Source organism: Candidatus Limimorpha sp. (genome assembly GCF_056203535.1).
This window is the reverse complement of the sequence record NZ_JBADWU010000100.1, coordinates 1-57,671: the sequence shown is the minus strand read 5'-3', so window position 1 is coordinate 57,671 and position 57,671 is coordinate 1. Positions and strand designations below refer to the sequence as shown.

50 protein-coding genes and 2 tRNA genes (1 of these 52 running past the window's edge) are annotated in these 57,671 nt (G+C 45.1%); 30 read left to right on the top strand and 22 right to left on the bottom strand.

What is annotated here, in order from left to right; all coding sequences use genetic code 11:
- The 3 genes from purL to AC06MN_RS11575 all read left to right on the top strand — a co-directional run.
- Positions 1-2,229: the 3' portion of a phosphoribosylformylglycinamidine synthase gene (gene purL, locus AC06MN_RS11585; RefSeq protein WP_475672541.1), read on the top strand. The gene continues 1,464 nt to the left of window position 1, outside the view; only the last 2,229 of its 3,693 coding nucleotides appear in the window; the start codon falls outside the window, past its left edge; it ends in the stop codon at positions 2,227-2,229.
- Positions 2,230-2,413: 184 nt separating this feature from the next.
- A complete protein-coding gene (locus tag AC06MN_RS11580) occupies positions 2,414-2,662 on the top strand; it encodes a DUF2442 domain-containing protein (RefSeq protein ID WP_475672540.1) in 249 nt (82 codons plus the stop codon).
- A gap of 172 nt (positions 2,663-2,834) precedes the next feature.
- Positions 2,835-3,473, top strand: a complete 639-nt coding sequence (locus tag AC06MN_RS11575; protein WP_475672539.1) for an NYN domain-containing protein — start codon at positions 2,835-2,837, stop codon at positions 3,471-3,473.
- Between the two features lie 55 nt (positions 3,474-3,528).
- On the opposite strand, the gene ybaK is transcribed toward AC06MN_RS11575, so the two are convergent.
- Both ybaK and AC06MN_RS11565 read right to left on the bottom strand, forming a co-directional pair.
- Positions 3,529-4,014 (bottom strand): Cys-tRNA(Pro) deacylase, encoded by a 486-nt coding sequence (ybaK, locus tag AC06MN_RS11570; protein WP_475672538.1) that lies wholly within the window; start codon positions 4,012-4,014, stop codon positions 3,529-3,531.
- A 10-nt stretch (positions 4,015-4,024) separates the two neighbouring features.
- Complete coding sequence (locus AC06MN_RS11565; RefSeq protein ID WP_475672537.1) at positions 4,025-5,275, bottom strand: TlpA family protein disulfide reductase; 1,251 nt, start codon at positions 5,273-5,275, stop codon at positions 4,025-4,027.
- 92 nt (positions 5,276-5,367) lie between these two features.
- Between AC06MN_RS11565 and AC06MN_RS11560 the strand changes: the two genes are divergently transcribed.
- The 8 genes from AC06MN_RS11560 to AC06MN_RS11525 all read left to right on the top strand — a co-directional run bounded on the left by AC06MN_RS11560 (position 5,368) and on the right by AC06MN_RS11525 (position 13,563).
- Entirely contained in the window at positions 5,368-6,387 is a 1,020-nt protein-coding gene (locus AC06MN_RS11560) for an Mrp/NBP35 family ATP-binding protein (protein WP_475672536.1), read from the top strand.
- Positions 6,388-6,442: 55 nt separating this feature from the next.
- A complete protein-coding gene (locus AC06MN_RS11555; protein ID WP_475672535.1) occupies positions 6,443-6,694 on the top strand; it encodes a NifU family protein in 252 nt (83 codons plus the stop codon).
- 28 nt (positions 6,695-6,722) lie between these two features.
- Positions 6,723-8,375: a T9SS type A sorting domain-containing protein gene (locus AC06MN_RS11550; RefSeq protein WP_475672534.1), complete on the top strand. Its 1,653-nt coding sequence runs from the start codon at positions 6,723-6,725 to the stop codon at positions 8,373-8,375.
- A 268-nt stretch (positions 8,376-8,643) separates the two neighbouring features.
- Positions 8,644-10,224 (top strand): AAA family ATPase, encoded by a 1,581-nt coding sequence (locus AC06MN_RS11545; RefSeq protein WP_475672533.1) that lies wholly within the window; start codon positions 8,644-8,646, stop codon positions 10,222-10,224.
- A gap of 27 nt (positions 10,225-10,251) precedes the next feature.
- Complete coding sequence (locus AC06MN_RS11540; protein ID WP_475672532.1) at positions 10,252-11,811, top strand: hypothetical protein; 1,560 nt, start codon at positions 10,252-10,254, stop codon at positions 11,809-11,811.
- 1 nt (position 11,812) lies between these two features.
- Positions 11,813-12,481, top strand: a complete 669-nt coding sequence (locus tag AC06MN_RS11535; RefSeq protein ID WP_475672531.1) for a hypothetical protein — start codon at positions 11,813-11,815, stop codon at positions 12,479-12,481.
- Between the two features lie 214 nt (positions 12,482-12,695).
- A complete protein-coding gene (locus tag AC06MN_RS11530) occupies positions 12,696-13,256 on the top strand; it encodes a cob(I)yrinic acid a,c-diamide adenosyltransferase (protein ID WP_475672530.1) in 561 nt (186 codons plus the stop codon).
- A gap of 85 nt (positions 13,257-13,341) precedes the next feature.
- A complete protein-coding gene (locus tag AC06MN_RS11525) occupies positions 13,342-13,563 on the top strand; it encodes a DUF2795 domain-containing protein (RefSeq protein ID WP_475672529.1) in 222 nt (73 codons plus the stop codon).
- Between the two features lie 151 nt (positions 13,564-13,714).
- Here AC06MN_RS11525 and AC06MN_RS11520 read toward each other — a convergent pair whose 3' ends face one another.
- The 3 genes from AC06MN_RS11520 to AC06MN_RS11510 are packed head-to-tail and all read right to left on the bottom strand — an operon-like array spanning position 13,715 to position 17,155.
- On the bottom strand, positions 13,715-15,391 hold the full coding sequence (locus tag AC06MN_RS11520; protein ID WP_475672528.1) for a class I SAM-dependent methyltransferase: 1,677 nt from the start codon (positions 15,389-15,391) through the stop codon (positions 13,715-13,717).
- Complete coding sequence (locus AC06MN_RS11515) at positions 15,378-16,043, bottom strand: type II restriction-modification system restriction endonuclease (RefSeq protein ID WP_475672527.1); 666 nt, start codon at positions 16,041-16,043, stop codon at positions 15,378-15,380. The genes AC06MN_RS11520 and AC06MN_RS11515 overlap by 14 nt, the downstream gene beginning before the upstream one ends.
- Before the next feature lie 14 nt (positions 16,044-16,057).
- Positions 16,058-17,155: an N-acetylmuramoyl-L-alanine amidase gene (locus tag AC06MN_RS11510; protein ID WP_475672526.1), complete on the bottom strand. Its 1,098-nt coding sequence runs from the start codon at positions 17,153-17,155 to the stop codon at positions 16,058-16,060.
- 167 nt (positions 17,156-17,322) lie between these two features.
- Here AC06MN_RS11510 and AC06MN_RS11505 point away from each other — a divergent pair, with 167 nt between their 5' ends.
- Positions 17,323-20,058, top strand: coding sequence for a putative LPS assembly protein LptD (locus AC06MN_RS11505; protein WP_475672525.1), 2,736 nt, complete (start codon positions 17,323-17,325; stop codon positions 20,056-20,058).
- A 40-nt stretch (positions 20,059-20,098) separates the two neighbouring features.
- Here AC06MN_RS11505 and AC06MN_RS11500 read toward each other — a convergent pair whose 3' ends face one another.
- The 4 genes from AC06MN_RS11500 to AC06MN_RS11485 form a co-directional block, all read right to left on the bottom strand.
- Positions 20,099-20,860 carry a succinate dehydrogenase/fumarate reductase iron-sulfur subunit gene (locus AC06MN_RS11500; RefSeq protein ID WP_475672524.1) on the bottom strand — a complete coding sequence of 254 codons (762 nt, stop codon included), beginning with the start codon at positions 20,858-20,860 and terminating at the stop codon, positions 20,099-20,101.
- A gap of 9 nt (positions 20,861-20,869) precedes the next feature.
- The gene (locus AC06MN_RS11495; RefSeq protein WP_475672523.1) at positions 20,870-22,813 is read right to left on the bottom strand and encodes a fumarate reductase/succinate dehydrogenase flavoprotein subunit; all 1,944 of its coding nucleotides are present in this window, start codon (positions 22,811-22,813) and stop codon (positions 20,870-20,872) included.
- 4 nt (positions 22,814-22,817) lie between these two features.
- On the bottom strand, positions 22,818-23,495 hold the full coding sequence (locus AC06MN_RS11490; RefSeq protein WP_475672522.1) for a succinate dehydrogenase cytochrome b subunit: 678 nt from the start codon (positions 23,493-23,495) through the stop codon (positions 22,818-22,820).
- A gap of 273 nt (positions 23,496-23,768) precedes the next feature.
- Positions 23,769-25,544 (bottom strand): Ig-like domain-containing domain, encoded by a 1,776-nt coding sequence (locus AC06MN_RS11485; RefSeq protein WP_475672521.1) that lies wholly within the window; start codon positions 25,542-25,544, stop codon positions 23,769-23,771.
- Positions 25,545-25,595: 51 nt separating this feature from the next.
- Between AC06MN_RS11485 and AC06MN_RS11480 the strand changes: the two genes are divergently transcribed.
- From AC06MN_RS11480 to truB, 4 genes are all read left to right on the top strand, one after another.
- Positions 25,596-26,474, top strand: coding sequence for a cell division protein FtsX (locus AC06MN_RS11480; RefSeq protein ID WP_475672520.1), 879 nt, complete (start codon positions 25,596-25,598; stop codon positions 26,472-26,474).
- Between the two features lie 183 nt (positions 26,475-26,657).
- Complete coding sequence (locus AC06MN_RS11475) at positions 26,658-26,981, top strand: DUF3098 domain-containing protein (RefSeq protein ID WP_475672519.1); 324 nt, start codon at positions 26,658-26,660, stop codon at positions 26,979-26,981.
- Positions 26,982-27,115: 134 nt separating this feature from the next.
- Positions 27,116-27,955, top strand: a complete 840-nt coding sequence (locus AC06MN_RS11470) for an undecaprenyl-diphosphate phosphatase (protein WP_475672518.1) — start codon at positions 27,116-27,118, stop codon at positions 27,953-27,955.
- Positions 27,956-28,687 (top strand): tRNA pseudouridine(55) synthase TruB, encoded by a 732-nt coding sequence (truB, locus tag AC06MN_RS11465; protein WP_475672517.1) that lies wholly within the window; start codon positions 27,956-27,958, stop codon positions 28,685-28,687.
- A gap of 172 nt (positions 28,688-28,859) precedes the next feature.
- On the opposite strand, the gene AC06MN_RS11460 is transcribed toward truB, so the two are convergent.
- Together AC06MN_RS11460 and AC06MN_RS11455 are read right to left on the bottom strand one after the other, a co-directional pair.
- On the bottom strand, positions 28,860-30,836 hold the full coding sequence (locus AC06MN_RS11460) for a tetratricopeptide repeat protein (protein ID WP_475672516.1): 1,977 nt from the start codon (positions 30,834-30,836) through the stop codon (positions 28,860-28,862).
- Positions 30,837-31,166, bottom strand: a complete 330-nt coding sequence (locus tag AC06MN_RS11455; protein WP_475672515.1) for a nucleotide pyrophosphohydrolase — start codon at positions 31,164-31,166, stop codon at positions 30,837-30,839.
- A 260-nt stretch (positions 31,167-31,426) separates the two neighbouring features.
- Here AC06MN_RS11455 and AC06MN_RS11450 point away from each other — a divergent pair, with 260 nt between their 5' ends.
- Positions 31,427-33,058: an OstA-like protein gene (locus tag AC06MN_RS11450; protein ID WP_475672514.1), complete on the top strand. Its 1,632-nt coding sequence runs from the start codon at positions 31,427-31,429 to the stop codon at positions 33,056-33,058.
- A gap of 29 nt (positions 33,059-33,087) precedes the next feature.
- Positions 33,088-34,716: a 2,3-bisphosphoglycerate-independent phosphoglycerate mutase gene (gene gpmI, locus AC06MN_RS11445; protein ID WP_475672513.1), complete on the top strand. Its 1,629-nt coding sequence runs from the start codon at positions 33,088-33,090 to the stop codon at positions 34,714-34,716.
- A gap of 110 nt (positions 34,717-34,826) precedes the next feature.
- Here gpmI and omp85 read toward each other — a convergent pair whose 3' ends face one another.
- Positions 34,827-36,134 (bottom strand): Omp85 family outer membrane protein, encoded by a 1,308-nt coding sequence (omp85, locus tag AC06MN_RS11440; RefSeq protein ID WP_475672512.1) that lies wholly within the window; start codon positions 36,132-36,134, stop codon positions 34,827-34,829.
- 120 nt (positions 36,135-36,254) lie between these two features.
- Here omp85 and AC06MN_RS11435 point away from each other — a divergent pair, with 120 nt between their 5' ends.
- A complete protein-coding gene (locus tag AC06MN_RS11435) occupies positions 36,255-36,821 on the top strand; it encodes a manganese efflux pump MntP (RefSeq protein WP_475672511.1) in 567 nt (188 codons plus the stop codon).
- A 65-nt stretch (positions 36,822-36,886) separates the two neighbouring features.
- Positions 36,887-36,960, top strand: a tRNA-Pro gene (locus AC06MN_RS11430).
- 57 nt (positions 36,961-37,017) lie between these two features.
- Here the strand turns inward: AC06MN_RS11430 and AC06MN_RS11425 are convergent.
- The 6 genes from AC06MN_RS11425 to AC06MN_RS11400 form a co-directional block, all read right to left on the bottom strand.
- Positions 37,018-38,667: a dipeptidyl-peptidase 3 family protein gene (locus tag AC06MN_RS11425; RefSeq protein WP_475672510.1), complete on the bottom strand. Its 1,650-nt coding sequence runs from the start codon at positions 38,665-38,667 to the stop codon at positions 37,018-37,020.
- A gap of 137 nt (positions 38,668-38,804) precedes the next feature.
- Positions 38,805-38,996, bottom strand: a complete 192-nt coding sequence (locus AC06MN_RS11420) for a hypothetical protein (RefSeq protein ID WP_475672509.1) — start codon at positions 38,994-38,996, stop codon at positions 38,805-38,807.
- Positions 38,996-39,184 (bottom strand): hypothetical protein, encoded by a 189-nt coding sequence (locus AC06MN_RS11415; protein WP_475672508.1) that lies wholly within the window; start codon positions 39,182-39,184, stop codon positions 38,996-38,998. Before AC06MN_RS11415 ends, AC06MN_RS11420 begins: the two co-directional genes overlap by 1 nt.
- A gap of 87 nt (positions 39,185-39,271) precedes the next feature.
- A complete protein-coding gene (gene pth, locus AC06MN_RS11410; protein WP_475672507.1) occupies positions 39,272-39,835 on the bottom strand; it encodes an aminoacyl-tRNA hydrolase in 564 nt (187 codons plus the stop codon).
- A 167-nt stretch (positions 39,836-40,002) separates the two neighbouring features.
- Positions 40,003-40,578 (bottom strand): 50S ribosomal protein L25, encoded by a 576-nt coding sequence (locus AC06MN_RS11405; protein ID WP_475672506.1) that lies wholly within the window; start codon positions 40,576-40,578, stop codon positions 40,003-40,005.
- Positions 40,579-40,604: 26 nt separating this feature from the next.
- Positions 40,605-41,540 (bottom strand): ribose-phosphate pyrophosphokinase, encoded by a 936-nt coding sequence (locus AC06MN_RS11400; protein WP_475672505.1) that lies wholly within the window; start codon positions 41,538-41,540, stop codon positions 40,605-40,607.
- Between the two features lie 161 nt (positions 41,541-41,701).
- Here AC06MN_RS11400 and AC06MN_RS11395 point away from each other — a divergent pair.
- Positions 41,702-41,788, top strand: a tRNA-Leu gene (locus tag AC06MN_RS11395).
- Between the two features lie 199 nt (positions 41,789-41,987).
- Positions 41,988-43,265: an ATP-binding protein gene (locus tag AC06MN_RS11390; protein WP_475672504.1), complete on the top strand. Its 1,278-nt coding sequence runs from the start codon at positions 41,988-41,990 to the stop codon at positions 43,263-43,265.
- A 182-nt stretch (positions 43,266-43,447) separates the two neighbouring features.
- Here AC06MN_RS11390 and AC06MN_RS11385 read toward each other — a convergent pair whose 3' ends face one another.
- Positions 43,448-45,697: a TonB-dependent receptor gene (locus AC06MN_RS11385; RefSeq protein ID WP_475672503.1), complete on the bottom strand. Its 2,250-nt coding sequence runs from the start codon at positions 45,695-45,697 to the stop codon at positions 43,448-43,450.
- A gap of 159 nt (positions 45,698-45,856) precedes the next feature.
- Between AC06MN_RS11385 and AC06MN_RS11380 the strand changes: the two genes are divergently transcribed.
- From AC06MN_RS11380 to AC06MN_RS11370, 3 genes are all read left to right on the top strand, one after another.
- A complete protein-coding gene (locus AC06MN_RS11380; protein WP_475672502.1) occupies positions 45,857-46,081 on the top strand; it encodes a hypothetical protein in 225 nt (74 codons plus the stop codon).
- A gap of 314 nt (positions 46,082-46,395) precedes the next feature.
- Positions 46,396-47,088 carry an iron-sulfur cluster assembly scaffold protein gene (locus AC06MN_RS11375; RefSeq protein ID WP_475672501.1) on the top strand — a complete coding sequence of 231 codons (693 nt, stop codon included), beginning with the start codon at positions 46,396-46,398 and terminating at the stop codon, positions 47,086-47,088.
- A 12-nt stretch (positions 47,089-47,100) separates the two neighbouring features.
- Entirely contained in the window at positions 47,101-48,111 is a 1,011-nt protein-coding gene (locus AC06MN_RS11370) for a GGGtGRT protein (RefSeq protein WP_475672500.1), read from the top strand.
- 559 nt (positions 48,112-48,670) lie between these two features.
- Here AC06MN_RS11370 and AC06MN_RS11365 read toward each other — a convergent pair.
- The 3 genes from AC06MN_RS11365 to AC06MN_RS11355 all read right to left on the bottom strand — a co-directional run bounded on the left by AC06MN_RS11365 (position 48,671) and on the right by AC06MN_RS11355 (position 50,872).
- A complete protein-coding gene (locus AC06MN_RS11365) occupies positions 48,671-48,925 on the bottom strand; it encodes a TIGR03905 family TSCPD domain-containing protein (RefSeq protein ID WP_475672499.1) in 255 nt (84 codons plus the stop codon).
- Positions 48,922-50,034, bottom strand: coding sequence for an ROK family protein (locus AC06MN_RS11360; RefSeq protein ID WP_475672498.1), 1,113 nt, complete (start codon positions 50,032-50,034; stop codon positions 48,922-48,924). The genes AC06MN_RS11365 and AC06MN_RS11360 overlap by 4 nt, the downstream gene beginning before the upstream one ends.
- A gap of 226 nt (positions 50,035-50,260) precedes the next feature.
- Positions 50,261-50,872 carry an exosortase/archaeosortase family protein gene (locus AC06MN_RS11355; RefSeq protein WP_475672497.1) on the bottom strand — a complete coding sequence of 204 codons (612 nt, stop codon included), beginning with the start codon at positions 50,870-50,872 and terminating at the stop codon, positions 50,261-50,263.
- Positions 50,873-50,941: 69 nt separating this feature from the next.
- Between AC06MN_RS11355 and AC06MN_RS11350 the strand changes: the two genes are divergently transcribed.
- The 5 genes from AC06MN_RS11350 (at position 50,942) to AC06MN_RS11330 (ending at position 57,514) form a co-directional block, all read left to right on the top strand.
- Positions 50,942-51,850: a mechanosensitive ion channel family protein gene (locus tag AC06MN_RS11350; protein WP_475672496.1), complete on the top strand. Its 909-nt coding sequence runs from the start codon at positions 50,942-50,944 to the stop codon at positions 51,848-51,850.
- A 602-nt stretch (positions 51,851-52,452) separates the two neighbouring features.
- On the top strand, positions 52,453-52,713 hold the full coding sequence (locus AC06MN_RS11345) for a TM1266 family iron-only hydrogenase system putative regulator (protein ID WP_475672495.1): 261 nt from the start codon (positions 52,453-52,455) through the stop codon (positions 52,711-52,713).
- Positions 52,703-54,904 (top strand): TonB-dependent receptor, encoded by a 2,202-nt coding sequence (locus AC06MN_RS11340; RefSeq protein WP_475672494.1) that lies wholly within the window; start codon positions 52,703-52,705, stop codon positions 54,902-54,904. Before AC06MN_RS11345 ends, AC06MN_RS11340 begins: the two co-directional genes overlap by 11 nt.
- Before the next feature lie 391 nt (positions 54,905-55,295).
- Positions 55,296-56,702 carry a sensor histidine kinase gene (locus tag AC06MN_RS11335; RefSeq protein WP_475672493.1) on the top strand — a complete coding sequence of 469 codons (1,407 nt, stop codon included), beginning with the start codon at positions 55,296-55,298 and terminating at the stop codon, positions 56,700-56,702.
- A gap of 125 nt (positions 56,703-56,827) precedes the next feature.
- A complete protein-coding gene (locus AC06MN_RS11330; protein WP_475672492.1) occupies positions 56,828-57,514 on the top strand; it encodes a response regulator transcription factor in 687 nt (228 codons plus the stop codon).
- The last annotated feature ends 157 nt before the right edge of the window (positions 57,515-57,671 follow it).

Genomic DNA, 57,671 nt, shown 5'->3' with positions numbered 1-57,671 from the left:
GGTAACGAATCGCAGGAACGCATGGGTCTGCTGGTCAACAAGAAAGCCCTGAAGGTCATCAAGGAAACCGCTGAACGTGAACGCGCGCCTTATTACGAAGTCGGAAAAGTGACTGGCGACGAGCGTCTGCGTTTTGCCCGCAAGAAAGGCACGGCTCCTATCGACCTCGCCATTTCCGATTTCTTCGGCAGTGCGCCTAAGACGGTCTTGCACGACACCGAGAAACCATATCATTTCAAGAAAATCACTTACAACAAGCGTAATTTACATAAATATGTCGAGCAAGTGCTTCAGCTTGAAGCCGTTGCTTGCAAGGATTGGTTGACCAACAAAGTTGACCGTTCCGTCACGGGCCGCGTGGCACAGCAGCAATGTGTGGGCGAGCTTCAGCTTCCGTTGAGCAACTTGGGCATCAGCGCTTTGGACTATCAGGGCATCCGTGGCATCGCCACCGCCTTGGGTCATGCACCTATCGCGGGCCTTATCGATCCGGCTGCTGCTTCGCGTTTGTCGGTCTCCGAGGCTCTGACGAACATCGTTTGGGCTCCGATTCAGGACAATCTCACGGGCATTTCGTTGAGCGCCAACTGGATGTGGCCAGCCAAGCAGGAAGGCGAAACCGCACGTCTCTATCAGGCTGTGAAGGCTTTGAGCGACTATTGCGTGGCTTTGGGCATCAATGTCCCGACGGGTAAGGATTCCCTCTCCATGACGCAGAAATATCCTGATGGCGAAAAGGTTGTGGCTCCTGGCACGGTCATCGTTTCGGCTGCTGGCGAAGTGAGCAATGTCCGCAAGACCATTCGTCCAGTCATGAAACAAGACGAAAACTCCGAATTGCTTTACATCGACTTCTCGAAAGATGGCTTCAATTTGGGTGGCAGCAGTTTTGCTCAGGCTCTCGGTGCCGTGGGTCAGGTTACGCCTGATGTGAAGAGCCCGGCCTATTTCAAGAAGGCATTCAATGCCATTCAGCATCTGATCGAAGAAGGTCTGGTGCTTGCAGGTCACGATGTTTCGGCTGGCGGCTTGATTACCACTTTGTTGGAAATGAATTTCGCCAATACCGAAGGCGGCATGAACATCAACCTCAGGGATTTCGACAAGGAAGATTTGTTCGCAGTTCTCTTCTGCGAAAAACCTTCTGTCGTTATTCAAGTGAAAAACGATGGCGTTGCCCGCCAAATGTTGCATGAGGCTGGCGTGAAGTTCAATGCAATCGGTACACTTTCCAAAGCCCGCAAATTGGTCATTGACCATCAAGGTCATCTCCGCACCTTCGATATTGATGCTTTGCGCGATTTGTGGTTTAAGTCGTCATATCTGCTCGACAGAAAGCAGAGCGGCGAACGCAAGGCTTTGGAACGTTTCCAGAACTACAAGAACCAATACCTGCATTACAGTTTTGGCCGTGATTTCACTGGCAAAGCTGCCGATTTGGGCATTGATATGCACCGCCGGAAGAAGTCGGGCATCAAGGCTGCCATCATCCGCGAAAAGGGCGATAACGGTGACCGTGAAATGGCTTACGCACTCTATCTGGCCGGTTTCGATGTCAAGGACATTCACATGACCGATTTGACTTCGGGCCGCGAAGACTTGACCGATGTCAACATGATAGTCTTTGTCGGTGGTTTCTCCAATTCCGATGTCTTGGGTTCCGCCAAGGGTTGGGCTGGCGCATTCCTTTATAATGAAAAGGCCAAGAAAGCCCTCGATAACTTCTATGCCCGCGAAGACACTTTGAGTTTGGGCGTCTGCAACGGCTGTCAGCTGATGATGGAACTCGGCCTGCTTTATCCTGACCATGAGGAACATCCAGTGATGAAGCACAATGATTCCCACAAGTTCGAATCGGCATTCTTGAATGTCGAGATTGCGCAAAACGACAGCGTGATGCTCTCATCACTTTCGGGACGTCGCCTCGGTGTGTGGATTGCTCACGGCGAAGGCCGTTTCTATTTCCCATGCTACCGCGACCAATATGACATCGTGATGACCTACGGACAGGACGAATATCCGGGCAACCCGAATGGCAGCGACTGGTCGGTGGCAGGCATTTGCTCCAACGATGGCCGCCATTTGGCCATGATGCCTCACCTCGAGCGTGCCTTCCTACCTTGGCAGTGGGCCTTCTATCCCGACGACCGCAAAGATGACGAAGTGGCACCTTGGATTGAGGCTTTCGTCAATGCAAGGAATTGGATTGCTGAGAAAACGAAGAAATAATTGAATTCACATTTATAAACGCAAATGACCGTGAATGGAGCAAAAATGCTGCGTCACGGTCATTTATGTTTTTCTTTGCCTGTTTTTGAAATAAATGCTATTTTTGCAGCGTTCAGTCCCGACAGTCCCTGAGCAATCAAACTGCCGGGTTTTGTTTTTAGCATCTGATTCTGAAATCTTCATTATGATTCCAAGAATTATTGACATAGAAATAGCGGATAAATTCAAGCTAATTGTGACTTTTGATGATGGTTTCCGGGTCTGTTACGATGTCAAGGAAGATATTGACACCATTGAGGAGTTCAAAGGACTTGAACAGATTTACGGACTTTGGCAGCAGGTGAAATTGGATTCGAGCCGCACATGCGTCTATTGGAACGACCGAATAGACCTTGCAAGTGATACGATTTATGAATATGGTCGGCCACTGTGAAATCCATCATTATGTTTATGAATTAGGCTTGGCATGACGAATGTTCAACATTTTTTTGTTGAAATGTTGGCAGAATAGAAAATGTTTGTATTTTTGCAACGAATCTCCCTTAGGTGGAAAATACTAAGGTTTGCCCACTTCTTATCAAGTGGGCTTATTTTTTTACTTATATATGATTGATAAACAGAAAGTTATAGTATATATTGATGGTTTCAATTTCTATTACGGATTGAAGAAGAATAGAAAATGGAGACGTTATTATTGGCTTGACATCGTGAAGTTTTTTGAGATGTTCGTGAAGCCAAATCAGGAGTTGGTATGTGTGAAATACTTTTCTGCCAAACCAGCCAATATTGATAAGGCGTTAAGACAAAACGCTTTTTTCCAAGCCAACAAAGAAAATCCCAAATTTCGGTTGATTTTGGGTAAGTATTTGCACAAGACCATTCAGTGTTATAATTGCGGCTATCAGATTAGTACTTTTGAAGAAAAGGAATCGGATGTCAGAATTGCGACTCAAATCGTCAATGATGCCAACAATCACAATTGCGATGTTGCGATTGTGGTCTCTACAGATAGTGACATGATTCCTGCAATCGAATTGGCATTGGAATCAGGAACCAAAGTCTTTGTTTACTTCCCTCCATTTCATTATTCCAACAGTTTGAGCAACATCAGTACCTCTCAAGTGATTAATCTTGAGCGTTACGAATCAAGGTTCCGGCAGTGTGTTTTGCCCGACACGGTTCATCTTGCCGTGCCTGACTTTGACCTTACTATTCCACCTAAGTGGAAAGCATATCAGCTCTGAAAAAACAGAAGTCCATTGATATGAATATTGTCGGCCACTATGAAATTTTTCCCGTTCACATCGTCAAATCGGCAATCGTCATGCCGACAGCCTGAACCAAATCGTAGGGCTTCAGTTTGAATTGCAGACCGCGCATGCCTGCACTCACATAGATGTAGTCGAACAGCTGGCAAGTCTCGTGAATGAAAGTTGGAAAAGGCTTTTTCATGCCCATGGGCGAGCAACCGCCACGGATGTAGCCCGTCAGTGGGAGCAGTTCTTTCATCGGAATCAGGTCGCAGCTTTTGTTGCAGGTTGCTTTGGCGGTTTTTTTCAGGTCGACTTCATCGCAGCCCGGAATGACGCACACGAAATAGCCAATCTTGTCGCCTTTCAGCACCAAGGTCTTGAACACTTGGTTGATGTCTTCGCCGAGCTGGTCGGCGATGTGCTGTGCGCCTAAGTCAGTTTCATCTACTTCGTAGGGAATCAGTTCGTAGTCAATCTTTTTCTGGTCGAGTATGCGGCAGGCGTTGGTCTTGTTGATTTTGTCTTTTGCCATAGTGTTAGTGTTATTTGTTCAGTGCTTCTTCAATCCAAGCCCCGATTTCTTCTTCAAGCGTTTCTGAATATCCGACATGGTTGTGAAGAATGGTGCCGTCTTTCCCAATCAGATACAATGTCGGATAAGCTGAAACATTGTATTCTTCTGGTAAATCTCTGTCGGAAAACAGGACTGGATATGTCACGTTGCGTTTGGCGATGAAGTCTGCCATTTGGTCTTTTTCAGGGTCGTCCATTGGGTCGATGCCGAACATGGCAAAGTCTTTGTCCTTGTACTTCTCGTAAAGGCTTTCGAGTTGCGGAAGAGCTTTGCAACAAGCTCCACATCCTTTGTAAAAGAAATCGATGAGCACGACTTTGCCTTTCAGGTTGGCAAGGCTGATGGTGTCGCCGTTGATGTCGGGCAAGGCCCATAAAGGTGCGGACGTGCTTTCGGTCAAAAGTTCGGGCGCAACGTATGGCTCGTAATCCTTTAAGGTAACATTTTCAGGCACGGCTTTCATGCTGAGCAGGTTTTCGTCAAAATCGTCAAAGGAATAATCGTTCAGCGTAAACAATTCGTATTGATATAAGGTGTCGTTTTGTTCGACAACATCAAATGCGACGGAATACTGAATAGGCAAAAATCCATCTTTCAGAATCCAGAATTTCATTTCGTGGCGGATGCCTTTAAAATATTCGTCATCGTCTTCCTTATCATCATCAATTTTCTCGTTGATTGTCACCAAATAGCACGAATCGCCGTGGAGTGTGGTTTCCGACGATTCAAAGTCGTATATATTTTTTGTGAGGGCGTTTTCCTTTATGAGTGGGAAACAGCTTTTATCTGTGAAAAGGGTGAAGAAATCAAAATTGTGTTTGAACCTGTTGATGTCGTCCGACCATTTCCCGCAATCGTAAACAATCCAAGTGCTATCATAATCATAATAAGCGACAAGGCTATCGCCAAAATAGAGTTGCTGATTGCAGTATGTTAATCCATTGTAACTGTTGGATTCTTGATTGTTGAAATAGAATCCAAAAATGTCATCTTTTTTCACTTTCATGAAATGACAGACATGATGCGATACGGTTGTGTCGTTATCATCCATATATTTTTCGAAATAGGTCATGTCATAATAGCCTTTTTCGATGGATTGGCAACGAGCAACGGCTTTCTTTAATATCAGCTTTGTATCGTCAGATTGTGAGCATGAAGTGCAAATGAACATTGCGCTCAGGCTAAAAAGCCAAAACAGGGTGCAGGTGAGTTTTTTCATATCGTTGAGATTTTGAATTTGTGCAAAGGTAGTGTTTTTTAAGGAATCTGAACCAAAAATTTCTTACCTTTGCCCCAAATTTGTTTTTTATCATGTTAGTAAAGGAAAATGTTTTAGAAGTTTTAAAGGATGTCATCTATTTTCCGAAAGGCGACAATATCATTGCCCTGAAAATGGTTGAAAACCTGATGGTTGGCGATGACGGCATCCGTTTCGATTTGGTCGTTGAGCATGTCGATGACCCGAAAAACGACATTTTGGTCAACGCTGCAAACCGTACTTTGAAAGAGGTTTTCGGCGACATCAATATTGATATTAAGGTGGTCGAGGAACAGACGGCTCTTTCCAAGGTGAAGCACATCATTGCGGTGGCTTCGGGCAAGGGCGGCGTTGGCAAATCGACCGTGGCAGCCAATCTGGCCGTGGCTTTGGCGCGTGCCAACCAGCGCGTAGGCTTGGTCGATGCCGATATCTACGGTCCATCGGTGCCTACCATGTTCGGCACGGGCGACGAGCGTCCTGCATGTTTCGAACGTGACGGCAAAACCGTGATGATTCCGCTTGAACGTTACGGCATCAAGCTGATGAGCATTGGTTTCTTTGTCGATGCAAACCGTCCTTTGATATGGCGCGGACCTATGGCAACCAGCGCCCTCAACCAGTTGATGAACGATGCCCTTTGGGGTGAACTCGACTTTTTGGTCATCGATATGCCTCCAGGGACAGGTGACATTCAACTGACTTTGGCTCAGTCGTTTAAGGTCAGTGGAGCAGTCGTCGTTACCACGCCTCAGCAAGTTGCTTTCGCCGATGTGCGCCGTGCCGCCCAGATGTTCAACGAAAAGGCTTTGCAGATTCCGTTGTTTGGCTTGGTCGAGAACATGGCTTATTTTGTGCCAAGCGATATACCTGAAAAGAAATACTACATTTTCGGCAAGGAAACTGGACGCAAGTTCGCTGAAGAACTGAACATTCCGCTTTTGGGTCAGATTCCGATTGTGGAGCAGATTGCCGAGTGCGGCGACAAGGGAACGCCTCTGGCTTTGGATGCCGATTCGCCTGTCACAAAGGCATTTGACGAAATCGCGCAGGCCATAATTAATAAAGGATAAACGCTGTAGAGACGTTGCGTGCAACGTCTCACAAAACAACCCGAAAAGAATGGAAATGGAAAAGGAAATAATATTACGCAAAGTGAAAAACGTGTTGGAACAGGTGCGCCCTTATCTGCAACAGGATGGCGGCGATGTCAATTTTGTGGAACTCACTGACGATATGGTCGTTATTGTGGAATTGACAGGTGCCTGCGGCAATTGCCCTCACAGCACTATGACCCTCAAGAACGGCATCGAAACGGTGATGAAAAAGGCTATTCCTGAAATCAAAGCCGTGGAGCGTGTGCAATCATTGGAACTATAATCAATTGTTTAACATAATATTAGAAAAAATGAAACGTAATTTACTTTCAATTGGTATGCTGGCATTGATGCTGGTTTTCTCGGCTCGCAGTTTTGCCCAAACAACTTACACAATGATTACTTCTGCCTCTGGCCTCGAAGCCGGTGCAAAGTATATCCTCGTCGGTTTCGATGACGATGGCAACGCATACGCCATGAGTTATCAGAAATCCAACAACCGTCATGCAGTGACTGTTTCCGAAGCTGGCGGTTCAATCACTACTACGATTGCAACGAATCCTGATTCTCAGACCGATGTCTTTGAATTTGAATTGGGTGGCAGCACAGGCGAATGGACGATTTACGACCCGCTCAGAGAAGGCTATCTGAATGCTCCTGGCGGTGGCAACTACCTGAAAACGCAGTCAACCCTCACCGATAATGGCAAATGGGATATCACCATTGATGCCAATGGTGCTGGCGTCCCTGTTTCACTCGGTGCAGTGGATCAACGTTATATGCGTTTCAACCTGAATGCTGCTAATGGCACGCCTTTGTTCGGCTGCTACAAGGAATCTTCAAACATCATCGCTGAAGTTTATTTCTTCAAGGCTGGCCAGGCTCAAATCAACCCTGAACCGAGCAACTATCCAACCAATTTCTCAGCCAATGGTGGTTTTCTTGATGTCACTCTGACTTGGAATGATGCTACGGGCGCACAACTGCCTGACAGATATTTGGTTGTGGCTTCAACGGGCAACATCACCGTTCCTACCGATGGCACCCCTGTCCCGAACAGCGAAATGGCCATCAATGTGAATCCTGGTGTTCAGACAGCTACTTTTAGCAATTTGGATGGCAACACCACTTATTATTTCGCCATTTTCCCATACACCAATGCCGGTGCCAACATCGACTATAAGACCGATGGCACATATCCAACTGCAACCGTAACTACAGAAGAGGTGTATGTCCTTTTGAACGAAACCTTCGATGCTGATCTTGGCGTGTTCACCGCTTATGATGTCTACGGCGATCAGACATGGACTCAAAAGACCTACAATGGCAATGGTTACGCCAACATGAACGGCTATGCTAATGGCGTCAATAACCAAAACGAAGACTGGCTGATTAGTCCTGCTATTCAGTGTGGCTTTCAGGACATAATGCTGAGTTTCAGCACGGCTATGAAGTTTGATGGTAACTCACTGAGCGTGCTGGTTTCCACCGACTATGACGGCGAAAGCGAACCTTCGGAGTACACTTGGACAGAAATCACCTATGCTTTCGACTTTTCGACGGGTGACTATGAATGGGTTGAATCTGGTGAATACAACCTTTATCCTATTGTTGGCGGAGATGTTTTCTATGTAGCTTTTGTTTACACCAGTTCCTCTGAAGCTGCCAATTCTTGGGAAGTTGACAATGTGGCCATTAGCTCATTCGGTGCGATTTCTGTCAGCGAGAATATGAATGCCTTTGTAACTGTCTATCCAAATCCTGCCAAGGATATGATTTCCTTCACTTTGAATCAGGATGCACAGGTTGCAGTTTACGATATGAGCGGTCGCATGGTTTCTGAAAAGAATTGCATGGAAGGCCGTGTGAATTACGAAGTTTCAAGCCTTGAAAATGGCGTTTATTTCGTCAATTTCAACTATGCCGATGGCCAAAAGGCTGTTGCAAAGTTCGTGAAACTCTAAACGAATTGCAATGTTTTATTAAAGGTGACTGTCTTTTTTCGGGCAGTCACTTTTATTTTATGTTCTGTAAATTGACATTGCTTTTTTGTTTCGATGCCAACATGTAGAACTGATCGGAAAGTAGGTGCGTAGACGGCTATGAGAAATTTTGTGAGTCCGATGAAGAAACTGTAGGCTAATGAAAGGAAAGATTTATGTCCGAAAACATCCTCTTTTTCCTTTTTCCAAATTCTTTTGTTACTTTTGCAGTCGAAATAGCGTAAAAGTTATGGGTATTTACCTCAATCCGAACAATGTTTTGCTACGTCAAGACCGTAAAACAAAGATTTTCATCGACAAATCGATGATTATCGCTGAATTGAATGAACTTATTGATTCAAGTGAAAAATTCGTGTGTGTCTCTCGTCCGCGCCGTTTCGGGAAAAGCATGGCCGGTAACATGATTTCGGCGTATTATTCCAAAGGTTGTGATTCGCGCGAACTTTTTGAGGACTTGAAAATCTCAGCGACAAAGGATTTTGAGACTTACCTTAACAAGTTGAATGTCATAAAGTTCGACTTGAATGCAGTTTATAGGAATGTTAAGGACAAGAGTAACCTGGTCGATTTCATCACCGAAATGATTAAGGATGAACTCAAGGAAACATTTCCCTCGGTTAAACTTCATGATGAAGATACGCTTCCTACAGCTATCATGCGTGTCTATGCCAAGACCGGCGAAACTTTTGTCATTATCATCGACGAATACGATGTGCTTGTGCGGGAGCAAGTGGAAAGCGACCTTTTCAATGAGTATCTAGAGTTTTTGAACGGCCTTTTCAAGAACGCAGACCTTTCGCCCGCCATTTCGCTTGCCTATCTTACTGGAATTCTGCCAATTGTACGCGATAAGATACAATCGAAACTCAATCTTTTCACGGAATATTCCATGACCGATGCAGGCCGTTTCGCCGAATTTGTAGGCTTCACGGCTAAGGAAACCCAAGACCTTTGCGAGCAGTACGCCATGGATTATGAGGAGTGTAAGCGTTGGTATGATGGATACGATTTGGATTACGTCAAGGAGATTTTCAGTCCGCGTTCAGTTGTGAGTGCAATGGACAGGCAAAGGTTCGGCAGCTATTGGACGCAGACAGGTTCCTACGAAGCCTTGAAAAACTACATCCTGTTGGATTTCGCAGGCATCCGCGACGATGTCGTTACGATGATGGGCGGCGGAAAAGTGGATGTGAACGTCTACAAGTACCTGAACACCATGACGGACTTCCACTCTAAGGACGATGTGTTCACCTATCTCATCCATCTGGGCTATTTGGCCTACGACCGCGTGAACTGCCAGTGCTATATTCCGAACAGCGAAATCCGTGAGCAGTGGGCCATTTCCGTCGAATACGAAGATGACTACAAACCCGTCATTAAGCTTGTGAATGATTCTAAAGCCTTGCTTGATGCCACGATAAGAAAGGATGAGAAAGCCGTGGCCGCCGCCTTGACTGAGGCTCATATTCGCGCCACCAATCCGCTGACTTACAATAATGAAGCCTCGTTCCAAAGCGCGATAGGCTTGGCTTATTTCTATGCTAATACAAAATACACCGTCATCAAGGAACTGCCCACTGGCAATGGTTATGCCGACTTGGCTTTGATTCCATACGTTCCAAACATTCCAGCCATGATTATCGAATTGAAAAACAAAAAATCAGCGGAATCGGCCATCAGTCAAATTAAGGAAAAGAAATATGACGACATTTTGGAGCATTACCGTGGCAACCTATTGTTCGTCGGCATCAATTATGATCCTAAGACGAAAAAGCACCAATGTAAGATTGAGGAATGTTTGATTGAATGATAATTGTTTTTTGCGAAAAATTCAAGCATGAAGAAATGGTTTTCCATAGTGGCGTTTTTGTTGGCGTTCTGTTGTGTTTCGGCGCAGCAGACTGAGCCGGCTCGTTACGAAGTCGGGCGTTGGTCGAAGGATCAAGGCTGTCATTTTGAGTCGTTTGGCGCAAAAGGCGGCATCATGGTTTCGCAGACCGACAGGACTGATGAGCACAAAAGCCAGCTGTGGAATTTCGCTTTGCTCGATTCAAGTCTTTACGAGATGCGCAGCGACTTGATTCCGCTTTCATCAAGAATGTCGTTTGTTGGTTCGGCCAGCGATGATGATTTTGCCGTCTTTTTGTTCACAAACGATAAATTGAAGAAGACCGACACCATTAGTTTTTGCGCCATTTGTTTCAATCGCAAGGATTTGACCTACAAATCATTCGGCGAAATGTTGCCCGAAAAGACTGTCATTCATTCCCTTGAGGTGGTTGACGGCAACATGATGATGGCGGTCAACGACAAGATGGGGAACGGCACTTTGCTTTTCTTTGATTTAAATTCAAATTCCTATCGTTCCGTAAATCCAGCTTTGGCAAACAGTTTCATTCTTTTCCAAACGGAATCTTTCCCAAAACAGCATTGTTTTGTGGTGGCGGCACGCGAATATGAAAACAAACGTTATGCGGCGACATCTTTTTTGGTTTTTTCGCCTTCGGGTGTCTTGCTGCAAAAGCATCGTTATGAGAATGGCGAAAACGCGGGATTGGGCAGAATGTGTTTCGATTTCGATGAAAATCAGTGCCTTGTGGTGATGGGAACTTTGGAACGCGAAAGCAATAGGAAAGTGGATTTGGAAGGCGTAACCGAAAATTTCGATAAGATTTCCGTGGGTGTGGTTTGGGTTCGTTTTGAGGGAACAGCGCAGACTAAGGCTTATCTTTTTAAGAATATGCCTGAAATCGAGTTGGCACTGACTGCATCTGACCGTGTCAGGGTGCGCGAAGAACGCCTTAAATTGGGCAAAAACGGAAAACAGGACAAAAAGGAAATCGCTTTTCAGTTCCTAACGCCGCGGTTGACGCATTATGGCGACTTGTCGGTCTTTGTTGCCGAAGCCTTTGTGCCTGAATATCACACTGAAACGCGCATGAGTTACGGCTACGGTTATGGTTTTTACGGTTCACATCCTTACACCTATACCGTTTTCGATGGCTACGATTTCATTTCGGAAATTTTGCTGGCCTTCGATAAGGACGGCGAGCTGAAATGGCAGACTTCAGTCAGATTCGATAACGATTTGACCTACGATTTGACCAAACATTCCGGTGAGGCTGTTTGTCACGGTGAGCTTGTCGTGGCTTCGTCATACGAAAATTCCTTGCGTTATGCGGTGTTTGATGCCGATGGCCAGCCTTTGCTGAACCAGCAATCGGTTGACATTGAGCCAATGCACGGCGCTGATTATGTTGAAGATGAGTATTTCGCACAGATTGAGCCATGGTTCGGGTCGCGTTTCCTGATTTTTGGCTGTCAGATTATCCAAAATGGCGTGTTGCCAAAGCCGCACCGCACCGTCTTTTTCCTCCAGAAAGTCCAATACGAATGATATGATTTCGAGTTTTCTCAAATACAAGATCCAGTGCAAAAGTGAGTATCATATCCACTCGCCTTTCGTCTATGAATTTACCACGAAAGTGTTGAACGACAAAGGCTCAAACTCTGATTATGAGACCATTCTGCGCCTGAGCAGGTTGCTTGATGGCAAGAAACATTTGACTTACCGCCGCCGCAAGCAGAGCCGTCTTTTGTATCGCATTGTGCGGTATTTCGAGCCTGATTCGGTGGTGTCTTTTGGGAAGCTTTCGGCACTTAATACGACGGCGTTGGCTTTGGGAAATTTGCAGACAAGGGTTTATTTGGAAGAGTCGGATGGCTTTCTCGAAACGCTCAATTCGATGGGCATTGAAAATGTAACACTCATTCAGCCAGCGGATTTCGATTCTGAGAAGTTCAAGAAACTCAACACGGGTTTTGTCTTTTTCAGTGAAAACGATTTTGAGGACGAGGAATGGGATTACTTGCAGGACTGCATGAGCCACAAAACGACCGACTCTGTGTTTATTTTTGAAGGTATTCACCGCTCGCGCGATGCGGAAGACGCTTGGGAGCGTATTATGGACAATGAGGATGTTTCGCTTACCATTGACCTTTATCATATTGGATTGGTTTTCTTTAGATTAGGCATTGAAAAACAGGATTTTGTGCTGAAGTATTAGGGACAGGTGGACAATTAGACTTTTGAACAATTAGACGGCTTTGCCGTCATTCCCGCGAAGGCGTGAATCTTGTTGTATACTGTTGGTTATTAGATTTTTATAAAATTGAACAATTTTGAACTTTTGAAAAACTGAAAATCGACAACTGAAAACTGATTACTGAAAACTGATAACCGACAAGACTTTTTTAAAAATTTGAATAATTGATTTGAATATGAAAAACATAACCTATACAAAAACCGGTGACGAAGGCATGACTTCGTTGATTGGCGGAAAGCGTGTCGCGAAGTTCGATGAGCGTGTTGAAACCTACGGCACTGTCGATGAACTGAGTGCTTTTATGGGCGTGCTTAACGATTTGGAAGGCGTTCCTGAGGCTGTAAAATCGGTTTTGCAAGTCGTTCAGAATAAACTCTTTACCTTGGAATCGCATTTTGCATTAGACCGTGATTCGGAAGTGAGCAAGATGATTCCTTCGCTTTCTGCCGATGATGTCGCTTTTCTTGAAAAGGAGATTGACAAAATGAATGAGCAGTTGCCCGAACTGAAGGCTTTCGTGATTCCAGGCGGCAATTTGAAGGCCTCCTATTGTCATGTCTGCCGCACGGTCTGCCGTCGTGCTGAGCGTCAGGCTTGGCGCATGGCACAGGATTTTCCGGTTGATGAAACCGACATAAAGTACCTTAATAGATTGTCGGATTTTTTCTTTGTCCTTGCCCGTTTCTTTGATTTTGTTGAAAAGAATTGTGAAACATATTGGAAATCAGATAAATAGGAATTGAATAATTTTTTTATAAAAAACACTTGACTTTTTGCCAATATGAAGTATTTTTGCAGCCCAAAATAAAAACCAAACGACTATGTACTGGACATTAGAATTAGCCTCAAAATTGGAAGATGCGCCTTGGCCGGCAACAAGAGAGGAGTTGCTGGATTGGGCTATGCGCACGGGCGCACCTGACGAAGTGATTGAAAACCTTCAGGAAATGGAAGATGAGGGCGAAGTCTACGAGCGTATTGAAGACCTCTGGCCTGATTATCCTACAAAAGATGATTTCTTTTTCCACGAAGACGAATATTGATTGCTTTTTGTTGGTCAGTTGACCATATAAATGCTTGAAAATCAAAAAACGGGAGATAAACATGTGATTTTGTTTGTCTCCCGTTTTTGATTATGGAAAGAGGATAGGTATGCAATACAATCTTATGATTCTTTAATGTTTGAAAAAACAATTAAAACAATTCAAGTTGTTGCGGATGTGTGACTTTCAGTTTTTTGCTAAACGTGTCAAGCGGATAGGGGACGGACTGCGAATAATGCCCATCAGCCAAAGTTTCCGAGACTTCGGCAATGTCGATGCGCATCAATAGGTCTTTGTTGATTACTCGCTTTGCATCTGAGAACATGATGGTTTCAATAAAGGCTTTTGTTATTGTGTGATTTAAAAGGTAGAGTGTCATTTGGGCTTCTTCCTTGTTGTCGAATCCAATCAGATAACATGTGTCGTCAAGCAGGACGGGACGACCGTCGATAGGTTCAACCAAAGCAAAACGGGGAATCTTGTAGAGAGCGGAAACAGCAATCTTGTATTTTTTGAATGAATATTCACCGATGCCGAACATTGCAAAACGAGGACGCTTTTTGTAAATGATGCTTTCCCTGCCATCGAGCATGTCGGCATGGCTAATAAGGTATGCGTATGTTTTTGGATATTGCTTGGCGATGTAATCGGTGGATTCGGAAGGTGAATGTTGGGTGACAATGACGTATTTCCGTGTCTTTGTAATGTGGCCGTTGCTAATGTCGGAGCTTTTAACAAGCGGATATACTAATTCTGGCTCAATGTCAACGATTTCATTTAGAGCATTCACAAATTGTCCTTCGGCATTTTTCGTCAGTTCCATAACTTTCGAGCAGTCGTGTTTGATTCCCGACCACCATTCCAATTGCGATTCATTGTCGAAACGTTGCCATTTCCGATAGATTTCTGTGTTTGAAACGAATTTCTCTCCAACCCATCCGTATGAATACTGTTTCGCTCGTGAATAAAAATCGAATACGGAACATTCCTGGGCTTTCCCTGAACCGAATTCCAAATATAATAATGATGCTGCTACCGACACACTGAATTCTTTTGCTGCATCAATATTATATTGCTCGATTTTGCTGATGTTTTCATGATTGCTCTTTTGCCTGTAAACCAAGTTTTTAATTACAGAATTCTTTATCAGAAATGTCAATTGGGTGCTTGTGCCGCCGAATTCCCGAATCATCATGTTGCAAATATATTCTGCAATGTCAAAGTTACCTTTGCCAGTAATGGCATCTATGCCTCGCTGATTCTTGAAATTGGACTTGAATGGCAGATTGTTGCTGTTGATGCTGCCGAGTTTGCTGTTGGTTACCCAAGGTGGATTGCCGATGACAAGAATATTCTTCTGCCCGCATTGCTCTTCGATTGGTTTGAAGTCAAAGTCAAAAATGCTGCTGTGGAAAAGCCTGATTTTTGCATTGTGACGATGGCTGTCAAACGATTTTTCCAATAAGTTGAGTTTTAATGCATTCAGATAAGGCTTGTATATGTCGATGCCATATACCAACTCGAGGCTTTCAAACGTTTGTAAGGCGGCAAGAACGAAAGCCCCTTTGCCGCAAGTCGGTTCGATTATCACTTGTGGACGAATGCCTTTTTCTTTCATTAGCTGACACACGTCGCAGGCAAGTTGATAATTGGTCTGCCAATCGCCGAATTCATCTCTTGCTTCTTGTTCGGAAACAGGTTCTAAAAGTTCGTCAATTTCCTCTTTGTATGAAAGGAAATCGACGATGCCACAAGCGTCTTCCAGCTTCTTGTTGGCATCAGCGAGCGAAAGCCTTTTTGTTTCGTTCAGAAAATCACCTGCTTTCATATTTGACAATTGGAGTTATGCCATCAATGCTTCCTTTCAGTGTCACGATTCTATCGTATTGAAGTCTCCACTGAAGTGCATTTGAAATTGTTAGATAGCCTATTTTGGGCGGATTGTTAAGTATGTCTTTTGCCATATTCATTAACGTAATCTCATCGGCTGGAATGTTCCGTTCTGTGAGAAACGCGAAAACGTCGTCAGCGTTGCCATTATTCTTGATGATGTTTTGAAGGCCTGTGGTCGTTTGGTAGTCTGCCGTTCTATCTTTCTCAATAAATGTACAAGATACGAAATTGAGAATACCAACTTTGTTTGTATTGTCATCGTGTTTGTCGTAAACAAAGACAATCAGATTGTACCCAAATCCGTAGATTTTCTGTTTGCTGTCTTTGAAAGGGCAACTTGATTGTGGTTGGATAATAGAAGTGACTTTAATGTCGGTGTCAATGGAAGGAAGGTCTAAACCTTTTGCCGAATTGCCAGTGTTCATTTCGTAGCGTGAAGCAAGAAATGATTGAAAAAGATGCTCAACAAAAGTGCCGACGGCTTTCCCATCAGTCACACCAAACAATTCTTTTTGTGGCATTCCGCTATATTCGTTGCAGAAATCCAAAGCTGCTTTCGGCAGATTTTTTATGGTAAGATTGTTCATATTGAATTCATTTTTCATTTCTTCATCGCCGCCTCAGCCGCCTTCAGAGTGGCTCTTTCGCCGTTGACGAATGCTATGACGAAAGCATCGCTGAAACCTAAGTTGCGCAGTTCGGTCTGGCGTGCCGTGGCTTGCGCTTTGGTGGCGAAATGGCCTGATATGTAACGGTATGCGCCGTTGTATTCGTAGACATCCACTTCGGGCACTTTCTTGAAAGCCTTGTCGGTGACAGGCACTTTCTTGTCGCGGCTGGCGAACTGCACGGAGAAAAACACATCGCTGTCGCTGCTGCTCGCAGGTGTTGTCACTACGGGCATTGTCTCGGTCTTATTGTCGTTTTCATAGGCTTGCTTATATTGTTCGAAAGCCCTATAAAGTGCCAAAGCCATCTGGGTCTGGCCGCGTTCCGAATTGAGGAACTTTGCCTCATTTGCATTACTGATGAAGCCCAATTCAACCAAAATGCTTGGCATTGGAGTTTTCCAAAGCACAAGAAAACCAGCTTGTTGCACACCTCTGTCGTGGCGGTTTACCTTAGTGACCAGTTGCTGTTGCACCTTGTCGGCCAATTGTAGGCTTTGGTTCTGATAAAGGCTTTGCGAGAGCGAAAACAAGATATAGGCCTCAGTGCTGTTCGGATCAAAATTGTCGTAAGTTTCGCTGGCGTTGTCTTCCAAAAGGATGGCGGCGTTTTCGGCTTTTGCCACGTTGAGGTTGGCTTCGTTTTTCGATTCACCCATCACAAAGGTTTCGGCACCGTTCACCGATGCGTTGGCCGCCGAATTGCAGTGAATGGAAATGAACACATCTGCATCGTTGCGGTTGGCAATAGCGGCACGCTCGTTCAATTCTACGAAAACATCTCTTTTTCGAGTGTAGACGACTTTCACACTCGGCATGTTCTCCTCAATGTATGCTCCAAGTTTCAGGGCAACAGATAAGTTAATGTCTTTTTCCTTGCAATTCTTGCCCAATGCACCAGGGTCTTTCCCTCCATGGCCAGCGTCAATCACGACAGTTTGTATCGTTTCGCCTTTTTGGGCATGGACAATCAGCGGCAAGAAAACCGCCAAAAACACGATATTAATTATTATTTTTCCACGTTGAGCCATAATAGATTTCATTTATGCGCCAATAAAAACTATCTTTGCACCGAATTTCAAGGCACAAAAGTAAGATTTTCGTTTTGATAAAACGCAAAACATATAAGATTTATTATTCTGTATTAGCATTTTGTATGCTGATAGTCACTATTTTGGTATGTTTCGGATGCAAACCGATGGTGAAAATTGAAACGAATGAACAACAGCTTGACACCATAGCGAAAGACAACGTTTCTCAACGTTTCATCGACACAATCGTCTTGAAAACGGATACCGTTGCCAATGAATTTTTCGGACCAAATTTGAATGATAGCGTTACATATCTTCCTGATAATCCGATGCTTGATTCGCTCTTAATGCCACAAGACAGCATTTTGTCCGATTCACTGGCGCAACCAAAAGATACAATTGTGACGAAACGTAGTAGCGCAGCATTGGAAACAAAAATCGTTTGCACCGCCACCGATTCGGTTGTGCGCAATCTGGCTGACAAGAAAATGTATTATTATGGCGATGCCGAGGCAAAATACGACGACATCGTGCTGAAGGCAGCTTGCCTTGAATTCGATTTGGAGACGAATGTGTGCAAGGCTTACGGCACACTCGATTCAGTGGGCAGACTGCAAGGCACGCCTGTTTTCTCGCAGGGCAATTCGACTTTCGATGCCGAAGAGATGATGTATAATTTCAAAAGCAAGAAAGGTGTCATCACGAAAGTCTGGACGGAAGAAGGCCAAGGCTACCTGAACGGAACCAAAATCAAGCGCATGGATGATAACACGGTGAACATCAGCGTTGGCGGATACACTACTTGTGATTTGAAAGATCATCCGCATTACCAGTTCCGTTTTTCCAAAGCGAAGGTGATTCCTGATGACAAAATCGTCACCGGCCCAATATTCCTGACCATTGAAGATGTACCTTTACCTTTGGCTTTGCCATTTGCGTTGGTCCCGCTTATGAAAGGGCAAAAATCAGGTCTTATCATTCCAACGTATGGCGAATCGGCAAACCGTGGTTTCTATTTGGAAAACGGCGGTTATTATTGGGTCATTAACGAACACATGGATTTGCAGGTCTTGGGCGACATCTACACCCGGGGCAGCTGGGCTTTGAAACCCACTTTCCGTTATGTGAAACGCTACAAGTATAACGGCAATCTTTCGTTGGGTTATGCCGTAAACAAAATCGGCACGAAAAACTCCGCCGATTTTCAGAAAAGCACTGATTTCAAAATTTTATGGTCGCATAAACAGGATCCGAAAGCACATCCGCGCCACAGTTTTTCGGCTGACGTCAACATCATGAGTTCGAATTACAACCAGTACAATGCCAGCACCTCAAATGAATATCTGAGCAACACCTTCAAGTCGAGCATTGCCTATCAGACCAATTTCGACGGCAAAGTCTATCTGACACTTAATGCCGGCCATAGCCAAAACACATTGACCAAACAGATTACGATTTCACTGCCTGAAATCACACTTTCGGCCAACCGAATCTATCCTTTGCAAAAAGTCGGGAAACAGGGCAAGAGACATTGGTACAAGGATTTGAACGTCAACTACACCTTGAATGCGAAGAACTACATCAGCGGAGCAGACAGCTCGCTTTTCTCACACGGATGGTATAAGGACATGGGAATGTGGTCGAAGAAAAACATGCAGATGGGAGCCAAGCATAGCATTCCTATTAATTTGCCTATCAAGTTGTTGAAACACATTAATTGGACAAGTTCGGTTTCCTTGAACGACTACATGTATTTCTCGCATACCGAAAAGCAGATGTTGAATGATTCCTTGATTACCGATACCATCTACGGCTTCCGCAATTTAGTGGATTTCAGTGTTTCGAGCAATTTCACGACAAAGATTTACGGCATGGTCAATTTTGCCAAAGGCCCGATTCGCGCCATCCGTCATGTGTTTACGCCAACAATCGGTTTCTCCTACACACCTGATTTCAGTTCGCCGAGATGGGGTGCATACGGTCGATACATGGATGCCGCCGGCGTTGAACAGGTTTATAATATGTTTACCGGATCACTTTACGGTTCGCCTTCGCAAAACGCATCCGGCAGTATCACTTATAATTTTGCCAATAACCTGGAAATGAAGGTGCCATCAAAATCAGATACCATTACAGGCTTGAAAAAAGTGGCTTTGCTGGAATCGTTCAATCTTGGTGGTAATTATGACCTCATGCGTGATTCGTTGAACCTTTCCAACTTATCAATCAGCGCACGAACAACCTTGTTCAAGAAACTGAACATCCAGTACAGCAGCGTTTGGGATCCGTACACGACAAACGAAAACGGCGAACGAATCAACCGCTTGGAAATCGTTGAAAACCATCGGCTTTTCCACAAGAACAACTCGGCTTGGAATTTCAGCGTCAGTTTCTCCCTTAACCAAAGTACGATTGACAAACTGAAAAACAAGAATGCCAAGGAAAAAGATTTCGGCGCAGACGTTGCAAAACGCGCTGCCAATTCACCGAATGTCACTGAAGACCAATTGCTTGACATCATGGGGAATCCTAATGCCTACGTTGATTGGACTACGCCTTGGTCGTTGAGCTTGAGCTACAACTTGCGTTATTCCTCTTCGTTGAGATATGCCGCTTTATTAGGTATTGCAACCAACCAGACGGTTCAAACTTTAAGTGTCAATGGTGACATCAGCCTTTCGCCGAAATGGAAAATCACTTTCAACACTGGCTGGGATTTCACCAATCACGGATTGTCATACACTTCAGTCAATATTTACCGCGACCTCCATTGCTGGGAAATGCGTTTCGGCTGGATTCCAACTGGCAGAATGAAAAGCTGGAATTTCACTATTAACGTGAAAGCCCAAGCCTTGAAGGATTTGAAACTGACCAAAAAGAAAGACCACAGGGACACTTGGTAATCGCTTAAAATTCTGCGAATTGAAATAAAATCCTTTTGATTTATTCTTCTTTCCGCAAAGGCGAAACGATTTTTCCGCCAAGAAATTCGCGGTTCAAGCGCGCAATGTTCGATACGGAAATGTGTTTCGGGCAAACCGCCTGACAAGCGTAGGTGTTCGAGCAATTGCCGAAACCCAATTCATCCATTTTAGCCACCATTGCCTGAGCACGGCGAGCCGTTTCAACCTTGCCTTGCGGCAACAAGGCAAACTGCGAAACCTTGGCTGCGACAAAAAGCATGGCACTTGAATTCTTGCATGCCGCCACGCAAGCGCCACAGCCAATGCAGGCAGCGGCATCCATGGCACGGTCGGCGTCGGCCTTGGGGACCGGAATGGCATTGCCATCGGGCACGCCGCCCGTGTGACACGACACATAACCACCCGCCTGGATAATCTTATCGAAAGCCGAGCGGTCGACGGTCAAATCCTTGATGACAGGAAATGCACGCGAACGGAAAGGCTCAACCGTGATGGTTTCGCCATCCTTAAACTTACGCATATACAGTTGGCAAGTCGTCGTCCCCTCCCCTTTTCCGTGCGGACGGCCATTGATGAAAAGACTGCATGCGCCACAAATGCCTTCGCGGCAATCGTGGTCGAAATAAACTGGGTCTTCGCCTTTCAGAACCAATTGTTCGTTCAGAATGTCAAGCATTTCCAGAAACGAAGCATCGGGCGAAATGTCGCTTATCTTGTAGTCAACGAAATGTCCTTTTGCTGTGCGGTTGGCTTGACGCCATATTTTCAGTGTGAAATTCATTTTCTAGATTTATTTATAGTTTCTCTGCTTCACTTCAACAAACTCAAATTCAAGTTGTTCCTTGTGAAGTTCAGGTATTGATTCACTGCCTTTGTATTCGTAAGCTGCCACGAATTTGAAGTTCTGGTCGTCGCGTTGTGCTTCGCCTTCGGTGGTCTGATGCTCAACGCGGAAATGGCCGCCACACGACTCCTCGCGCTGCAAAGCATCGCGGGCAATCAGTTCGCCCATTTCAAGGAAATCGGCCACACGAAGAGCTTTTTCAAGTTCGGAATTCATGCCTATAGCGCTGCCTGATACTTTCACGTTTTTCCAGAATTCCTTCCTCAAATCCGAAATCAACTTGATGGCTTTTTCCAAACCAGCCTTTTCGCGTGCCATGCCGACATATTCCCACATGATTTTGCCCAAACGACGATGGAACGAATCGACGGTTTCAGTGCCTTTCACATTCAAGAGTTTTTCGATTTGTGCGCGGACATTTTGTTCAGCTTGCTCAAATTCAGCACTTTCAATGCTAATGCGAGGCGTTTGGATTTGGTCGGCCAGATAATTCTGCAAGGTATAAGGCAACACGAAATAACCGTCAGAAAGTCCCTGCATCAAAGCCGAAGCGCCCAAACGGTTGGCACCATGATCGCTGAAATTGGCTTCGCCCGCAACGAACAGGCCCTTCACCGTCGATTGTAACTCGTAATCGACCCAAAGGCCGCCCATCGTATAGTGAACAGCCGGGAAAATCATCATCGGGGTCTCGTATGGATTTTCATTCACGATTTCCTCATACATGTCGAACAGGTTGCCATAACGAGCCTTTACCACGTTCTTTCCCAAACGGTTAATGGCTTCGGAGAAATCGAGATAAACCGCCAAACCGGTTTTGTTGACACCGAAACCAGCATCGCAACGCTCTTTTGCAGCACGCGAAGCCACGTCGCGCGGAACGAGATTGCCGAAACTCGGATAACGGCGCTCCAGATAATAATCGCGGTCCTCTTCGGGAATATCTATTGGGCGCAATTCGCCTTTTCGGATTTTCTCGACATCCTCTTTCTTTTTCGGCACCCAAATGCGGCCATCGTTGCGCAGGCTTTCGCTCATCAGCGTCAGTTTCGACTGATAGTCGCCGTGAACCGGAATACAAGTCGGATGGATTTGCGTGTAGCAAGGATTTGCAAAATAAGCACCTCTTTTATAACAACGCCAAGCGGCAGAACCATTCGATGCCATCGCATTGGTACTCAGGAAGAAGACATTGCCATAACCGCCCGTTGCCAAAACCACGGCATGAGCCGAATAACGCTCAATGTCGCCCGTTTCCAAATTGCGGACGATAACGCCACGGGCGCGGCCATCGACGATGACCAAATCGAGCATTTCGCGACGAGTATATAATTTCACTGTTCCTTTGTTTACCTCTTTGCTCAAGGCACCGTAAGCACCCAGCAACAACTGCTGGCCCGTCTGGCCTTTGGCATAAAACGTTCTCGAAACTTGCGCTCCGCCAAAAGAACGGTTGGCCAACATGCCGGCATAATCGCGGGCAAATGGCACGCCTTGCGCCACACATTGGTCGATGATATTGTTGCTGACTTCCGCCAGACGATAGACATTCGCTTCGCGGGCGCGGTAGTCGCCACCTTTGATGGTATCAACGAAAAGACGCTGGATGCTGTCTCCGTCATTCGGATAGTTTTTCGCCGCATTGATACCGCCTTGAGCCGCAATGCTATGCGCACGGCGCGGGCTGTCCTGTATGCAGAAAATCTTGACGTTGAAACCCAGCTCGCCCAGACTTGCTGCTGCCGAAGCACCAGCTAAGCCTGTACCGACTACAATGATGTCGAGTTTGCGCTTGTTGGCAGGATTCACCAGTTTTTGGGAAGCCTTGTAATTCGTCCATTTTTCGGCCAATGGGCCTTCAGGGATTCTTGATTGAAGTTTTTCGTCCATAGCCTTAACACTTAAAAGGATTGATTAACCAGTAATAAATTACTACCGAAACAAACAGCAGGACAATGAGCGTAGCCACCACATAACCAATGACTTGCCATGCTTTTTTCCAATGCTCGCTGTTCCAGCCCACCGACTGCAACATGCTCCAAACGCCATGCGAAAGGTGAAGCCAAAGCACAACAAACCAAGCCAGATAACAAATGCTGAAATAGTTGTGCGAAAAGAGAAATTGTATCTGTTCGATGCCATTAATCGGTTCACGGCCAACAAGTTCGGCGAACTGCATCTTATACCAGAAATCGAATAGGTGCAAGGCCAAACCTAACAAAATCAAAACGCCTAAGACGAGCATGTTTCTTGACGACCATTCCACACCTTTCGGCCTCTCTGTCTTGCGGTAGCGGACAAAGCCACGCGCAATGAAATTTTCAAGACTCAAAATGACGCCAAAAAGGATGTGCAATCCAGCTAATCCTGCAAGACCCAATGTTGCAACGACAGCATACCAATTGGCGCCCAGGAAGTTACAGATACCATCGTAAGCTTCTGGTGACAGGATGGAAACAAAATTCATTGTTCCGTGGAAAGCCAGGAAAAGCACGAAACACGCACCCGTGATGGCCATAATCAGTTTCTTCGTGATGGAAGAAAGCAAAGGTTTGAATTTCAATGTAATCATAATTCAAAGACGTAAAACCGGATAAATCCTATTGCGTGCAAAGGTACGGAAAAAATGATATTGTCTGAGGTTTTTGCGATGATGAATTGAAAATTTGGAAGTCAATCTTAGAAGCTGTTTTATTTTGCCGAACTTCCATACCTGCGGCATGTAAAGTCCAATTACATAGAGATTTACGCTCTGTAAAAAACCACAACTTCACGGTTTGGCCTCCAATCGGAATGCACCAAGAATACCTATTACAAAATGCTCAATTGGATTTTATACAGTATCTTATAGTTTCCATTCGTCTTTCAGGTCAATGTCCCATCCGGCTTTCAAGTCGAGTTCGTCCTTGTAGTCGATGATGGTTTCGGGCAGGAAATGGCGATGGAAATTGCCCGTGCTCCATTTGCCGTTGGCATCGGCATCGAGAATGGCTTTCAACTTGTATTTGCCCGGGGCAAGATACCAGAATTCTACTTCTTGTTTCTCAGTAATTATTTGTGTGTCAACTATTTTATTTTTGTCGTTGAGTAGCTGAACGATAACTTGCGGCACATTGTCGGGAGGCACAACGGTAATGAAAATGTTCCCATATTCATCTTCCTTGGCGAGATGAAACTTGAGGTTGAGAGCTGCATTGGTGCGTTGCCTGATACTGAAAAGCACCGAATCGGGAATGGCAATGCTGTATTCCTTATCAGCTTCCAAAGTGTTTTTCAGTTTGTAGCGGAAGCCGAATTCATCGGCTTTTTCAAATACAGGTTTTTCATTCAAAGTGTCTTTGTCGGCAATGAAAAGCACCGAATCGGGAAGCTGGAAATCAAGCAAAGGCTCGCCGAAAGCCAAAGTCAGGACAGTATCGGGCATGATGCTGTTGTTGACAAGGTTGTCGCTGATTTTCAGGTTTTCAGCTTTTTGACCTTTTTTCTCTTTGAAAACCAGGTTATAATGCGTTGAATCGTTGATGAGCGTGTCGTATTTTATTTGCACCCAAAGGCTGTCTTTGACCTTGGGCGTGAAGTACCAGCTGATGGTGTCGAAATCGGCAGAATGCACCTTGACGATATTGAAAGAATCAGGTAAAATTTCGGTCGTTTCAATCATCACGTTTTCAGCTGGTTGACGGAACGCAAAACGCAGAAGACCGTTTTCAACAAGCTTTTTCTCTAAAAGCGTTTGTGTGGTATCTTTTTCGGTAAACATGTAAAGGGTAAGGTCTCTTGCCTTCAGGTCGAATGTTTTTCCACTAATGGTGTCAAAGATAACACTTTCAGTAGAATCGGGAAGTACGGAAAGTTGCTGAAGTGTGTCAGCGTTTTGTTTCATGGTGGAGTCGGCATTATGTTTCGGCAATGGTTTGAACGGAACTGGAGAAACCAGCGTGTCGAGAAAAGCGACTTGTTCGTTGGGCAAATCGAAATAATAGTTGGAGTTGACATCCTTGATGGCGAAAACGAAATATTTCTTGTCCGCCAATCCAGAAATGTTGAAATAACCCTCTTTGTCGACTTTGCCGACGAAATCAGGTTTTCGCGTCAATGGAAGCGTGTCAAGTCCATCTGAATCACCATAATACAATGTAACGAATGCATCTTCGATAGGCTTTTTTTCATCGGCTGAAAGCAATCTTCCTGCAATGGAAAGCGTGTCAAGCACCTCGCCGGTCGAAAAGCTGAAAACGTAATCCTGGAACACATTGCCTTCGTGCAGGTCTTTAATGGCATCGCCGAAATTGATGGTGTAAGTTGTGTTAGTTTTCAGGGTTTCGTTGAATTTGATGACGACCGTCTGGTCTTTCAGCTTGATGTCGGCTTTTTCGTCCAAAAGCGGGGAAAAAATCACTTTTTGCTTGGCGTTTTCCAACGTAATGTACTCATCGAAAGTAATATCGATTCTTTTGCTGTTGAAGTTGACGGAATGGTTTTCGGGTGTAGTTTCAACTACAACGGGCGGCAATTCGTCTTTCGGGCCTCCTGTTGGTGCCACGACATTGGCGCAGCGTTGCAACAAAAGCACCGACAGCAGACAGTCAATGATGATTCTAAATCTCAATTTGCGAAACATGGCGCAAATTTAGGAATAATTGTAGTATTTTTGCGTTTTAAAACTATGAAAATGTCGGAAAGAAGGTCAAATAAACGTCGTGTGGCTGGCTCCTACGCCATGTCGTTGATGAGTATAATGCTGGTTTTGTTTCTGTTAGGTGTGTTCGCCTTGCTGATGATGCATGCTCAGAAACTCTCCAACCATATCAAGGAAAACATCGGTTTCGAAATCGTGATGAACAGCAACGTGAAGGAAGCCAACATTTTGTATCTGCAAAAGGAACTTGATGCCATGCCTGCCGTGAAGTCAACGGAATACATCACCAAGGACGAAGCCATCAGGCGCTTGAGCGAAGATTTGGGCGAGGATTTCCTGCAATGGCTTGGCAATGAGGAAAATCCACTGCTCCCTTCCATCGATGTGCGCTTCAATGCGGATTATGCTAACGTCGACAGTCTGGCGGTAATCGAATCGCATCTGCTTGAGAATGAAAATGTTAAGGAAGTCTATTATCAGAAATCACTTGTCGAGGTCATCAATCAGAATGTCAAACGCATCGGCATGGCTTTGATAGTGGCAAGCATCATCTTGCTCGTCATTGCCATTTCGCTGATTCGCAATACGATACGTCTTTCCATTTATTCAAAACGTTTCTTGGTGCGTAGTATGCAGCTGGTGGGCGCAACCGAGGCGTTTATCCGCAAGCCTTTTGTCAAGACGGGCGTTTCGCAAGGTTTTTTCGGTGCGATTTTGGCTGATATTCTGTTGATTATAATAATGTATTGGCTCAACAAGCGTATTCCTGAATTGGCTTTGATACAAAGCCCCGAAATCACGGTTTGCATTTATGTCGGCATCATTGTAATCGGCATCATTTTGGCAAGCATTTCCACAGCCACGGCCTTGCGGAAATACTTAAATGCGCACATTGACAAGTTGTATGCATGAGTTTCTCGCAAAACAAATTCAAAACTACAATTTTGCAGGAAGTGGTTTCATCATCCCACACTCGATGTGGTAAGCTCTCTTCCAACAGCAATTCAGTTGAATGTCGTTTTTGGCATGAAAAAAATTTTGAAGATTTTGTGAAATATCTAAGGAAATTTCCTATTTTTGCACAAAATATGAATGATGGCACAGGATACAAATAGAAAAGTGAATGCAGAAAGTGAAGATAACCAGAATGTTATGCCTTTTGGCAAACAAAATTACATTATCGTGTTGATAGGTCTGGCTCTTATCGTTTTGGGGTTCATCCTGATGATTGGCGGCGGCTCCGACAACCCCGATGTATTCAATGAAAAAATGTTCGATTTCCAACACATTACCTTGGCGCCTATCTTGGTTTTGGCCGGTTTTGTCGTCGAAATCGTTGCCATTTTCTGGAAACGCGGTTCGAAAGAAAATCGTTCAAATCACAGGAAACTCATTTCGACAAGCTCAATGAGCGAATAACCTCGCGACCTCGTTATCTAAATATCTAAAAGTCAAACAGTCTAATTGTCTAAGAGTCAAATAATCCAAAAGTAAAATGGTCAAATAGTCCAATTGTCTAAAAGTCAAACTTTAAATATTAAATTTCTCTGTTTATGAGTTGGTTTCAAGCATTGATTTTAGGTCTTGTTCAAGGCCTTACGGAATATCTGCCAGTGAGTAGCAGCGGTCATTTGACCATCGGTCAATACCTGTTTGGCATTGATGGCGAAGGTGCCATGGATTTCGAAATCATGGTTCACATAGCAACGGTTTTAAGCACCTGCGTCATCCTTTGGAAGGAAATCGTGTGGATTTTTAAGGATTTGTTCAAATATGAGTGGAATAGAGGTACGAAGTATGCTGCTAACATTCTTGTTTCCATGATTCCAGTTGGTATCGTCGGCCTGTTTTTCAACGATAGTATTCAGGAATTTTTCAATTACGATTATATCGGTGAAATATGTGGTAATCCTATTTTATTGGTAGGCATTTGTATGTTAATCACCTCATGTTTATTGATTTTTACCTATTTTGACGAGTCAAAATCATCGGATGACATTTCACTACTGCACGCTTTTATTATAGGTATTGCACAGGCTATGGCAGTTCTTCCTGGTATTTCGCGTTCGGGTAGCACTATTGCGACAGGTTTACATTTGGGCGACAGTAAAGAAAAACTTGCGCAATTTTCGTTCCTCATGGTGATTCCTCCGATTTTGGGTCAGACTTTGCTTAAAGCTAAAGATATGCTTTTCCCTGAGGCAGAGGTTGTTGCACAAACTGTTTCGACACCTACGGCTGCTTTGGTGGTCGGTTTCCTTGCCGCTTTCATTAGTGGCTGTTTTGCCTGCAAATGGATGATTAACCTTGTGAAAAAAGGCAAGCTGATATGGTTTGGCGTCTATTGCGGCATCATCGGTGTTTTGGCCATTGTCTTACCTTATTGCTGCTAAATGTATAACTTTGAAGAAGGCGAGGTCATCCTTCTTGATAAACCCATCGACTGGACATCGTTTGACACGGTGAATTTCATCCGTGCCTTAATCAAGCGATTCTACGGCATCCGCAAACTGAAAGTCGGTCACGCCGGTACGCTCGACCCTTTGGCGATGGGTTTGCTCATTCTTTGCACGGGACGGAAAACCAAGCAGATAGAGGAATATCAGGCCAAGATAAAGACTTACACCGGCACCATTCTTTTAGGCCAGACCACGCCGACTTTCGACCTTGAAAGCGACCCCGATGCTTTTTTTTCGACGGAAAACATTACGCCGGAGCAAATCGACGAGGCGAGAAAGAAATTCATTGGCGACATCAAGCAGTATCCGCCGAAGTATTCCGCCATCAAAATCAAGGGCAAACGCGCTTTTGATTATGCCCGTTCCGATGAGGAAATCGAACTGAAAGCCCGCGACATTCATATCGAAGATTTCAAGCTCAACACGGAGCGTTTCCCCGAATTGGATTTTGAAGTAACCTGTAGCAAAGGCACTTACATCCGTAGTCTCGCCCACGATTTCGGCAAGGAACTGGGCAACGGCGCCTGCCTGAAATCGTTGCGCCGCACGCGCATCGGCGATTTCAAAGTGGAAGATGCCTGGCAGCTCGAAGACCTAAAGCAGCACATTATTGACACGGGCGAGGAATTCAAAGCGATGAAGGCTGCGGAAGAAAAAAGTAGGTAAGGAGATAAGTTCTGCTTCGGCAACGATTATTTTTCGCAAAGCATTTCTGTAAAATCTGTTTTTATCCGTGTTTATATCAAGAAAAAGCGGATAAAATATGATTAACAGAAAGATTTACAGTTATTTATGATTTTTCCCATTTATTTCATTGACCTGACTGGATTGTAATCCCTTACTTTCCGAACCGTTTCATCACGACGTAGGCTTCGGTAAGCCCCAATTCTCCGGCTTTGCTCAAATCGGACTGGGCAAGTTTTGTCTCACCGATGAAAACCAAAGTCAAAGCGCGGTTATAGTAAGCCTCGGCCAGATTTTCGTGGCAACGGATGGCTTCGGTGTAGGCATCGATGGCTTTGTTGTATTCCTTTTGCTGCAAAAGCGCATTGCCTAAATTAAACCACAAATATGGGTTCCTTTTCTCTTTCAAAATATTGAATGTCAATAAATTGATGATTGGCGAATAATCAACATTCAAAGGCTTTTCTTTCATGGTTGCGGTTTTTCCTTTGGTAATTGTAACGCCTTGTTGTGTTTCTTTTGCCATAGCCATCATTTCAGCTTTTGCCGTCAAAACGGAAAAAAGGTTCAGCGTGGCATAATCGGAATAAGGCTTTGTATCCATCAGTTTCCGGTAGCAGTTTTCTGCTTGCTCGAAATCATAAAATTCCTGATTGATAATGCCTTGCAGCAAAAACTTCAGTTTTTCGTCACCGATGGCTTCAAGGTCGTTTTCGTTTATCAAACTCTCTTGCGTCATTGTTTGGCGGCTTTCGGGTTTCAAAACCATTTTGGCAGGCAAAATTCCCATGCTATTGATTTGGCTGATGGTGGCATCAATATACATGCCTTTGTTTTGCGTGGCTAATTTGTAATCGGATGGATTGACGAAAGTCAGGACAAAATTTCCAAACGGAATGATTTGAACATCAGCATATTGCAACTGATTTTGTTTGGCTTCGCCGTTCACGAAATCCGATTCGAAAGCGATGATGCGGCTGTAATAAGTAGAATCGGCATACATGCGGTAAAGCAGTTCCGCATTGCTGCCATCGCCGTTCATCACCCTGATGATGTTCATGGCTGTGAGTCGGTCCATTTCGGCACCACGATGGTCGCCTTTCGAAGCACGCACCACCGAGCGATTGATCCACGCACTGACAAACTCAGGAAACAATTGCAAAACCTGAGTCAAGTCGGTTTCGGCATCATTCCAGCGCTTCAGTTCGCAGTAAACGATGGAACGATTGAAATAGCCGTAGATGTTTTTTGGATTGATAAGCGTAACATTATCAAACATTTGCAATGCTTTGTCGAATTGTTTCTGACATGCGTAAAGAATGCCTCGGTTGTAATAGGTCAAGGCGTTTCTTCTGTCAAGTTCGTTCACTTTTTCGTAATCGCGCAAAGCCGAAACCGTGTCGTTTTTGTGCAATTCGGTCACGGCGCGGTTGAAATAATATAGCGGATTCTGCGCATCCAGACGAATGGCCTCATTGAAATCGGCCAAAGCCTCATCGTAGGCATCGCGCTCCGCTTGTACCATGGCGCGGTGAAAATACACTTCGGGATTCATGAAATCGTAATGAACGGCCTTGTCGAAGTCGGACAAAGCCTCATCGAAGCGTTTCAAATGGCTTTTCGCAATGCCGCGATTGACAAAAGCCAACGACATTTTGTTGTCGATGGTCAGCACCATGTCGTAATCATCAATGGCCGCCTGATACCTGTTCAAATGCAGATAAGTAATGCCACGCGCAAAGAAGAGGTCGGCATCGAAAGGGTCAAGGTCGATGGCGCGTTGAAAATCAGCCAAAGCCTCGTTGAGGTTGCCCAAATGGTCGTTGCAAATGGCGCGATACTGCAAGGCACGCACATACATCGGGTGGATTTCCAGGGTTTTATCAAAATCGGTGATGGCCCCCGTAAAATCCTCCAAACTGTATTTTGCCAAACCGCGCAGAAAATAGCCCTCAAAGTTTTCGGGTTTCGCAGCAATCGCCACATTCAGTCCGCTGATGCCTTCCTTGAAACGGCCTTCGGTCAAGTCGAGCCTCGCCTGCTGAATGAAATGCGCATAGTTGATTTGTGCCTGTGCGACATTGAAAATCAGCGAGATAAAAATCAATATGAGAAATCGTCTGGCTTTCAATTACTGTCTCAGTTTTTCGTTGTTGATATGACGTTCCTTGTCGCGCGAAGTTTTCTTTTCCATGTTTTTGGCGAAGGCTTCGGTCAGGTCGACGCCAGTTTGGTTGGCGAGGCACATCAGCACCCAAAGGATGTCGGCCATTTCGTCGGCCATGTCGCGGTTTTTGTCCGATTCCTTGAACGACTGTTCGCCGTAGGTTCGGGCAATGATGCGAGCCAGTTCGCCGACTTCTTCGGTCAGCAAAACCATGTTAGTCAGTTCATTGAAATATCTTACGCCGTATGTCTTAATCCATTCGTCGACGGCGGTTTGCGCTTCCTTGATTGTCATGATGTTGAGTTGTTTGCTGTTTGATCGTTTATTTGTTGACTTTTTTGAAATTTAGACTAATTGGACTTTTGAACAATAACAATATTAGATTTTGAATTTGCCTAAACACCAGGACACCAAGATAATAATCCAACCCGAAACACATTTTTGTCCTGATTTGTGCGCAAAATTACATTTTTCCGAACGAAATAATGTCAGAAATGGGAAAAACAAGGCAAAACACCAACAATCTTTCCTATCTTTGCATTTTATTTCAAAAAATGAGACGCATCGGATTTTTCATATTGTTACTTTGCCTTATGGCTCAAGTGTCTTTTGCTCAGGAAGAAACGGATGAGAAAAAAAAGACGCAGGTGTTCATAGAGCATTACGATAAAATTAGCTATAATCGCAATATCGGTGATTTCCAGCGGCTTATCGGAAATGTGAAAATCAGGCATGATTCGGCGTATTTCTTTTGCGACAGTGCCTATTTCTATGAAAAAACCAACAGCTTTGACGCTTATCAAAATGTGCATATCATTGTAAATGACAGTGTTGAGATTTTCAGCGATTCGCTGATCTACGATGGCAATGCGCGTTTTGCGGAGTTTTTCAACAACGTGCGGCTTATGGACGATTCCACCTTGCTTCGCACGGAATATCTGACCTACAGCCGCGACGAACATCTCGCTTGTTATCCCGATAGTGCCTGCACCACGCGCGGCGACAAGACCCTCATCAGTTGCATCGGCAATTACCGTGACGACCTCAAGGAATTGTCATTCTTTGAAAATGTGGAAGTTACGAGTCCGAAATACCAAATGTACACTGACACCTTGTATTATAACACGGAAATCGAAAAAATGTGGTTCTACGGCCCGACAACTCTCATCAATGAGGAAAACACGATGGAAGGTGAACATGGTTATTATCTTGTAGATGAAGATATTGTAATTTTCGACAAGAAACCATTAGCCTACAACAAGACGCAAAGGCTGAAAGCGAAAAATATCTATTACGACCGTTCCACGGGTTTTGCGAAGGCAATTGACAAGGTCGATATGATTGACACGACTTACAAGATGATTTTCCGTGGCGATTATGTGGAAGTGTGGGAGAAAAAGGGCTTTTCTTTTGCCACCGATAGTGCTTATTTCATTAATTACGACGGCGGCGATTCGCTATATCTTCATGCAGACACTATGTTTTTCCACTTCAAGACCGATTTGAGCGACATGGAAAAGATGACAGCTCGGCGCAATGTGCGTTTCTATCGCTCTGATTTACAGGGAAAATGCGACACTCTGACTTATTATGCTTCCGATTCGATAATTTGCATGAGAGGCACTCCGATAATGTGGGCTGAAAACAGCCAGATGACGGGAAAATACATCGACATAAAAATTGCCAACCAAACGATCGACAGCATTTTGCAAAGAACTAACGCTTTCATTATCAATCAGGATACGGTCGAAGGCTTCAACCAGATTAAGGGGATGGACATCATTTCGAAATTTATCGATGGCAACATTCACCATGTCAATGTGATAGGCGGAAACGCCGAAACAATTTACTGGCTTCGTGACGACGACACTTCGCTCATTGGAATTGATGTCTCAAAATCCGACAATATGGTTATCGAGATGAAAGACAATCAGATTTCCTGCATCAAATCATTCAAGGGCATCAGCGAAACCGTGTATCCCGAAAACGAATTGCCGGAAAGCAGCCGTCTTTTGCAAGGCTTCAAATGGAACATTGATGTGAAACCGAAAAACAAGGCTGATATTTTCAGAAACATTGATGCCGTGATGCCAAGAGCTGAAACGCCTCAGAGCGAGACGGGAAACGCTACCGAATCTGCCGAGGAAGAGGCTCCAAAACCAAAACACAGAATAAAAGGAAGTTAATAACAAATTAAAAATAAGGAGATTAAATTATGTCAATCAAATACGATGGTCCAGTTGTGCTTATCATTATGGATGGCGTGGGCATCAATAAAATTGAAGCAGGCAACGCAGTGCGTCAGGCCAAGAAGCCTGTACTCGACAGTTGCATGGCAAACTATCCTTGGCAGAAACTGAAAGCCCACGGCACCGCAGTTGGTCTTCCATCTGATGGCGACATGGGCAACTCCGAAGTGGGTCACAATGCTATCGGAGCTGGTCAGATTTACTCGCAAGGTGCCAAACTCGTGTCGGAATCGCTCGAATCGAAGGCAATGTATGAAAACAAGGTCTGGAAATCGCTTGCTGCCGACGCCCTCAAAGGCGGCACCATGCATTTCCTTGGTCTGCTGAGCGATGGCAACGTCCATTCACACATCAACCACCTCATACAAATGCTCGATGAAGCTCATGCTGAAGGCATCAAGAAGGTGAGAGTTCATGCATTGTTGGATGGCCGCGATGTAGGCGAGACTTCAGCCCTCATCTATGTCGAACAGCTTGAAGCCAAACTCGCCGAACTTTCAGGCAACGGCTTCGATTACCGCATCGCTTCAGGCGGCGGCCGCATGAAAATCACCATGGACCGTTACGGAGCCAATTGGGACATGGTGGCACAAGGCTGGAAAACCCATGTCCTTGGCAATGGCCGTCAGTTTGCCACTTGCAAGGAAGCCATCGAAACTTACAGAAACGAAATCCCGGGAGTCATCGACCAAGACCTGCCAGCTTTCATCATTGCTGAAAACGGTAAACCTATAGGCACCATCGAAGACGGCGACAGCGTCATCCTTTATAACTTCCGCGGCGACCGTGCCCAGGAAATCACACGCGCCTTTGAAGGCGGCCCGGATTTCGACAAGTTTGACAGAGTGAGAGTTCCAAATGTCAACTACGCTGGTATGCTCGAATACGACGGCGACCTGCACATCCCGCATCAGTTCCTTGTGGCGCCGCCTGTCATCAAAAACACTTTGGGCGAATTTCTCGCCAACAAGGGTATCAAGCAATTGGCCATTTCCGAGACCCAGAAATACGGTCATGTCACTTATTTCTTCAACGGCAACCGCTCTTCAAAGTTCGATGAGGCCACTGAAGAATACATTGAAATTCCATCCGATGTCGTTCCTTTCGAGCAGCGTCCTTGGATGAAATCTGCCGAAATCACCGATGTCCTTGTTGAAAAGATCCTGAAAAACGAACAGCCTTTCATGCGCGTCAATTTCCCGAACGGCGACATGGTGGGACACACGGGCAGCCTCGAAAGCACCATCATCGGTGTTGAGTCAGTCGACATTGCGCTGAAACGCATTCTCCCAGCCATCGACGCAGTTGGCGGCATGGCCATCATCACTGCCGACCATGGCAACGCTGAAGAAATGTACGAAATGGGCAAGGACGGCGCTCCGAAGACCGATAAGAATGGCAAAATCAAAGCCAAGACCAGCCACACGCTCAACAAGGTGCCTTGCATTTTCTACGACAACACCGAAAACAAGGACAAATACCAAGTGGTTGATGCCGATGATTACGGCTTGGCCAACATCGCTTCAACCATCGCACTGCTTTTGGGCGAAACACCAAAAGACTGCTGGGAAAGACCAATGATTGAAGTGAAATAAATCAAATTACATCTTTACACAAAAAAGTCCCAAGGCCACGGCCTTGGGACTTTTTTGTTTTTAGGATTTGAGACCCACATCCATGCGTCTATACGTTCCAATAATTAACACTAGAACACATAATTAAACCCGATAAATGCCTTCAGCTTATCGCCGTCGCGTTCATCGAAAGCGCGGCCAAAGTCGGCCGAAACGACAAGATTGCGGTTCATGATGAGTTTCAAGCCGCAGCCTGCACTGGTATGGATGCCCTCGATTTTACCGCTGTAAAGAGTTGGGTCGTCGGATTTTTTCAATTCGTTTTCGCGGAATTTCTGAGTCACCATGCCGGCATCGAAGAACGGATTCAGGGCGACTTGCCAGTTCTGGTTGATGAACTGGAAGCTGGCAAAACGCCAACGCAATTCGACATTGGCGAAGGTAAAACCGTTACCGATGACCCCATTGCGGTTCACGCCACGCATTGTGACGCTGCCTCCCAAACCTTCGGTATACATCTTTTGGAAAAACATGGTATTCATGTTATTAATCATATACCAAGGAACGCTGCCAGCCAGCAGGTTCTGCGTACCGAGACGATAAGAGAAAGTGAGCTTTTCCTTATATAAAGGTATGTAGTGTCTCCACAAGAAAGTGAACGACAAATTATCGTAGCCTCTATTGTCGATAACGTCAAGGGCACCCGTGAATGTGGCTTCGGCATAGATGCCTCGTGTCGGGTCGCTGCGGAGGTCGCGGCTGTCGTACAACAGACCTAATCTGATTTGGGTTGTATTACCTCCGCTGGCTTCATCACTGGTTATGAGTCCTGCTTGTTTATATCTTTCAAACATAGTGACTTGACCTGCATAATCCGACATGTTTCCTGTGGTATCAAGGTTTGAGCAATAAGTGTTGTAATAAGCCAGTCCAGCTGTCCAGTTAAGGTCTTTCACATCGAAAAACGGACGCTGCATACTGCCCACAAAACGGAACTGATTGCGGTTAATGAAATTGTAACCGGATTTTTCCCATTCCAAAGGATCTATACTATTCGATTCAAAGCCGTTAAAACCAAAGAATTCGTATTTCTTGGCATAAAAATATGTAATGTCGAAAAACAGTTTGGTTTTTTCAAAAACGTATGGCATGTCGCTGTAGAAACGGAAAACGCCCGAACCTTTGGTGTAGCGCGAAGCCTCGAAATTGAACTTGTACTTGTAATTCGGATAAAGGGTGCCGTCACCATAATTGAAAATGTCGCAACAAAGGCCGTATTGGAAGCCTAAATCGGCATCGAAACCGACAACAGGCAGCGGACCGAAATTCCAGCCTTTCTTGATGATTTCGCCTTTTTCGTTGTAAGTCTTTTCTTTTTTCTGCGAGAAACCATTGATTGCCAATAATATGGCTAAAATCACAAATAAAACTTTCTTCATTTTTAATAAGTTTGAGACAACAAAAGTAAAAACTTTTACTAATTCATGCAAATCGTATTTTAAAAATGACATTTTTTCTGCTGTAAAGATTGCTACCTTTGCAAACCAAACGAAGATTGTATGGGTTTTGTTGAAATATTGCTTATCGGCATTGGCCTTTCGATGGACGCTTTTTCGGTTTCAATCTGCAAAGGATTGACAACCAAAAGGTTCTCATTGAAAATGGCGGTGATTTGTGGCTTGTGGTTTGGCGGTTTCCAAGCCCTGATGCCGGTTATCGGTTACTTTTTGGGCGTGCAGTTCGAAAGTCTCATTGCCTCTTTCGACCATTGGATTGCTTTCGGCCTTTTGGCTTTAATCGGCATAAACATGATTCGTGAGGCGGTTTCAAAAAAGGAGGAAGAAAATGACAGTGGCGCTTTGGATGTCAAGACAATGTTTCTTTTGGCCGTCGCTACCAGCATCGATGCGTTGGCCGTCGGCGTTTCGTTTGCCGCCTTGAAGGAAAACATCTGGCGCGCCATCGTGATTATTGGCCTTACCACTTTCATTTTTTCCGTTGTTGGCGTGAAAATCGGTAATGTTTTCGGCTCAAAATACGAAAAGAAAGCCGCCATTGCAGGAGGTATCATTCTGATAATCATCGGTGTAAAGATACTACTTGAACATCTTGGCATCATTGCATGATGAAGGATTAAGAAAAAAAGTTTGAGGTATCAAAAAAAATAGTACTTTTGCAGCGCAAAATGTTTCGGGATGTAGCGCAGCCCGGTAGCGCGCTTCGTTCGGGACGAAGAGGCCGCAAGTTCGAATCTTGTCATCCCGACACAAAAAAATCAGCCGACAATCGTCGGCTGATTTTTTGTTTGTATGTTGCTGGCTATCATTCGCCTTGGCCAAGCAAAACCTGTGGTCCCATGTTGTAGTAAATGTCAACAGGAACGCCAGCTTCGTTGACGCGGTCGAGGTCGGCTTGCTGTTCGCCCTTGATGACGCTGTCTTCATCAATCCACGCTTTCACGCCTTCATAATCGCCATTGCCTTGGTGGACGAGAATGTCACCAGCCAGTTTTTCAACGGCAAGTTTCATAGCATCGAAATTGATGGCATAAAGACCTTCTTCGTTACGGGTGAAAGCGCCTTCTCTCTGGAAATAATTGAAAGTAAGCATATTGGCCTTGCCATGTGCGCTTGAAGCGCCGAAACGGACTGAACGGAAAATGCCGGCCATAAAGGTAGCGTAGTTGTCTTCCAATTCGGTGTTGGTGTATTCGCCCATTTCCGAAAGTTTGGTGATGAGGTAAAGGCCGAGCACATCAGCCTTGGCTTCCTCAATGGCTGAATACTGTTCCTTCAGGGCAGCACGCACAGTGCCTTTGCCGTCCAAAGTGTTCTTGATGCCCATGCCGTGAGCAGTTTCGTGGAACATCACATTGGCAAAGAAAGCATCAAACTTGATGTTTTTCATCGATTCAGGAGTCATCAGTTTTTCAGCAATCGGAACCAGAATGGCATCAAACTTGGCTTTCATAGCGTTCTTCAACTGAAGTTTGCGGGTGCCTTTTTCCAGCTGTACGCGCTCATCGTTAGGCAGGTTGATGGCAATGGTCTTGCTGTTGGCATTGCAGTCGCCGGCATAATAAACGGCATCGTAAACGGCGAGATCAGCATCGGCACCAGGGGTTTCTTTCTTATATTCCTCAGGCACAGGAAGATTACGCTGCAATTCAGGCAAGAAAGCCACATAACGGGCCAGTTGCTGCGTCCAGTTCTGATCCTTGATGAGGATGAAGGCTTCGTGAGCAGCCTTGGTGCCAAAGAGGGCATCGGTGTAGTTTTCGATTGGGCCGACAACCATATCAATGTTGTTGTTGCGGACGGTCATCCACTGCATGTCGCTTTCCAGATAATCATCGGTGCGGAGAGCCGTGGCGCGAAGTTTCAGGTACTGAGCAAATTCAGGGTCGCCGGCAAGTTCCGAAGCCTGTTCGAGCAACTGGGCTGCCTTTTCGATTTTTTCAGCAAAGAATTCGTGATACCAAACGCATTTCAATGCACCGTTTTCATCGCGGACAATCATGGTGTACTGGCTGGTTTTGTTTGGGTCGTCAAAGGCTTCCCATTCTTCCATGGTCATATCCTTTGGATAAAATTGTGCGCCAGCAGGTTTTGCACCAATGCCTTCAACGAATGAAGCTTCGTTGTTGAGGCCGTCCCAAGGACCGTAATTGATTTCAGCATAGAGTTTTACATCAGGGTCGCTGATTTGTTCCATCAAGGCGTTTTTGTCGCCCCAATTTTCCATCCAGTAGAGTTCGTCCATGATGTCGGCGGCTTCAAAAAGCAGCGGAAGCATCTGTTTTTCATTGTCGCTCAGGTGACTGATGTCGGAAGTCATGGTGACTTGCGCATACTTGTCAGAGAGTTTTACAGGAGCAGGTGTCGGTTCGGCGGGTTCCTGTGCAGGCTGGTTGCCGCAAGCCGTAGCCATCAAAGCTACGACAGCAAGGTAGGTGAGATTTCTGAATTTCATAATTGTAATTATTTTGAATTAGACGTTTATTTTCAAAGGATTCGGCTTGAAACAACCGATTGTTAATTATGCAAAAATAAACAATCAAATCATACGACAGGCATGATTGTTATGAAAAGATTAAAATTACGTTTAAATCATTTTCTGTCCTTATTCGGGCAACGTAGGCAGGCCTCGCCGCCTTTGCCACCGCAAATGCAGTTTGATGTGCCTTCGTTTTCGCAGTGGCGTTCAAACTGCCCGCCTTTCCTGACGAACATTTTTATGCCAATGGCGGCAAATGCCACGGCTATGAAGATGATGGTGATGAGTAAGAGAGGCCAGAACATTAAGATAGACTAATTGAAAAATGACTGTGAACCATTTCGCGCAAACAAGAAACCATTTCCTGAAGTGATACATAGTTTTCCATATCATCCGTGGTTTTGGATTCCATCGAATGATTTGCCTTTGTATCCATCGCAATGAATTCGTCCAATGACACTTTCGGGAATTGATAGTTTTCTGCTGTTTTCATTTTGTCATCATTTTTCACGGCAAAAGTAGGAAAAATTTGGAATATGAAAGGACTTTGCAACTATTTGTAAATAAAAACGATGTCAATCTATTGATTATTATACTGATTCATGGTTCTATCTGGACCTTGCGTCACGAAACTCTTGATGATTTCGATGGCCACATCGACGCGCTCTTCGACGATGGGTTGTTCGCTCGGTTTCCATGTTCCGAGCACGAAATCAATCTGACGGCCTTTTGGATAATCATCTCCCAAGCCGAAACGGAGGCGGCAAAACACATTGGTGCCTAATTTCTCGATGATGTCGCCCAAACCGTTGTGACCGGCATTGGAGCCTTGCTTTTTCAGGCGGAGCGTGCCCAAAGGCAAGGCAAGGTCATCGTTGACCACCAGAAGGTTTTCAATCGGAATCTTCTCTTGCTGAAGCCAGTATTTGACCGCCTTTCCGCTCAGGTTCATGTAGGTCGTTGGCTTGATGACCAGTAAGGTCTTGCCTTTGAATTTCATTTCTGCGGTTTGCGCCAAGCGTCCCGTAGTAAACGACGCTTCAAGGTCTTTGGCCAGTCGGTCGGCAATCTTGAAACCGATGTTGTGGCGCGTTTCATCATATTCCGCACCGATGTTTCCCAAGCAGGCAATCAAGTATTTCATGATTTGTGATTCAAAGATTTAAGATTTAAAAATTTAAAAATTCAAAGATTCAAGAAAAGTAGACATTAAACTCGCTTCGCGCAATCTTTAAATTTTGAATTTTTCAATTTTAAATAAAGAAAAAGCCGCCCGAAGACGGCTTTTTATCGTAAAAGTGCTAACCTTGATTATTCAGCAGCTTCTTCTTCAGCAACAACGCCACGGGCTGTGTTGACGGCAACGATAACGGTGTAACCAGGAGTTACAGGAGTCACGTTTTCGATAACGAGATCCTTAACCTTGATGGCTTCGTTGATGTTCAGGCCGCTGATGTTGATTCTGACGTAATCAGGAAGATCCTTGATGAGGCCGGTGACCTTGATCTTCTTGATGCCTTGCTTCATCTTACCACCACGCATAACGCCGGCTGGTGTGCCTTCCAAAGCGATAGGAAGAACCACGGTGATAGGATTGTTTTCGTTGACGATCAGGAAGTCAGCGTGCATGACGTTGTCAGTGACTGGATGATACTGGGCTTCTTGCAGAATGGTGCTGTAAGTCTTGCCGTTGATGGTGAAGTTGATGATGTAGCACTCAGGAGTGAACAAAATCTTCTTGAAGTTCTTGGCTTCGGTAGCGAAATGGATTTGTTCCTGGCCAGTGCCGTACATAACGCATGGAACCATTTCTGCTCTACGCAGAGCCTTAGCATCTTTTTTCCCTACGTTCTCGCGAAGAGAACCGCTCAATGATACTGTTTTCATAATTTAATGTGTTAGTAATTAAGTGATTATTTGAATATTGAACTGATCGACTCGTATGACTCGATGCGGTGAATCACATCGGCAAACAAATTGGCAGTTGACAATACGTGGATTTTCTTTGAAACGTTGGCTGACAACGGGATGGAATCGGTGACGACGACTTCTTCAAACACTGAATTGTCGAGGCGTTCCATGGCTGGGCCGCTGCAAACGGCATGGGTGGCAATGGCGCGGACGCTCTTTGCACCGCTGTCCATAATCAGCTGACCGGCTTTTACGATGGTGCCGGCTGTATCGATGATATCGTCGACGAGGATGACGTTTCTGTCTTTCACATCGCCGATAAGTGTCATGGTGTCAACGACATTGGCGCGGGCGCGTTGCTTGTTGATGATGGCGAAATCGGTGCCAAGGCGCTTGGCGTAAGCCGAAACACGCTTTGAACCGCCCACATCAGGCGAAGCAAACATTAAATCGTCAATGTTCAAGTCCTTTATGTAATCTAAGAAAATGCTTGATGCATACAATGAATCGACCGGAATATCGAAGAAGCCTTGAATCTGGTCGGCATGGAGGTCGAGGGTCACGACGCGGTTGACGCCGGCAGCCTGCAACAGGTTGGCAACCAGTTTCGAGCCGATGCTGACGCGCGGCTTGTCCTTGCGGTCCTGACGTGCCCATCCGAAATAAGGGATGACGGCGATAATCTTATGGGCTGAAGCGCGCTTGGCGGCATCAATCATAAGAAGGAGTTCCATCAGGTTGTCAGCCGATGGCATGGTAGACTGGACGATGAAAACGTGATGGCCGCGTATGCTTTCTTCAAAGCAAGGCTGGAATTCGTGGTCGGAAAACTCAGTAACGATGGCATTGCCAAGTGGTTGTCCGTATGCGGCAGCGATTTTTTCACCCAGTTCGTGGGTGGCTCTGCCTGCAAAAATTGATACAAATCTTTCTGACATGACGTAGTTTTGTGTTTGCGGCTGCAAAAATAGGCTTTTTGGCCGTAAGTCTCGCATAAATTTGTTTTTTCTTTGGAAAAAAACAGGGGAAAGAAAAATTTCTCGCGAAAAACTTGCAGAAACGGATTTTTTTGTACTTTTGCAGCCGCAATTTAAGCGTTGCCGAAGTGGCGGAATCGGTAGACGCGTCGGTCTCAAAAACCGATGAGGTTACACTCGTGCCGGTTCGATCCCGGCCTTCGGTACCAAAAAAGAGTCTTGGCTGAACAAACCAAGGCTCTTTTCGTTTTCAGGCATCTCATATACATCAAAAATTCCACAAACGACCGAACAAAATATTCACAAATGACCGAACAAATTGACAATAAATGACCGAAAATCAAATTAAATAGTTTGTAATTAAAATAAAATCAGTAATTTTGCAGCGAAATCACAAATCGATGCATTATGAATCGGGAATATAAGCAGCGTATAGCAGACAAACTGCTTGCACGCAAATTGGCCGGCAAAGGAGCCGTGCTGATTGAAGGGCCGAAATGGTGCGGCAAAACAACCACAGCACGGCAACAGGCTAAGAGCGTGCTCGACCTTGGCGACAGTGATGTCTTGAGACAAAGCCAGCAAATGATGGATGTCAGCCCCAAGACTTTGCTGCAAGGCGAAACGCCCCGACTAATCGATGAGTGGCAAACCATTCCGTCGTTGTGGGATAGTATCCGAAGCGAAGTGGATAGCCGTGGCGATTTTTCTCAGTTTATACTTACAGGTTCATCAGTTCTTCCTCAAGCCGACGAAACTGTGCATAGCGGAACAGGACGAATTGCCCGTGTCAAAATGAGGCCAATGAGCCTTTTCGAGTCGGGCGAATCATTGGGAAGCGTTAGCTTGAAAAACTTGTTTGAAGGTGGCGTTATCGAGCCTCAATTAAACAAACTTAGTCTTGAAGATTTGGCTTTCCTTATTTGCCGAGGCGGGTGGCCGCAGGCTACATTCCTGCATGGCGAATTGGCTCTGGATCAAGCTCTGGATTATGTTGACGCTGTGACAGAGATTGACATACAGCGGGTTGACGGTGTGAAGCGCAATCCCGGCCGTGCAAGGCTTTTGCTACGGTCATACGCCAGAAACATTGCCCAGCAGGTTTCGTATGGAACCATTAAGGCCGACATGTTGTCGAATGATGCCAAATCGCTGGATGAAGATACGGTGGCCGACTATATAAAGGCGTTGAAACGATTGTTTGTCGTTGAAGACTTAGAGGCTTGGAATCCCAATATTCGGAGCAAGTCGGCAATTCGAACCAGTGATACCAGACATTTCGTTGATCCCAGCATTGGAACCGCTGCCCTTGGCCTTGGCCCCAGCGACCTGATTAATGACTTGAATTCCTTTGGCTTGTTCTTTGAAGACCTTGCTGTGCGTGATTTGCGTGTGTTTGCTGAAGCTCTCGATGGCCGGTTGTATCATTATCGTGACAGTTCAGGTCTTGAATGTGACACGGTGCTGCATCGCCGAAACGGAACATACGCCCTTGTTGAAGTGAAACTCGGTGGAACGAAACTTATTGAAGAAGGTGTAAGTTCGCTTCAAGCCCTCGCCAATACCATTGACACAAGCAGAATGCCAGCCCCTTCATTCAAAATGGTTTTGACCGCAGTCGGACAATATGCCTACCAGCGAAAGGATGGCATCTTCGTCGTCCCAATCGGTTGCTTGAAAGATTGAGAATCAATTAATAATGTGGTTTTTCACATAATCCATTGATATTGAAATAGGTTTGGCCTTCGGTACCAAAAAAGAGTCTTGGCTGAACAAACCAAGGCTCTTTTCGTTTTTAAGCATTTTCTTGTATGCCTTGGTAATCTCAAATTACCTGTAAAATGACGGAATAAAATCAAAACAGCTTCTTATATCTTCAAGTTCAGCCCCACAAAATAACTGCGAGGGGTGAAAGGACCATAAATGTAACCGGCATCCTTGTTCATTCCCTTGTCCATATCGCGTTGGTATTGATCTAACAGATTCTTGACACCGGCATTAATTTCTAAGGTGTAATTTTTGTAAAGCGGTATTTCATAAGCAATGCGAATGTCCCACTCAATAAACACAGGCGTTTCCACTTCTTCATCTTGTGGAATAAAACCTGCGTAATGCTCCACCAGCATACTTCCGGTAATTTTTCCATTTGTAGTGATGGTAAAACCTTTGACAGGACGTAGATGCACCATGAAGAATCCATAATGGTCGGGGGCACGAAACATGCGTTTTTGCGGTGCAATGGTCGGACTCCATTGAAACGGCTCTATATAACGGCTTTTCTCGTATGTATAGCCCATCTGCATGGTAAATAATCTGCCGTATCCAACTTTTCCCTCTACATTTATCCCTGCCACCCGTGCGCCGGTAGTATTGACACGCATGAGCAAGAGATTTCCCTGCTCGTCATATCCTTCTTCACGCAAAGCAAAGACATCATTGAGTTGGGTGAAGAACCCTTCTGCCGTGAGGTTTATATCCCATTTGCCAATCGACTTGTACCAATCGACACTTGACGTGACCGAGTGACTGCGTTCCTCTTTGAGATTCGGGTCGATGGATATCAAATGCACCTCTCCTCCAACGGCTCCTACATGCAAGTCTTCATCGTAGGTCTGTGGAGCACGGTAGCCGCCTGCATATCCTACCCGAAAAATCAAGTCATTGATAGGCGTATATCGCACATTGGCTCGTGGGGTAAAGATGAGTTTGGTTAATAGATTATGTCTCTCCAACCTTCCGCCAATCAGCACTGACCATTTGGTGTTTTTCCACTCATTTTGGACGTATCCGCCATAGAGGTGAACAGTTTGCCTTAGGTCGCGATGATATCCCAATATCCTGTCGTGCAATTGATTGGACGAATATTCCACACCTGCACTCAAGTCAGCCGGCATTTGACCGCAAGGATAGGAGAAACGATACTGGCCTCCCACAACGGCTGTAATATCTTTGGATTGTCCATAGGCGTTGGGGTTATAGTTCGTGCCAAAATAACTTTCGCGAGCCGTATGCTGGAACGAAGCGTATGGTGTCACACAATGTCGATTGTCGGCTGTGAAATAGTCCCAACGAAGACTGCCTGCATTAATCTGGTGCTTTAGTTGTTCGGTCAAGGGCGACTCATGGGGTTGTAAGGAATCAATACCATAACCACCACGACGGAATTCTGATGTATGGTGGTACTCCAATGTAATCTTGGAATAAGAAGTCGTTCTGAAGAAACTGCGGAAGCCCAATGTGGTTGTCTGCAATTTAGGGATGTCGCTGTATCCATCGTTGTCACGATCGTATTGTTTCCGGTCGCGTTGAACGCCAAAGATATATGTTCCCACCTTTTCATTAGGCGATAGTACCGATGCATTGATGTTGGTATTGATGTCATAGGAGCCTGTTTCGGTAAAAAGACTTTGATTGTTGAGGCTTATATAGTTTCGGCTCGGTTCTTTGGTGATGATATTGACAACACCACCTATGGCATTCGCCCCGAACAAAGCACTGCATCCACCTCGTATCACTTCTATTCTGTCCACCATGCCTGTAGGTATCTGTTCTAACCCATAAACGCTGGCTAAAGAAGAAAATATGGGGCGTGAATCCAATAGAATTTGGCTGTATTGGCCATCTAAACCATTGATATGCAGTTGGGGAACCCCACAATTGCTACACGACATCTCAACCCGCAACCCCGGCTGGAAATTCAGCACGTCGGCCATCGAGTTAGAGCATGTGTTTTCTATGGTATGGGGAGAAATGACATTCACGATAGATGCCACTTCTTTTTGTTTGGTCTCATATTTATTGGCAGAGACCACGACATTTTCAAGTAAATAACTTGTTTCTTCGATTTCCACATTACAAATATAGGTGGAATCCGCTTCAATCAGAACAGGCACTTCTTTCGTTTTATACCCTACGAAAGAAAAGGCAAGGACTTGCTGTCCAATAGGAACATTTTTCAGGAAATAATGACCACTCTCGTCGGTTGTCGAACCAATAGATGTGCCTTTGAGATGTACATTGATGTAGCTCAAAGGCTCTTTGGTTGCAGCATCTAATACATGACCAGCAATGTGAGAGTGTGTTGCGGCATGTAGATGTATGGCACACAAACACAGCATGGCCATACAAAATTGTTTTTGTATAGTTGACATATCTAAATACCAGTTTAAGACCTCTATCCGAGAATAGAAGTCGAATTAAAATAATACGTAAAAAATAATTGAAGATCAGGCAATCGTTTATGCCGACGGAGGGGCTCTCCGACCAAAATGTATGCTATGAACCTGTGGAGCCAGACATTCCTGTACATGATGGATGGTCTCAATTACATAATCAATAGGGCTAATATTGGTGTTCCCATTGGTGTTGGTAAAGAGGAATTGGCTATTGATTGTCGCAATGAGATTTATCTGCCAGGTGCTGTGCCCACCGTCGTTGGAAGCATGGTGCGAATTTCTATGGACATGGGAGTGAACAATCGTTACTCCATTCACTACATGTGAATGCACAAAGCAGTTCACATCAATATAATACGCGGCAAAGAGCAACAATAAAGTTGCTGCTAATCCACGTTTATATGAAGTTAGAGATTTATGCATTCATTTATGGTAAATTCTATTTAGTTCATATCATCCAAAACCGAGTGCAAAGGTACAGCTTTGTTTGGCATTAACAAATGGTTTCCGTAATTTTATTGATTAAATGCAAAAATAACATTAATCAAAAAAAGAAAAGATTGCTTACCATGGTAATTTTCGTATTTTTGCGCCTCATTAAACAAAGCAAACAAAAACAACAAATAAACAATTCAACAATAATGATCTACACACAAGAAGTGCAACATCAATGTTGCGTCAAGAAAGGCGCCAACCATCCTTGCGCTCCGATTCCGGAAGAAGGCAAATGGGTGCGCGTCAAGGATGTCAAGGACATCAGCGGTTTCACTCACGGTATCGGCTGGTGCGCCCCTCAGCAGGGTGCCTGCAAACTGACCCTCAATGTGAAGGACGGTATCATCCAAGAAGCTCTCGTTGAGACACTTGGCTGCTCCGGCATGACCCACTCGGCTGCCATGGCTTCTGAAATCCTGCCTGGCAAAACCATTCTGGAAGCCTTGAACACCGACCTCGTTTGCGATGCCATCAATACCGCCATGCGCGAGATTTTCCTGCAAATCGTTTACGGTCGTTCACAGTCGGCTTTCTCAGAAGGCGGTCTCGCCATCGGTGCATCTCTCGAAGACCTCGGTAAAGGTCTCCGCAGTCAGGTCGGCACCATGTTCGGCACCTTGGAAAAAGGTCCTCGTTACCTTGAAATGACCGAAGGTTACTGCACCCGTGTCGCCCTCGATGCTAATGACGAAATCATCGGTTACGAATTTGTCAGCCTTGGCAAGTTCATGGATTTCGTGAAGAAAGGCATTGATGCCAACGAAGCTCTGGAAAAGGCAAAAGGCACCTACGGACGTTTCGCCGAAGCTGCTAAATATATTGACCCACGTAAAGAATAAGGAGGATACATCATGGCAAGAAGAGAAGTAAAATTTGAAAGTCAGGAACGCCGCATGGCCAACATCCTGAAGGCTTTGAACCAGTATGGCATCAAGAGCATCGAAGAAGCTGATGAGATCTGCGAAGCCAAAGGTATCGACCCTTATAAAATGGCAGAGGAAACCCAGCCTATCTGCTTCGAAAACGTGAAGTGGGCTTACACTTGCGGTGCTGCCATCGCTATCAAGAAGGGCTGCAAGAGCGCTGCCGAGGCTGCTGAAGCCATTGGCGAAGGCCTACAGTCATTCTGCATCGATGGTTCCGTTGCCGACGACCGTAAGGTCGGTTTGGGCCACGGCAACCTGGCTGCCCGTCTGCTCCGCGAAGAGACCGAATGCTTTGCATTTCTCGCTGGTCACGAAAGCTTCGCTGCTGCCGAAGGCGCCATCAAGATTGCTGAAATGGCAAACAAGGTCCGTCAGAAGCCTTTGCGCGTCATCCTGAACGGTCTTGGCAAGGATGCTGCTAAGATTATCAGCCGCATCAATGGTTTCACCTACTGCCGCACCGAATTCGACTACTACACTGGCGAAGTGAAAGTTGTTGAACGCATTCCTTATTCCAACGGTCTCCGCTCGAAGGTGAACTGTTATGGTGCCGACGATGTCCGCGAAGGCGTCGCTATCCTTTGGTTGGAAAACGTCGATGTCTCCATTACCGGCAACTCGACCAACCCGACCCGTTTCCAGCACCCTGTTGCAGGCACCTACAAGAAGGAACGCATTCAGGCTGGCAAGCCTTATTTCTCAGTGGCATCAGGTGGTGGCACAGGCCGCACTTTGCACCCTGACAACATGGCCGCTGGCCCTGCCTCATACGGCATGACCGACACCATGGGCCGTATGCACAGCGATGCTCAGTTTGCAGGTTCTTCATCAGTACCGGCACACGTCGAGATGATGGGCTTCCTCGGCATGGGCAACAACCCGATGGTGGGCGCTACCGTCGCCGTTGCCGTTGCTGTTGAGCAGGCAATGAAATAAGTTTGTATTTAAAGATTCAAAGATTTGAAATTTAAAGATTTGAATCTTAATGAAATGAAAAATGCGGAAGGCTGGTTGGCCTTCCGCATTTTTTGTTTCACTCCAGAACGATATTATCCTTTATGGCGTTCTCATGTGTTCGTGTAACCAGCCTTCGTAAATCTCGTCGTTTATGGTCCCTTCGTCCCATAATTTATTGATTGCATCACCGCATCTGATAAGATGTAATGGATGGGCTGATGTTTGTTGTCATATATTCACTCCTCTCATTTCAGGCTGCAATGATACAATGAATTTCTTACAACGTTGTCGGAATGTTTTTGCGAGTAATTCCTGCCAATCTTAATAGATAAGCAGATGAGCAAAATTAGTTTACACATTGAAAATAGGACATCGAGGTCGCGGAAATGCGAGGCTACGACGCTTCTCGGAATCCCGTAGCCTCGCGTCCGTTTATAAAGCAGCTTTATTTTGAACAGTGACTTAAAGAAATGGTATTCTTAAATCGTTAAATTCATCAGAGAACGCTTTGCAACTATGAATCTGTTTTCGATTTGGATTATCCCACCTTTGTCAATGCCTCTTTCAAGGCTTTTGCCAACTGGTCGGGACAAGAAGTCGGCTTAAAGCCGCAACGTATGCCCTCCAAACGCTTGACGACTTCTTCGGCAGGCATGCCTTCCACCAATCGGCTGATGCCTTGCGTGTTGCCATCGCAGCCATATTCGAAGACGACATTCCTTAAAATGCCGTCTTCGATTTCAAAACTCACAGCTTCGCTGCAAGTGCCATTATTCAAATGCCTGAATCTCATATATTTTCATTTTGATTCATGAGTTCAAGCTGATGCACAGCGTAGGCGTAAGCACCAACCGAAACTGCCGATGAAGTGCCCAACTTTGTCACCCCAACGCCAATGCGTTTGGTCGGGTCGTACCATACTTTCTGGTCGCTGAATGGCACATTAATCATTCTGCCCGACTTTCCCGTGAAACGAATCATGTCTTCGTCATCCATCAGATTGAAGGCTACGGTTTCCATGCGTGACACTTGATGGCCGTTTAAGTCGGTGAAAGGTTCGTTCATTTTTTCAATGAGTTTCGGCATGAACACAGGCCAAGCTCCTGACAATCCGCCACCTATGACGATGATGCTATCCGTCAACGTAACGGCATTGGCAAGCACATCGGCCAAAACGGTGGCCAGTTCGTCCCAAGCTTTCTGGGCAGCCGCTTTGTTTCCGTCCTTAATGCCCATGGCAATCTGGTAAATGTCGAAAGGCTGTGGCGCTTCGTCAAACGGAATGTTAGCTTCGCGAGCAAAAACGCGGCGCACACCACGAATGCTGATGCTGTCCTCGGCACTTGTTTTCGGATAAAGAATGTTGCGAGAACGGTTGATTTCGCCGCCAGCGGAATTATCGCCATTGAGCAAAACCTTGTCGATGACGATGCCGCCGCCAAAACCTGTGCCCAAAGTCACGCCGAGAAGGTTTTTATAGCGTTTTGGATTGCCTTGCTGCGCCAAAAGCTGGTTCACTTCAGGGAGCAAACCTCCAAGAGCCTCACCGTATGCGAAAAGGTCGCCGTCGTTGTTGATGAAAACGGGCACATGGAACTCGTTTTCAAGCATTTGCTTCAATGGAACGCCACCCTTGAAAGTCGGCAGGTTTTCCAAATCGCCGATGATGCCATTCGGATAATCAGCCGGACCGGGAAAACAAAAACTGATGGCCGTAGGTTTCAGGCCGCATCTTTCCTCCACCTGATGAAATCCCAGAATGATTTTCTGAAGTACGCCTTCCAAATCGGGCGCAGCCGAAGGAATGGTGAAAGGATCGAATAATTCGACCGAATCTTTCATGGCGGAAAACTTGAATCCGGTTCCGCCTGCATCCAATGTATAAATAATGTTGTTCGACATAGTATTGTGTTTTAGTGAGAATTAAAAAATAAACTGTAACAAAAATAGCCGTTTTTTCGCTTCGCTAAACGCAAATTTTCGTAAATGAAACATAAATTATCGAAATTTATAATCGCCTACATATCAGTTAAATTTTTGGAAATTCATGTCTATTTTTGGAAATTCGTGTCTATAAAAACAATATTAATTTAGGTGTCTGAATTGCTCCATTTAATTTTGTTATTGCTTAATCGTTTGTCTCAGTTTTTCCAGCGTCATTTTTCTTTTTCGGATGAGCGAAAAATTCAACCCACGCCACCCACATCAAGAAAATGATGAAGTAGAAGAAGAATTTGAAAATGTAATCGTGTGCCAGATGGAAGCTGTTTGGCCACGGAATTTGCATGAGCAAAATGCCGCAAATCCTGACAACATTGGTCAATTCAACGACAACCAAACCTGCCGGAATAAACCATGCCTTGTGCTTCCAAGGTCCAGGGAACAAAAGCATGAGGAAAATCCAATGGCACCATTGTTTCAGGCTGGCGCATTCAAGCGCAATAACAACCCTCGCCCAACCGCCGTCGCTGTTTGGCGTGGCAATGAGGCGCATGTCGCTCACAGTTGCAATATCAATGCAGAAAACGTGTTGCAACACCCAGCACGACTGGTCGAAAACCAGATTGACTGCCCAAAGCGAAAGTTTATCGATAGCGCCTTTGACGGGCCAATATCCCAAAGCCTGCCAGCCTAAATACAAGAAGTGAAAACTCAATATCAAAATGATAAAAAGCATCACATCGACTGTACTGGTGTTTTTCGGGTCTTTACAGTATTTCCTGATATTTTCGATATACATACAAAGGTCAAATTTGAGGCGATAAAAATAGGAAAAATTGTAATTTTGCGCATTCAAAATTAAAGAAAAATGGCAAACGATACGATTGTGTCTAAATTCAGCGAGACGATTCAAAACGATTCTACCATTATGACAATGGCCGAAACAATTGAAAAAGTGAAAGATACGCCAATTTCAGAGTGGGGTCCGAATTTGGTGAACAATTATCTTGTTCCATTGGGAATAAAACTTGTGGTCGCTTTCCTGATTTTTCTCGTTGGCCGATGGCTTGTGAAAGTAATCAAAAACAGCCTCCACCGCATGATGGAACGCCGCAAGACCGATGTCTCGTTGCGATCGTTTTTGGACAGCCTGATTTCGGTTCTGTTGAATTTCATTCTTATCATAATCATTATCAGCGTCTTGGGAATCAACACAAGTTCGTTGGTGGCACTTTTGGCATCGGCAGGTTTGGCGGTCGGCATGGCTTTGAGCGGAACTTTGCAGAGTTTTGCCGGCGGCGTAGTCATTATGATTTTCCGTCCTTTTAAAGTGGGCGATTACATTTCGGCGCAAGGTCAGGAAGGCACGGTGAAGGAAATACAGATTTTCAATACGATTATCAAAACCCTTGACAATAAGATTATTACGATACCAAACGGAATTCTTTCCACGGGCATTATGACAAATTTTGGAAAAGAGGAAACACGCCGTGTCGACTGGACTTTTTCCATTTCTTACGGCGACGATTACGACAAGGCAAAAGCCGTGCTGAAAAACCTATGCAATGATGATACGCGCATTTTGAAGAATCCCGAAGTTTTTATCGAATTGGCGAAACTGAACAGCAGTTCGGTTGATATTACCGTCCGTGCCTGGGTCAAGTCGGCCGACTACTGGAATGTTTTTTTCAGCATGAACGAGAAAGTTTACAAGACATTCCCTGCCGAAAGTCTCAACTTGCCTTTCCCGCAAATGGATGTGCATGTGAAACAGTGATTTAATCGGCTACAGATTGGTTTTTTCTCCCGCTGATAATGCTGATTTCCGCAGAGAGTTTCTTGAAATAGCAGATTTCCGCAGATGACACGGATTTTACACAGATTAAATTTTGAATTCGCCCTTCGACAAGCTCCTTCGGCAGACGCAGGGAGCACAGGGAACAGTGCATGAATTTTCACGGATTGGTTGGCGCATGAAAAAAAATTTACTCCGAATTTACTCTACAATTTACTTTCCCTCACAGCATCTTAGTAACGCTTAAAAAATAAGTTGTAACACATTTCAACGTTCGCAATTGTTTTCTTGTTAAACGCAAATTGCCGCAAATTATCCTTAAATTAACGTGAATTATCTGATATACATCCAATTATGGTTTTCAACAATTTATGATTCATTTTCGATGATTTGCCTTTAGCGAAGCAAAAGACAGCCATTTCCGTTACAGGTTGTTTATTAATTCTCACCAAACTGAAAACGCTTTTGTTTTTTCCTTACTTTTGCCCCCGCAATAACGAAAACCGTACAGGCACTGAGATTGAGACGAAGAGTTGCCATCGAGGTTCGTGCGGGAATTTAAATCTGATCCGGAGGAACAGCAAATGGAAAAGAGAATTGGCACAGCCATTATTTATGTGCAGGACAGGGCGGCGGCACCGCAACTGAACGAAATACTTTCGCGCCACAGCGAAATAATCATCTGCCGCCAAGGTTTCCCAAGAAACAAATACAGCATCATTTCTGTTATCTTTGAAGGCACCACCGACCAGATTGGTTCCCTGACGGGCCAACTGGGACGCATCGTTGGAATCGAGGTCAAGTCGGTATTACTTAAAATCAAAGATAACGAAAATGAAAAGTAAGAAACACATTGCTTCATTAGCAGTCATCCTCGGTTTGTCGGGCGCAGCCTTCGCACAAACCCCACAGGCATCTGAGAGCGACACCATCAGGACGGTGCAACTCAAGGATGTGGTCATCTCAAGTCTAAAACTTGAAAAAAGAATCGTTGAAACGCCTGTCAGTCTGAGCGTTGTAGGCCGACAGGAGTACATCAGGCATTCTTCGTTCACCGTCGCCGATGTGCTGAAATTCGAGCCTGGCATCAGCATGGGCGGCGATGGCGTTTGGGCCACCAACATCAACGTGCGCGGCATGAGCGAAAACCGCCTCGTGACCCTCGTCGACGGCAACCGCGTTGAGACCGCCACCGACCTCACCGCCTCAATGAGCATGATCGATGTCAACGACATTGAGCGTGTCGAAATCATCAAGGGAGCGCAGTCGTCGCTTTACGGCAGCGGCGCCATGGGTGGCATTGTCAACATCATCTCCAAGACCGGCCATTTTGCCGAAAAGCCTTATTTCCAGGGCAACCTCATTTCAGGCTATTCAAGCGTGAACAGCCTTTTCAACGAATACCTTTCGTTGGGAGCAGGAAGCGAAAATTGGTACGCCCGCATCAACGGCTCCTATAACAAGGCCAACGATGTGAAGACTCCCGAAGGCACTTTGCCAAACAGTGCTTTCAACATGAACAATCTGGGTGCTCAATTCGGCTTCAAGCCTTTCAAGAACCAAACCTTCAGATTCCAGTTCCAGCGCAACTGGTCGAAAGACGTCGGCATTCCTGGCGGTGCCGCATTTGCGCCTACGGCCGAGGCCAAATACAGCGACATCAGCCGCACACTCTTCAATGCCAGTTATGAAATCACCGACCTGACCGAATGTTTTAAATCGTTGAAACTGAGTGCTTTCTCTCAGAACATCATCAGAAAGGTTGAGATGAAGCCTCATTCGGCGACCACGGCAACTCAGCCCAACGGCATGGTGCAAATAACTGATCCTCAATTGGTAACGCCAAATGGAACTCACAAGGTTTTCGGCGGACAACTGCAAGGTACATGGAGCTTTTCGGACAACAACACCCTGATTGTTGGCCTTGATGCCTGGCGGCGCAACATGACGACCGACCGCAAAAAGGACATACTGATGACCGTCGTCAAGCCGAATGGCGACACGGTTGTCAATCACGTTGAGCGTTACGAAACGCCATTGCCAAAGGCTTCGTTTACGAATGCAGGACTTTTTATCGAGGACGAAATGCGTTTGCTTGACGACCGTCTCACGCTGACTGCGGGAGGCCGTTTTGACGGCATTTTTGTAAAGAACGAAAAGTGCTACGATGTGGATTCCATCATTAAAAACGGAGAAATCCAGCCTATGCCCTCGCAGCGCGTGACATTCGAATCGGGCGAAAAAAATGATTTCTCGTGGAGCGCCAATTTGGGTTTGCTGTACAACCTGAACGAAAAGCTGGATTTGGTTTTGAATCTGGCCCGCAGTTACCGTGCCGCCTCTTTGGAAGAACGTTTCAAATACATCGACTTGGGAAGCAAGGTGCAACTTGGCAATCCGAGTCTGAATCCTGAAAAAGGCTATTCAGCCGATTTGGGCGTGCGCTATTGGGGCGACAAGCTGGAAATGCAGGCTTCGGTTTTCATGAACCGCATGACCGACATGATTGTCGAAACTGATGGCATCTTCATTTATCACCTGACCGAAGAAAGCAGCATCGACACTTTGCCTGCCTTGATTTACAGCAACGTAAGCAAAGCTCTACTTTACGGCTGCGATTTTAGTCTTGACTATCACATTTCCAATGGTTTACAGGTTTACCTGAATGGTGCTTACATCATTGGCCGCGATACGGAAAACGACACCTATCTGCCTTCCATTCCGCCAATGAATGGGCGTTTTGGCATTGCCTACACCTATCCAGAAGTTGGTGCCATCAATTTATCACTTATGGGTGCAGGAGCAAAAAACAGAGACAAGATTGCAGCAGGCGAAAAACCAACCGATTCCTTTTTCCGTCTTGATTTGTCACTCAATTCGAAGGTGTTCCGTTTCGGCAGATGCGGCTTGCAGTTTTTCGGCGGCATCGACAACATCACCGACGAGGCTTACACCAATTTCCTTTCCACCAACCGTGGCAACATCAATGTTGAGCCAGGCCGGAATTTCTACATTAAAGCAAACCTAACGTTCTGATTTAATGTGGTTTTATCATATAGAGACGTTGCACGCAACGTCTCTATTTTCGGCGTATGGGTCAAATTTTGGCATGTAGAGACGCACGGCCGTGCGTCTTTACGTTCCAATTGCCAATCAATATTGTTTCTAATGATTCTGACAATTGACATCGTGTTTTTCCGATTGCCTACAACAAGAAAATCCCAGCGGGTGCCAGGATTTTCAAGAACCAAAAACCAAAATTTATGAAACCTTTTATTTCACAGCTGATTGCTCAGCTATGAGGTTATTATGATAAGAACCGCTGCAAAAATAGGTATTTTTCAATTACTCGCAACAAAAAACTGAAAAAAATATTTTTTTATTGATATTTTTCACTTGTTGATGGAAAAAACAATATTTTTGAGACATGAAAAAAAAGACACCAAATAAAATCCACTTCATCGTCATTCTGATGATTGTCGTTTGGATTGCAATGATTTTCAGCCAGTTGGATTTTCTCCAACTCAACATTGACAACCAAAAATCGCTTTTTGAAACAAAAGTGGAAACCGCATTGCACCGCGCCACGACCGACATCAATTTCAAAACCTTTGAACAGCTCCAACTTGAAAATCCCGAACTGAAAAATGAAAAGATGAATTTTTCCGACACGACATCCATTTTCGTTGAATTTGCCAACGAGCTACAAATAGAAAAATGGGACAAGTTCACGGTGAACGATTTCATCAACATGCACAATATGGTGAAAGCCATGAATATTCATTTCGACTATTTGAACCTAGGCTTCCCTGCCATCGACTCCATCATTAAAGACTGTCTCAACAAGGAAAACATACATTATCCCTGCGAAATCGGCATTTATTCGTATGGCAGCAAGAAATTCATTTACGCTTCGTCGGAAACATATCTCACCAACCTTGAAAAATCATCCATCCGTCACAAGATTATTTCGCTTGAATCGGATGGCAGCAAACGTCTCGATGAGCTTGTGCTGTTTTTCCCGAAAATCAACGTAAAACTATGGATACATAATTTTTCCTATCATTTCTACCTGATTTTCATTTTGATAGTCGTTTTATTCTGCTTCATTTCCACCATTTCCATCATCCGCCAGCAAGACGAAGTCAGCAACCTGAAAACCAATTTCGTTAACAGCATGACACACGAAATCAAGACACCGGTCGCCACAATAAGTTTGGCCTGCCAGGCCTTGCAGGACGAATCGATCCAAAAGGATAAAGCCATGATTTCGACTTACCTGAATGTCATTTCGGAGGAAAACGACCGCATCAAGCAACTGGTGGAGGAAGTGCTGAACCTGGTGCGCGTGGGGGGCAAGAAGATACCGAATCCGATAGACATAAACATTAATAAGGTGATAGAAAACGTTTCCAAAATGCATGAACTGCCCGCCAAGGAAAAAGACGGAGAAATAATCTTACAACTCAATGCGGCAAACGATTTGATTGCCGGCGACAAAATCCACATCGGAAACGCCATTTCCAACCTGATTGACAACGCTTTGAAATACGGAGGCAAAAAACCAGCAGTGACTATCACCACCGAAAACGCCGAAAACTCGATTGTAATCAGCGTAAAAGACAACGGCATCGGCATACGGAAAATCGACCAGCACAAGGTTTTCGACGAGTTTTTCCGTGTCGATACGGGCAACATCCACGATGTGAAAGGCCACGGGTTAGGTCTAAATTATGTGAAACACGTTGCAGAATTTCATGGAGGCAGCGTCGACGTGAAAAGCGAATTTCACCACGGTTCGACTTTTATCCTAACCTTGCCCTTGAAAAATTAATTTTTATTGCATTTATTAAAGAAAAAAAGCCTATTTTTGCAGTGAAATTGAAAGATAGCCATTTAAGAGCTATCAGAGTTGTGTTCATCATTTGATTTTTTAACTGATAGTAAGGTATTTAACTTATGTCACAAATCAATATTTTATTAGCCGAAGACGACAAAAACCTCGGCATGATTTTAAAAGCATATCTCGATGCTAAGGGGTATCCAGCAACATTATGTCCAAATGGAGAAATTGCCTTTGATGCATTCAAAGTAGGGCAATACGATTTCTGCATTTTCGACATTATGATGCCTATCATGGATGGCTTCACATTGGCAAAAAAAGTGAAGGAAATCAATCCCCGCATTCCCATCATTTTCCTAACCGCAAAGACCATGCAGGAAGACATTCTGGAAGGTTTTGAAATTGGTGCCGACGACTACATCACCAAACCTTTCAGCATGGACGAACTGCTGATGCGCATCCGTGCCGTCTACAACCGCTCAAAGGCAACCGCAGGCTCGCCAACGACCTTTGCATTGGGCAGCTACACATTCGATGCCGCACGCCATTTGCTTTCCAACGGACAGCAGGACATCAAACTGACCTCAAAGGAGTCGGACTTGCTGCTCCTCCTTTGCGAAAACATGGGCAAGACTCTGGAACGCCCCGTGGCACTGAGCAAAATCTGGAATGAAGTGTCGCAAGAAAACGCCCGCTCGATGGATGTCTACATCACCAAGCTGCGCAAATACTTTAAGGAAGACCCAAGAGTTGAACTGCAAAACGTTCACGGCGTAGGCTTCAAACTGGTTACAAAAGACTAATTAACAAGGTAATATGTCCTGACTTTGACTATGCGTCACCCTTGCGCTCATACGCGCACGCGAGGGCATCGACCAGCGACTTCACGGCCTTGTGCTGGGCAGATGTGTAGAGCGTCCTGAAGCACACCTTGCCATTTGGAAGTCTTATCTTGATAGT

What these genes read in the sequence shown, in the direction of transcription:
- AC06MN_RS11545 (WP_475672533.1), top strand. Translation starts at nt 8,644, where the DNA reads ATGGGTATTTACCTCAATCCGAACAATGTTTTGCTACGTCAAGACCGT.
- AC06MN_RS11510 (WP_475672526.1), bottom strand. Translation starts at nt 17,155, where the DNA reads ATGGCTCAACGTGGAAAAATAATAATTAATATCGTGTTTTTGGCGGTT.
- pth (WP_475672507.1), bottom strand. Translation starts at nt 39,835, where the DNA reads ATGAAATACTTGATTGCCTGCTTGGGAAACATCGGTGCGGAATATGAT.
- AC06MN_RS11530 (WP_475672530.1), top strand. Translation starts at nt 12,696, where the DNA reads ATGAAAAACATAACCTATACAAAAACCGGTGACGAAGGCATGACTTCG.
- AC06MN_RS11555 (WP_475672535.1), top strand. Translation starts at nt 6,443, where the DNA reads ATGGAAAAGGAAATAATATTACGCAAAGTGAAAAACGTGTTGGAACAG.
- AC06MN_RS11360 (WP_475672498.1), bottom strand. Translation starts at nt 50,034, where the DNA reads ATGTCGAACAACATTATTTATACATTGGATGCAGGCGGAACCGGATTC.
- truB (WP_475672517.1), top strand. Translation starts at nt 27,956, where the DNA reads ATGTATAACTTTGAAGAAGGCGAGGTCATCCTTCTTGATAAACCCATC.
- AC06MN_RS11350 (WP_475672496.1), top strand. Translation starts at nt 50,942, where the DNA reads ATGGCAAACGATACGATTGTGTCTAAATTCAGCGAGACGATTCAAAAC.
- AC06MN_RS11490 (WP_475672522.1), bottom strand. Translation starts at nt 23,495, where the DNA reads ATGATTACATTGAAATTCAAACCTTTGCTTTCTTCCATCACGAAGAAA.
- AC06MN_RS11385 (WP_475672503.1), bottom strand. Translation starts at nt 45,697, where the DNA reads ATGCTGTGTTTGTGTGCCATACATCTACATGCCGCAACACACTCTCAC.
- AC06MN_RS11485 (WP_475672521.1), bottom strand. Translation starts at nt 25,544, where the DNA reads ATGTTTCGCAAATTGAGATTTAGAATCATCATTGACTGTCTGCTGTCG.
- AC06MN_RS11480 (WP_475672520.1), top strand. Translation starts at nt 25,596, where the DNA reads ATGTCGGAAAGAAGGTCAAATAAACGTCGTGTGGCTGGCTCCTACGCC.
- AC06MN_RS11435 (WP_475672511.1), top strand. Translation starts at nt 36,255, where the DNA reads ATGGGTTTTGTTGAAATATTGCTTATCGGCATTGGCCTTTCGATGGAC.
- AC06MN_RS11330 (WP_475672492.1), top strand. Translation starts at nt 56,828, where the DNA reads ATGTCACAAATCAATATTTTATTAGCCGAAGACGACAAAAACCTCGGC.
- AC06MN_RS11380 (WP_475672502.1), top strand. Translation starts at nt 45,857, where the DNA reads ATGAACCTGTGGAGCCAGACATTCCTGTACATGATGGATGGTCTCAAT.
- AC06MN_RS11370 (WP_475672500.1), top strand. Translation starts at nt 47,101, where the DNA reads ATGGCAAGAAGAGAAGTAAAATTTGAAAGTCAGGAACGCCGCATGGCC.
- AC06MN_RS11470 (WP_475672518.1), top strand. Translation starts at nt 27,116, where the DNA reads ATGAGTTGGTTTCAAGCATTGATTTTAGGTCTTGTTCAAGGCCTTACG.
- AC06MN_RS11420 (WP_475672509.1), bottom strand. Translation starts at nt 38,996, where the DNA reads ATGTTCTGGCCTCTCTTACTCATCACCATCATCTTCATAGCCGTGGCA.
- AC06MN_RS11375 (WP_475672501.1), top strand. Translation starts at nt 46,396, where the DNA reads ATGATCTACACACAAGAAGTGCAACATCAATGTTGCGTCAAGAAAGGC.
- AC06MN_RS11540 (WP_475672532.1), top strand. Translation starts at nt 10,252, where the DNA reads ATGAAGAAATGGTTTTCCATAGTGGCGTTTTTGTTGGCGTTCTGTTGT.
- AC06MN_RS11355 (WP_475672497.1), bottom strand. Translation starts at nt 50,872, where the DNA reads ATGTATATCGAAAATATCAGGAAATACTGTAAAGACCCGAAAAACACC.
- AC06MN_RS11565 (WP_475672537.1), bottom strand. Translation starts at nt 5,275, where the DNA reads ATGAAAAAACTCACCTGCACCCTGTTTTGGCTTTTTAGCCTGAGCGCA.
- AC06MN_RS11560 (WP_475672536.1), top strand. Translation starts at nt 5,368, where the DNA reads ATGTTAGTAAAGGAAAATGTTTTAGAAGTTTTAAAGGATGTCATCTAT.
- ybaK (WP_475672538.1), bottom strand. Translation starts at nt 4,014, where the DNA reads ATGGCAAAAGACAAAATCAACAAGACCAACGCCTGCCGCATACTCGAC.
- AC06MN_RS11335 (WP_475672493.1), top strand. Translation starts at nt 55,296, where the DNA reads ATGAAAAAAAAGACACCAAATAAAATCCACTTCATCGTCATTCTGATG.
- AC06MN_RS11525 (WP_475672529.1), top strand. Translation starts at nt 13,342, where the DNA reads ATGTACTGGACATTAGAATTAGCCTCAAAATTGGAAGATGCGCCTTGG.
- AC06MN_RS11340 (WP_475672494.1), top strand. Translation starts at nt 52,703, where the DNA reads ATGAAAAGTAAGAAACACATTGCTTCATTAGCAGTCATCCTCGGTTTG.
- omp85 (WP_475672512.1), bottom strand. Translation starts at nt 36,134, where the DNA reads ATGAAGAAAGTTTTATTTGTGATTTTAGCCATATTATTGGCAATCAAT.
- AC06MN_RS11535 (WP_475672531.1), top strand. Translation starts at nt 11,813, where the DNA reads ATGATTTCGAGTTTTCTCAAATACAAGATCCAGTGCAAAAGTGAGTAT.
- AC06MN_RS11425 (WP_475672510.1), bottom strand. Translation starts at nt 38,667, where the DNA reads ATGAAATTCAGAAATCTCACCTACCTTGCTGTCGTAGCTTTGATGGCT.
- AC06MN_RS11505 (WP_475672525.1), top strand. Translation starts at nt 17,323, where the DNA reads ATGGTGAAAATTGAAACGAATGAACAACAGCTTGACACCATAGCGAAA.
- AC06MN_RS11495 (WP_475672523.1), bottom strand. Translation starts at nt 22,813, where the DNA reads ATGGACGAAAAACTTCAATCAAGAATCCCTGAAGGCCCATTGGCCGAA.
- AC06MN_RS11400 (WP_475672505.1), bottom strand. Translation starts at nt 41,540, where the DNA reads ATGTCAGAAAGATTTGTATCAATTTTTGCAGGCAGAGCCACCCACGAA.
- AC06MN_RS11475 (WP_475672519.1), top strand. Translation starts at nt 26,658, where the DNA reads ATGGCACAGGATACAAATAGAAAAGTGAATGCAGAAAGTGAAGATAAC.
- AC06MN_RS11345 (WP_475672495.1), top strand. Translation starts at nt 52,453, where the DNA reads ATGGAAAAGAGAATTGGCACAGCCATTATTTATGTGCAGGACAGGGCG.
- AC06MN_RS11390 (WP_475672504.1), top strand. Translation starts at nt 41,988, where the DNA reads ATGAATCGGGAATATAAGCAGCGTATAGCAGACAAACTGCTTGCACGC.
- AC06MN_RS11415 (WP_475672508.1), bottom strand. Translation starts at nt 39,184, where the DNA reads ATGAAAACAGCAGAAAACTATCAATTCCCGAAAGTGTCATTGGACGAA.
- AC06MN_RS11515 (WP_475672527.1), bottom strand. Translation starts at nt 16,043, where the DNA reads ATGAACAATCTTACCATAAAAAATCTGCCGAAAGCAGCTTTGGATTTC.
- AC06MN_RS11580 (WP_475672540.1), top strand. Translation starts at nt 2,414, where the DNA reads ATGATTCCAAGAATTATTGACATAGAAATAGCGGATAAATTCAAGCTA.
- AC06MN_RS11365 (WP_475672499.1), bottom strand. Translation starts at nt 48,925, where the DNA reads ATGAGATTCAGGCATTTGAATAATGGCACTTGCAGCGAAGCTGTGAGT.
- AC06MN_RS11520 (WP_475672528.1), bottom strand. Translation starts at nt 15,391, where the DNA reads ATGAAAGCAGGTGATTTTCTGAACGAAACAAAAAGGCTTTCGCTCGCT.
- AC06MN_RS11500 (WP_475672524.1), bottom strand. Translation starts at nt 20,860, where the DNA reads ATGAATTTCACACTGAAAATATGGCGTCAAGCCAACCGCACAGCAAAA.
- AC06MN_RS11455 (WP_475672515.1), bottom strand. Translation starts at nt 31,166, where the DNA reads ATGACAATCAAGGAAGCGCAAACCGCCGTCGACGAATGGATTAAGACA.
- gpmI (WP_475672513.1), top strand. Translation starts at nt 33,088, where the DNA reads ATGTCAATCAAATACGATGGTCCAGTTGTGCTTATCATTATGGATGGC.
- AC06MN_RS11550 (WP_475672534.1), top strand. Translation starts at nt 6,723, where the DNA reads ATGAAACGTAATTTACTTTCAATTGGTATGCTGGCATTGATGCTGGTT.
- AC06MN_RS11405 (WP_475672506.1), bottom strand. Translation starts at nt 40,578, where the DNA reads ATGAAAACAGTATCATTGAGCGGTTCTCTTCGCGAGAACGTAGGGAAA.
- AC06MN_RS11575 (WP_475672539.1), top strand. Translation starts at nt 2,835, where the DNA reads ATGATTGATAAACAGAAAGTTATAGTATATATTGATGGTTTCAATTTC.
- AC06MN_RS11450 (WP_475672514.1), top strand. Translation starts at nt 31,427, where the DNA reads ATGAGACGCATCGGATTTTTCATATTGTTACTTTGCCTTATGGCTCAA.